The sequence below is a fragment of the Geodermatophilus sp. SYSU D01186 genome, assembly GCF_054050215.1.
The window spans coordinates 1-57671 of sequence record NZ_JBJGYW010000008.1 but is presented as its reverse complement, the minus strand read 5'-3'; the positions used below and the strand labels follow the sequence as shown (position 1 = coordinate 57671).

General features: G+C 74.8%; 49 protein-coding genes, 3 tRNA genes and 1 pseudogene (1 of these 53 running past the window's edge). 31 read left to right on the top strand and 22 right to left on the bottom strand.

What is annotated here, in order from left to right; all coding sequences use genetic code 11:
• From ACI784_RS08180 to ACI784_RS08165, 4 genes are all read left to right on the top strand, one after another.
• A protein-coding gene (locus ACI784_RS08180; RefSeq protein WP_457013096.1) for a hypothetical protein crosses the window boundary here: on the top strand, window positions 1-409 show its 3' portion. The gene continues 200 nt to the left of window position 1, outside the view; 409 of the gene's 609 nt are visible here — the last part of the coding sequence; its start codon lies off the left edge, out of view; it ends in the stop codon at window positions 407-409.
• A 409-nt stretch (window positions 410-818) separates the two neighbouring features.
• Window positions 819-1445 (top strand): TetR/AcrR family transcriptional regulator, encoded by a 627-nt coding sequence (locus ACI784_RS08175; protein WP_456923089.1) that lies wholly within the window; start codon window positions 819-821, stop codon window positions 1443-1445.
• 57 nt (window positions 1446-1502) lie between these two features.
• Window positions 1503-1889 (top strand): DUF6394 family protein, encoded by a 387-nt coding sequence (locus ACI784_RS08170; RefSeq protein WP_456923088.1) that lies wholly within the window; start codon window positions 1503-1505, stop codon window positions 1887-1889.
• A 12-nt stretch (window positions 1890-1901) separates the two neighbouring features.
• Window positions 1902-3749 (top strand): potassium channel family protein, encoded by a 1848-nt coding sequence (locus ACI784_RS08165; RefSeq protein WP_456923087.1) that lies wholly within the window; start codon window positions 1902-1904, stop codon window positions 3747-3749.
• 56 nt (window positions 3750-3805) lie between these two features.
• Here the strand turns inward: ACI784_RS08165 and ACI784_RS08160 are convergent.
• A tRNA-Lys gene (locus ACI784_RS08160) sits at window positions 3806-3881 on the bottom strand.
• 175 nt (window positions 3882-4056) lie between these two features.
• Here ACI784_RS08160 and ACI784_RS08155 point away from each other — a divergent pair.
• The 4 genes from ACI784_RS08155 to ACI784_RS08140 all read left to right on the top strand — a co-directional run bounded on the left by ACI784_RS08155 (window position 4057) and on the right by ACI784_RS08140 (window position 7236).
• On the top strand, window positions 4057-5232 hold the full coding sequence (locus ACI784_RS08155; RefSeq protein WP_457013095.1) for a L,D-transpeptidase: 1176 nt from the start codon (window positions 4057-4059) through the stop codon (window positions 5230-5232).
• 79 nt (window positions 5233-5311) lie between these two features.
• The gene (locus ACI784_RS08150; protein ID WP_456923085.1) at window positions 5312-5800 is read left to right on the top strand and encodes a hypothetical protein; all 489 of its coding nucleotides are present in this window, start codon (window positions 5312-5314) and stop codon (window positions 5798-5800) included.
• 72 nt (window positions 5801-5872) lie between these two features.
• Window positions 5873-6952 (top strand): WD40/YVTN/BNR-like repeat-containing protein, encoded by a 1080-nt coding sequence (locus tag ACI784_RS08145; protein ID WP_457013094.1) that lies wholly within the window; start codon window positions 5873-5875, stop codon window positions 6950-6952.
• A gap of 2 nt (window positions 6953-6954) precedes the next feature.
• The gene (locus ACI784_RS08140) at window positions 6955-7236 is read left to right on the top strand and encodes a MoaD/ThiS family protein (protein ID WP_456923083.1); all 282 of its coding nucleotides are present in this window, start codon (window positions 6955-6957) and stop codon (window positions 7234-7236) included.
• Between the two features lie 7 nt (window positions 7237-7243).
• Here ACI784_RS08140 and ACI784_RS08135 read toward each other — a convergent pair whose 3' ends face one another.
• Window positions 7244-7489, bottom strand: coding sequence for a hypothetical protein (locus ACI784_RS08135; protein ID WP_456923082.1), 246 nt, complete (start codon window positions 7487-7489; stop codon window positions 7244-7246).
• A gap of 308 nt (window positions 7490-7797) precedes the next feature.
• Between ACI784_RS08135 and ACI784_RS08130 the strand changes: the two genes are divergently transcribed.
• The 7 genes from ACI784_RS08130 to ACI784_RS08100 all read left to right on the top strand — a co-directional run bounded on the left by ACI784_RS08130 (window position 7798) and on the right by ACI784_RS08100 (window position 15823).
• Window positions 7798-8460 carry a GntR family transcriptional regulator gene (locus ACI784_RS08130; protein ID WP_457013093.1) on the top strand — a complete coding sequence of 221 codons (663 nt, stop codon included), beginning with the start codon at window positions 7798-7800 and terminating at the stop codon, window positions 8458-8460.
• A 216-nt stretch (window positions 8461-8676) separates the two neighbouring features.
• Complete coding sequence (locus ACI784_RS08125; protein WP_456923080.1) at window positions 8677-10110, top strand: MFS transporter; 1434 nt, start codon at window positions 8677-8679, stop codon at window positions 10108-10110.
• A gap of 25 nt (window positions 10111-10135) precedes the next feature.
• A complete protein-coding gene (locus ACI784_RS08120; RefSeq protein ID WP_457013092.1) occupies window positions 10136-11011 on the top strand; it encodes a transketolase in 876 nt (291 codons plus the stop codon).
• Entirely contained in the window at window positions 11008-12060 is a 1053-nt protein-coding gene (locus ACI784_RS08115) for a transketolase family protein (protein ID WP_457013091.1), read from the top strand. The genes ACI784_RS08120 and ACI784_RS08115 overlap by 4 nt, the downstream gene beginning before the upstream one ends.
• A gap of 33 nt (window positions 12061-12093) precedes the next feature.
• Window positions 12094-12855, top strand: a complete 762-nt coding sequence (locus tag ACI784_RS08110) for an SDR family NAD(P)-dependent oxidoreductase (protein ID WP_457013090.1) — start codon at window positions 12094-12096, stop codon at window positions 12853-12855.
• Window positions 12856-13240: 385 nt separating this feature from the next.
• Window positions 13241-14992 (top strand): N-acetylglutaminylglutamine synthetase, encoded by a 1752-nt coding sequence (ngg, locus tag ACI784_RS08105; RefSeq protein ID WP_457013089.1) that lies wholly within the window; start codon window positions 13241-13243, stop codon window positions 14990-14992.
• 183 nt (window positions 14993-15175) lie between these two features.
• Window positions 15176-15823 carry an ATP-binding protein gene (locus tag ACI784_RS08100; RefSeq protein WP_457013088.1) on the top strand — a complete coding sequence of 216 codons (648 nt, stop codon included), beginning with the start codon at window positions 15176-15178 and terminating at the stop codon, window positions 15821-15823.
• A gap of 454 nt (window positions 15824-16277) precedes the next feature.
• On the opposite strand, the gene ACI784_RS08095 is transcribed toward ACI784_RS08100, so the two are convergent.
• Window positions 16278-16577: an STAS domain-containing protein gene (locus ACI784_RS08095; RefSeq protein ID WP_456923074.1), complete on the bottom strand. Its 300-nt coding sequence runs from the start codon at window positions 16575-16577 to the stop codon at window positions 16278-16280.
• Between the two features lie 474 nt (window positions 16578-17051).
• Between ACI784_RS08095 and ACI784_RS08090 the strand changes: the two genes are divergently transcribed.
• Complete coding sequence (locus ACI784_RS08090; protein ID WP_457013087.1) at window positions 17052-18626, top strand: CYTH and CHAD domain-containing protein; 1575 nt, start codon at window positions 17052-17054, stop codon at window positions 18624-18626.
• 133 nt (window positions 18627-18759) lie between these two features.
• Here the strand turns inward: ACI784_RS08090 and ACI784_RS08085 are convergent, their stop codons facing one another.
• From ACI784_RS08085 to orn, 3 genes are all read right to left on the bottom strand, one after another.
• Window positions 18760-19035: a LuxR C-terminal-related transcriptional regulator gene (locus ACI784_RS08085; RefSeq protein ID WP_457013086.1), complete on the bottom strand. Its 276-nt coding sequence runs from the start codon at window positions 19033-19035 to the stop codon at window positions 18760-18762.
• Between the two features lie 90 nt (window positions 19036-19125).
• Window positions 19126-19201: transfer RNA gene (locus ACI784_RS08080), tRNA-His, on the bottom strand.
• 68 nt (window positions 19202-19269) lie between these two features.
• Window positions 19270-19944 (bottom strand): oligoribonuclease, encoded by a 675-nt coding sequence (orn, locus tag ACI784_RS08075; RefSeq protein ID WP_456923071.1) that lies wholly within the window; start codon window positions 19942-19944, stop codon window positions 19270-19272.
• A 151-nt stretch (window positions 19945-20095) separates the two neighbouring features.
• Between orn and ACI784_RS08070 the strand changes: the two genes are divergently transcribed.
• Entirely contained in the window at window positions 20096-21310 is a 1215-nt protein-coding gene (locus tag ACI784_RS08070; protein WP_456923070.1) for a hypothetical protein, read from the top strand.
• 120 nt (window positions 21311-21430) lie between these two features.
• Window positions 21431-23155 (top strand): hypothetical protein, encoded by a 1725-nt coding sequence (locus ACI784_RS08065; protein WP_457013085.1) that lies wholly within the window; start codon window positions 21431-21433, stop codon window positions 23153-23155.
• A 57-nt stretch (window positions 23156-23212) separates the two neighbouring features.
• Here the strand turns inward: ACI784_RS08065 and ACI784_RS08060 are convergent, their stop codons facing one another.
• Window positions 23213-23806 carry an SACE_7040 family transcriptional regulator gene (locus tag ACI784_RS08060; RefSeq protein WP_456923067.1) on the bottom strand — a complete coding sequence of 198 codons (594 nt, stop codon included), beginning with the start codon at window positions 23804-23806 and terminating at the stop codon, window positions 23213-23215.
• Between the two features lie 133 nt (window positions 23807-23939).
• Here ACI784_RS08060 and ACI784_RS08055 point away from each other — a divergent pair, with 133 nt between their 5' ends.
• From ACI784_RS08055 to ACI784_RS08045, 3 genes are all read left to right on the top strand, one after another.
• Window positions 23940-25553, top strand: coding sequence for a carboxyl transferase domain-containing protein (locus ACI784_RS08055; protein ID WP_457013084.1), 1614 nt, complete (start codon window positions 23940-23942; stop codon window positions 25551-25553).
• A gap of 102 nt (window positions 25554-25655) precedes the next feature.
• Window positions 25656-27650: an ATP-binding protein gene (locus tag ACI784_RS08050; RefSeq protein WP_457013083.1), complete on the top strand. Its 1995-nt coding sequence runs from the start codon at window positions 25656-25658 to the stop codon at window positions 27648-27650.
• Window positions 27647-28810 carry an acyl-CoA dehydrogenase family protein gene (locus ACI784_RS08045; protein WP_457013082.1) on the top strand — a complete coding sequence of 388 codons (1164 nt, stop codon included), beginning with the start codon at window positions 27647-27649 and terminating at the stop codon, window positions 28808-28810. The genes ACI784_RS08050 and ACI784_RS08045 overlap by 4 nt, the downstream gene beginning before the upstream one ends.
• A gap of 25 nt (window positions 28811-28835) precedes the next feature.
• Here ACI784_RS08045 and ACI784_RS08040 read toward each other — a convergent pair whose 3' ends face one another.
• The 3 genes from ACI784_RS08040 to ACI784_RS08030 form a co-directional block, all read right to left on the bottom strand.
• Window positions 28836-30365: an AMP-binding protein gene (locus ACI784_RS08040; RefSeq protein ID WP_457013081.1), complete on the bottom strand. Its 1530-nt coding sequence runs from the start codon at window positions 30363-30365 to the stop codon at window positions 28836-28838.
• A 191-nt stretch (window positions 30366-30556) separates the two neighbouring features.
• Window positions 30557-31582 carry an NADPH:quinone reductase gene (locus ACI784_RS08035; protein WP_457013080.1) on the bottom strand — a complete coding sequence of 342 codons (1026 nt, stop codon included), beginning with the start codon at window positions 31580-31582 and terminating at the stop codon, window positions 30557-30559.
• 57 nt (window positions 31583-31639) lie between these two features.
• On the bottom strand, window positions 31640-32287 hold the full coding sequence (locus ACI784_RS08030) for a haloacid dehalogenase-like hydrolase (protein ID WP_457013079.1): 648 nt from the start codon (window positions 32285-32287) through the stop codon (window positions 31640-31642).
• 123 nt (window positions 32288-32410) lie between these two features.
• Here ACI784_RS08030 and ACI784_RS08025 point away from each other — a divergent pair.
• Together ACI784_RS08025 and ACI784_RS08020 are read left to right on the top strand one after the other, a co-directional pair.
• A pseudogene (locus ACI784_RS08025) lies at window positions 32411-32974 on the top strand (ester cyclase).
• Window positions 32975-33061: 87 nt separating this feature from the next.
• A complete protein-coding gene (locus ACI784_RS08020; protein WP_457013078.1) occupies window positions 33062-34927 on the top strand; it encodes a putative bifunctional diguanylate cyclase/phosphodiesterase in 1866 nt (621 codons plus the stop codon).
• A gap of 107 nt (window positions 34928-35034) precedes the next feature.
• On the opposite strand, the gene ACI784_RS08015 is transcribed toward ACI784_RS08020, so the two are convergent.
• From ACI784_RS08015 to ACI784_RS07980, 8 genes are all read right to left on the bottom strand, one after another.
• Window positions 35035-36516: an APC family permease gene (locus tag ACI784_RS08015; RefSeq protein ID WP_457013077.1), complete on the bottom strand. Its 1482-nt coding sequence runs from the start codon at window positions 36514-36516 to the stop codon at window positions 35035-35037.
• The gene (locus tag ACI784_RS08010; protein WP_456923057.1) at window positions 36513-38525 is read right to left on the bottom strand and encodes a primary-amine oxidase; all 2013 of its coding nucleotides are present in this window, start codon (window positions 38523-38525) and stop codon (window positions 36513-36515) included. The genes ACI784_RS08015 and ACI784_RS08010 overlap by 4 nt, the downstream gene beginning before the upstream one ends.
• A 305-nt stretch (window positions 38526-38830) precedes the next feature.
• The gene (locus ACI784_RS08005; protein ID WP_457013076.1) at window positions 38831-41434 is read right to left on the bottom strand and encodes a bifunctional FO biosynthesis protein CofGH; all 2604 of its coding nucleotides are present in this window, start codon (window positions 41432-41434) and stop codon (window positions 38831-38833) included.
• 55 nt (window positions 41435-41489) lie between these two features.
• The gene (locus ACI784_RS08000; protein ID WP_456923055.1) at window positions 41490-42338 is read right to left on the bottom strand and encodes an ABC transporter permease subunit; all 849 of its coding nucleotides are present in this window, start codon (window positions 42336-42338) and stop codon (window positions 41490-41492) included.
• Entirely contained in the window at window positions 42335-43306 is a 972-nt protein-coding gene (locus ACI784_RS07995; RefSeq protein WP_457013075.1) for an ABC transporter ATP-binding protein, read from the bottom strand. Before ACI784_RS07995 ends, ACI784_RS08000 begins: the two co-directional genes overlap by 4 nt.
• A 19-nt stretch (window positions 43307-43325) precedes the next feature.
• Complete coding sequence (locus tag ACI784_RS07990; RefSeq protein WP_457013074.1) at window positions 43326-44423, bottom strand: hypothetical protein; 1098 nt, start codon at window positions 44421-44423, stop codon at window positions 43326-43328.
• Entirely contained in the window at window positions 44407-44925 is a 519-nt protein-coding gene (locus tag ACI784_RS07985) for a sigma-70 family RNA polymerase sigma factor (RefSeq protein WP_456923052.1), read from the bottom strand. Before ACI784_RS07985 ends, ACI784_RS07990 begins: the two co-directional genes overlap by 17 nt.
• A 141-nt stretch (window positions 44926-45066) precedes the next feature.
• Window positions 45067-45579, bottom strand: a complete 513-nt coding sequence (locus ACI784_RS07980; RefSeq protein ID WP_457013073.1) for a flavin reductase family protein — start codon at window positions 45577-45579, stop codon at window positions 45067-45069.
• Window positions 45580-45686: 107 nt separating this feature from the next.
• Between ACI784_RS07980 and ACI784_RS07975 the strand changes: the two genes are divergently transcribed.
• The 3 genes from ACI784_RS07975 to ACI784_RS07965 are packed head-to-tail and all read left to right on the top strand — an operon-like array spanning window position 45687 to window position 49688.
• On the top strand, window positions 45687-47114 hold the full coding sequence (locus ACI784_RS07975; RefSeq protein WP_457013072.1) for a dihydrolipoyl dehydrogenase family protein: 1428 nt from the start codon (window positions 45687-45689) through the stop codon (window positions 47112-47114).
• A 52-nt stretch (window positions 47115-47166) separates the two neighbouring features.
• Entirely contained in the window at window positions 47167-48447 is a 1281-nt protein-coding gene (locus tag ACI784_RS07970; protein ID WP_457013071.1) for an FAD-dependent monooxygenase, read from the top strand.
• Window positions 48444-49688, top strand: coding sequence for an FAD-dependent monooxygenase (locus ACI784_RS07965; RefSeq protein WP_456923047.1), 1245 nt, complete (start codon window positions 48444-48446; stop codon window positions 49686-49688). Before ACI784_RS07970 ends, ACI784_RS07965 begins: the two co-directional genes overlap by 4 nt.
• Here ACI784_RS07965 and ACI784_RS07960 read toward each other — a convergent pair.
• Window positions 49658-50185, bottom strand: a complete 528-nt coding sequence (locus tag ACI784_RS07960; protein ID WP_457013070.1) for an NUDIX domain-containing protein — start codon at window positions 50183-50185, stop codon at window positions 49658-49660. The genes ACI784_RS07965 and ACI784_RS07960 overlap by 31 nt on opposite strands.
• A gap of 13 nt (window positions 50186-50198) precedes the next feature.
• Window positions 50199-50984 (bottom strand): transglutaminase-like domain-containing protein, encoded by a 786-nt coding sequence (locus ACI784_RS07955; protein ID WP_457013069.1) that lies wholly within the window; start codon window positions 50982-50984, stop codon window positions 50199-50201.
• Window positions 50985-51083: 99 nt separating this feature from the next.
• On the opposite strand from ACI784_RS07955, the gene ACI784_RS07950 reads away from it, so the two are divergent.
• Entirely contained in the window at window positions 51084-51878 is a 795-nt protein-coding gene (locus ACI784_RS07950) for an SGNH/GDSL hydrolase family protein (protein WP_456923044.1), read from the top strand.
• A 1-nt stretch (window position 51879) separates the two neighbouring features.
• On the opposite strand, the gene ACI784_RS07945 is transcribed toward ACI784_RS07950, so the two are convergent.
• Window positions 51880-53835 carry a putative bifunctional diguanylate cyclase/phosphodiesterase gene (locus tag ACI784_RS07945; protein ID WP_456923043.1) on the bottom strand — a complete coding sequence of 652 codons (1956 nt, stop codon included), beginning with the start codon at window positions 53833-53835 and terminating at the stop codon, window positions 51880-51882.
• A gap of 212 nt (window positions 53836-54047) precedes the next feature.
• Between ACI784_RS07945 and ACI784_RS07940 the strand changes: the two genes are divergently transcribed.
• Both ACI784_RS07940 and ACI784_RS07935 read left to right on the top strand, forming a co-directional pair.
• Complete coding sequence (locus ACI784_RS07940; RefSeq protein WP_456923042.1) at window positions 54048-55088, top strand: LLM class flavin-dependent oxidoreductase; 1041 nt, start codon at window positions 54048-54050, stop codon at window positions 55086-55088.
• Window positions 55089-55220: 132 nt separating this feature from the next.
• Window positions 55221-55859 (top strand): hypothetical protein, encoded by a 639-nt coding sequence (locus ACI784_RS07935; protein WP_457013068.1) that lies wholly within the window; start codon window positions 55221-55223, stop codon window positions 55857-55859.
• Between the two features lie 21 nt (window positions 55860-55880).
• Here ACI784_RS07935 and ACI784_RS07930 read toward each other — a convergent pair.
• A tRNA-Arg gene (locus ACI784_RS07930) sits at window positions 55881-55953 on the bottom strand.
• Window positions 55954-56088: 135 nt separating this feature from the next.
• Between ACI784_RS07930 and ACI784_RS07925 the strand changes: the two genes are divergently transcribed.
• Window positions 56089-56892, top strand: a complete 804-nt coding sequence (locus tag ACI784_RS07925) for a class I SAM-dependent methyltransferase (protein ID WP_457013067.1) — start codon at window positions 56089-56091, stop codon at window positions 56890-56892.
• A gap of 182 nt (window positions 56893-57074) precedes the next feature.
• Window positions 57075-57608, top strand: coding sequence for a single-stranded DNA-binding protein (locus tag ACI784_RS07920; RefSeq protein WP_457013066.1), 534 nt, complete (start codon window positions 57075-57077; stop codon window positions 57606-57608).
• The last annotated feature ends 63 nt before the right edge of the window (window positions 57609-57671 follow it).

Sequence of the window (57671 nt, the reverse complement as noted above, 5' to 3'; positions counted from 1 at the left end):
CCACGGCAGCTTCCTGGCCGGTGACTCCGAGAGCTCGGCGATCGACCTGGTCAACGCCGGCTCGGTCGCCCTCGACGAGATGCGGATGGCCTCGGTCACCACGAGCTCCAGCGCGCTGGACAGCGACGAGGTCAACGGCCTGCAGCTGGCGGTGGACTCCTGCTCGCAGTCGTGGACGCACGACGACGGCGGGTGGAGCTGCGACGGCGAGACGACGCGGTTCTACTCGGGCCCGATCGTGGCCGACGCGTCCTTCGCCGGGGCGGCCAGCCTGGCGCCGGGCGGGGTGGACCACCTGCTGCTGACCGCGACGCTGCCGGCGACGACCACCGCCGACATGGTGGCCGGCGCGACCAGCGACCTGGACTTCACCTTCAGCACCACGCAGCGCGGCGGCACCGCGCGATGAGCCGGCCCTGCGGGGCCTGATGACAGCCGGCGTCTCCATCGCACGGGGGGACGGAGCCGCCGGCCGGCACGACCGGTGCTCCCGGGGGGAACGGGAGCACCGGGAGGACGACCGGCGACGGCGCGGGGGAACGCCGCCGCCGGCAGCAGGACCGGGGCTCCCGCCGGGGGACGGGAGCACCGGGAGGACGACCGGCGACGGCGTGGGGGAACGCCGCCGCCGGAGTGGCCGGAGACGCCGCGGGGGGAACGGCGGAACCGGTCGAGGGGGAACGCACGGGGCCGGTCGCGGGACACCGCGGCCGGCCCCGCCGCGTCTCCCGGGTTCCGGGGTTCCACCGGAGCGCGTATTGCAGGCTGTGTCGTTCCGCCACTCTGCGCTACCGAAGGATACGGGATACGTTCAGTCGGTGACTGTGGGTGAGGGATTCCGCCGTTCGGAGGGCGCACCGGCGCGGACCCGCACCAGCCGGCGTCGGCTGGACCCCGCGCGGGACCAGGCGATCGCCGCCGCCGTTCTCGACGTACTGGCCCGCGAGGGCTACGCCGGGCTGACCATGGACGCCGTCGCGATGGCGGCCGGCGTGGGCAAGGCCACCATCTACCGGCGGTGGTCGAGCAAGGCCGACCTGCTCCTCGGCGTCCTCGACGTCGCCGTGGAGGACGCGCTGCCGCTGCCCGACACGGGCAACCTGCGCGACGACCTCGTGACGCTGCTCACCACCACCCTCGACCTGATGGACGGGCCGACCGGCCGGGCGACCCGCAGCCTGTTCGGCGCGGTCGTCGGCGACCCGGTGCTGGCGGAGGCCTCCCGGAGGGGTCCGCTGGCCGCCTGGTCGCAGGCGCTGGCCGGCGTCCTCGAGCGGGCGGTGTGCCGCGGCGAGATCACCGCGGCGGCCGCGGCGTCCTGCGCGGCGGAGGTGGGACCCGCCGTCCTCCTCGTCCGGTGGCTGGTCACCGGGCGGCCGCTGGACGCCGGGGTCGTGACGGAGCTGGTCGACGAGGCGATGATGCCGCTGCTGCGACGGCGGTGAGGCGTTTCGGGACCGCCGGTTCGGGGCAGCGGGCAGGGCCACGAGACGGGAGGCCGGGTGAACCTGGAGAAGGTCGTCTTCGGCTTCTTCGTCGTGCTCGCGGCCACCCTCAACTTCGGCTTCTTCATCGGCGACATCGACGACCCCGCGCTGCACAACCCCTACGAGCTGTTCGCCGCGGTGGTCGTCAACCTCATCGCCACCGTGCTGAAGTTCGGCGACCGCACCCAGATCGGGGCGGTGCACCTCGCCACCAGCCTGGTCGCCGACCTGCAGTTGATCGGCGCCACGCTGATGTTCGGCTACGCCGAGTACGTCTCGTCAGCCGGCATGACCCCGTCCTGGACGGCCAGCGTGGTCTCGCTGTCCGGTGGCGCCCTGCTGGCCAACGTCGTCTCCGTCGTCCTGCTCGTCGTGGAGACGGTGTCCTTCCACCGCGGGTGACGGGAGGTCGTCGTGGGCAACCCCCTGCTCGCCTTCTGGCGCACCATCTTCGGCCGGGAGGACCAGGACCGGCGCGTGCGCCGCAGCAGCCTCCGGGTCGCCGCCACCTCGGCGGTCGAGGCCTCGGAGACGATCTTCCTGGTCATGCGGCGCATGCGCGTGCCGCTCATCGTGCTCATCGGCATCTTCGCCGTCAGCGTGCTCGGGCTCACCCTCATCCCGGGGCAGGACGCCGACGGCGAGCCGTACCGGATGGGCTTCTTCGACGCCTTCTACGTCATGAGCTACACGGCCACGACGATCGGGTTCGGCGAGATCCCGCACCCGTTCACCTACAACCAGCGCATGTGGGTGACCATCTCGATCTACCTCGCGGTGATCGGCTGGGCCTACGCCATCGGCTCGTTGCTGGCGCTCGTGCAGGACCGCGCGTTCCGCTCGGCGCTGGCCCTGCAGCACTTCACCCGCAAGGTGGCCCGGCTGCGTGAGCCGTTCCTGTTGATCGCCGGGTACGGGCGCGCCGGTGAGCTGCTCGGGCGCTCGATCGACGCGCTCGGCCTCCGGTTCGTCGTCCTGGACGTCTCCTCCGAGCGGATCGACGACCTGGAGCTCGCCCCGCTGCACGCCGACGTCCCGGCGCTGGCCGCCGACGCCCGCGACCCCGGGCACCTGGGCGTCGCCGGCCTGGACCACGCGTGCTGCGCGGCGGTGGTCGCGCTCACCGACGACGAGGAGACCAACCTCACCGTGGTCATGGCCGCCGCCCTGCTGCGGCCGGACCTGCCGGTCATCGCCCGCGCCACCTCGGAGGCGATGGCCGACCGCATGCGGGCGTTCGGCACCCCCAGCGTGGTCGACCCCTTCGACCGGTTCGGCGACCACCTGCGCCTGGCGCTCAGCGCGCCGGCGTCCTACCAGCTGCTCACCTGGCTGGAGAGCGGGCCCGGGGCGCCGCTGCCCGAACGCGGGACGCCGCCGCGGTCCGGGCGCTGGGTGGTGTGCGGGTACGGCCGGCTCGGCCGGGAGCTCACCGCCGACCTGCGGGCGGAGGGGATCGAGGTCACCGTCATCGAGCCCAACCCGACCGGTCCGGAGGACGCCGACATCATCGTGGGCGAGGGTTCCGAGCCGGAGGTGCTCGAGCAGGCCGACCTGGCGCGGGCGGTCGGGTTCGTCGCCGGCACGGACAACGACACCGCCAACCTCTCACTGGTGGCGGCGGCCCGGCGCGTCAACCGGGGGCTGTTCGTCGCGGCCCGCCAGAACCGGCCCGAGAGCGCGCCGCTGTTCGCGGCCATGGAGCTGGACGCGCGGCTGGTGCCCACCGAGGTGATCGCGCACGAGGTCTACGCGCAGCTGTCCACCCCGCTGCTGTGGCGGTTCATCCGGGAGATGCCCGCCCGGGGTGACGCCTGGGCCGCCGAGCAGGTGGACCGGCTCACCGACCTCTGCGGCTCGGAGCTGCAGGCGCTGTGGAAGGTGCGGCTGACCTCGCAGGAGGCGCCGGCGCTGCGGCGGTGGCTCTCGGCGGGGGAGGTCCGGCTGGGCGACCTGCTGCGCAACCCGGAGAACCGGGACGAGCCGCTGCACGCGATGGTGCTCCTCGTCCTCCGCGGCGAGGAGGCGCTGCTCGCGCCGGACGACGACCTGGTGCTGCGCGCCGGCGACGAGCTGCTGCTGGCCGGCTGGGGCGCCGCGCGCCGGGCGCTGGGCAGGATCCTGCTGGTCGACTCCGTGCTGGAGTACGTGATCACCGGACGCCGGGTGCCCTCCGGCTGGGTGTGGCGCAAGATCAGCCGCACCCCGGCCGAGGCACCCAGGGCCCCTGCGGGCCGGCCACCGACCCGGACGGGGGCGTAGCCGACCGGCCCCGAACGACGACGCGGCCCCCTCCCGGAGGAGGGGGCCGCGTCGTGTGGTGCGCCATCAGGGACTCGAACCCCGAACCCGCTGATTAAGAGTCAGCTGCTCTGCCAATTGAGCTAATGGCGCGTGTCCCGCGGCTGCACCGCGCAACGAGGGAGAACGATACACGCGCCGTCCGGGTCCCGGCGGGGTGGTCCGCAGGCGCGGCGTCCGACCGCGTTCCGGATCTTCCGTGGACACTGGAGTGCTGGCGCCGGTGGCCGGCGCGGGGACGGCCACCCAGCACGCAGGAGGAACGCGGATGAGACGGACGGCTGCACTGGTCACGGCGGGGGCGCTGGTCCTCCTGGCCGGCTGCCAGGACGACGGGGGCGACGCCGGGGCGGCCGCGGCGCCGACCTCCGAGGCGCCCCCGGCCTCCGTGCAGGTGGCCCCCGCCGACGGTTCGGTCGACGTCTCGCCCCTCGTCCCGGTGGAGATCTCCGTCACAGACGGCGAGCTGACCGACGTCACGGTCGTCGACGGCGCCGGCGCCGCGATCACCGGTGCGGTCACCGACTCGCCGGAGAACCCGGCCACCGACCTCTGGACGCCGGACGCCCCACTGGCCTACGGCACCAGCTACACCCTCACCGCCACCGCGGAGGGAGCGGACGAGAAGCCGGTCGAGGCCGCCTCGACCTTCACCACCGTCACCCCGGCGACGGTCTCGACGCCGTCCATCGGCCCGCTCGACGGCCAGACCGTCGGGGTCGGCATGCCGATCCGGGTGTGGTTCGACGACCCGGTGGTCGACAAGGCCGCCGTCGAGAGCCACCTGCGGGTCACCAGCACCACGCCCACCGACGGCTCCTGGAACTGGTTCAGCGACACCGAGGTGCACTTCCGGCCGTCCCAGTACTGGCCGGCGAACACCGACGTCACGCTGGAGGCCGACCTCTACGGCATCTCCTTCGGCGACGGCGTGTGGGGGGAGAAGGACCGCACGGTCTCCTTCTCCATCGGCGAGAAGCACGTCTCGATCGCCGACGCCTCCACGCACACCATGGAGGTCTACGACGGCGACCAGCTGGTGCAGACCTGGCCGATGAGCGCGGGCAGTCCCGACAACCCCAGCTACAACGGCCCGCACGTCGTCACCGAGATGAACCGCGACCGGATCATGGACTCCAGCACCTACGGCGTGCCGGTCGACAGCCCCGACGGCTACCGGACGCCGGTCGAGTACGCCGTCCGCATCTCCGACAGCGGCGAGTTCGTGCACGCCGCGCCCTGGTCGGTGGGCCAGCAGGGCCGGGCGAACGTCTCACACGGCTGCATCAACCTCAGCACCGAGCGCGCGGCGTGGTTCTTCGACTTCTCCCAGCCGGGGGACGTCGTGGAGATCCGCGGCTCCAGCGCCGGGACGCTGCGCTCGGACATCTACGACTGGACGATCCCGTGGGAGGAGTGGCAGGCCGGCAGCGCGCTGAAGTGAGCTGACGGCCGTCGGCCAGGCGTTTCGCGCGCCGCTGCGCGGCTATTGATCATCCGGTTCCCGACCGGAGGAGAGTGCCGTGGACACCTGGGTGATCGTGCTCATCGTCGTGGTGGCGGTGGTGCTGCTGGCGTTGCTGGCCCTCGCACTGGCCAAGCGCAACCGGATCAACGGGGCGAGGAAGCGGGAGCAGGCGCGCGAGCACCTGCAGGAGGCCCAGCTGCGCGGGGCCCAGGCGGAGAAGGAGCGGGCCGCCGCCGAGGAGCAGGCCGCCCGCGCCCGCCGGGAGCGCGCCGAGGTCGAGGAGCGGACGCGGCTGGCCGAGCAGGAGGCCCGGCAGCGGGCGGAGGCGGCGCAGGAGCACGCGTCGGCCGCCGACCAGCTGCGCGCCAAGGCCGAGAAGCTCGCCCCGGGGCTGGCCCAGCAGCACGGCCGGACGGCGGCCGACCGTGGCCAGCAGTACGACGGGACGGCGGCGGACCGTGGCCAGCAGTACGACGCGACGGCAGCCGACCGCGCCCGGCACGCCGCCGACCCGGAACAGCCCGGCGGCGCCACCCGCCGCTGAGTTCTGCGCCCCTCGGCGGTCTGACCTCCGAGGGGCGCGGCGCGCGCCCCGACCGACGCACGGAGGGGCGCCATGACCGACCTGCTCGCCATCGGCACGCGCAAGGGGCTGTGGCTGGCCCGCAGCGACGACGACCGGCGCACCTGGACCCTGGGGGAGCCGCACCTGCTCGCCCAGGAGGTCGCGGCGGTGTCGATCGACACCCGCCGGCCGGAGCCCCGGGTGCTCGCCGGCATCCAGTACGGGCACTGGGGCCCGACGGTGATGTGGTCCGACGACCTCGGCGGAAGCTGGCAGGAGACCGAGTCCGGGGCCATCCGCTTCCCGGAGGACACCGGCGCCGCGCTGGCCCGCGTCTGGCAGCTGCGGCCCGACGCCCCGGGGCGACCCGATGTCGTGTGGGCCGGCTGCGAGCCCCACTCGCTGTGGCGCAGCACCGACGGCGGGCGCACCTTCGACCTGGTCCGCGGCCTGTGGGACCACCCGCACCGGCCCACCTGGGAGCCCGGCGGCGGTGGCGCTGCGGTGCACACGGTGCTGCCCGACCCGGCGTCGGACCGGGTCGTGGTCGCGATGAGCGCCGGCGGCGTCTACCTCAGCGAGGACGGCGTCACCGGGTGGACGCCGCGCAACAGCGGCATCAGCGCCGTCTTCCTCCCCGAACCGCCGCCGGAGTACGGCCAGTGCGTGCACAAGGTCGCCGTCGACGCCGGCGACCCCGACCGCATGTACGCCCAGAACCACTTCGGCGTCTTCCGCACCGACGACGCCGGGAAGGCCTGGACGTCGATCGCCGGCGGTCTGCCCGCCGACTTCGGCTTCCCGATCGTCGCCTCGCCGTCCACGCCGGGGACGGCGTGGGTGGTGCCGCTGGTCGCCGACATGCAGCGGGTGCCGCCTGGGGGCCGCCTGCGGGTGCACCGCACCCGCGACGCGGGGGAGACCTGGACCGAGCTGGGGGCCGGGCTGCCCGACGGGTTCTGGGCCGCGGTCATGCGCGACGGGTTCTGTGCCGACGACGCCGACCCCACCGGGATCTACGTCGGCACCCGTGACGGCTGCGTCTACGCCAGCGCCGACGAGGGGGACACCTTCCAGCTGGTGGCCGACCACCTGCCCGACGTCCTCGTCGTGCGCGCGGCGCGGGTCTGACCATGGCCGTCGAGGTGGTGCTGCCCGGCGTCCTGGCCGACCTGGCCGGCGGCGCGCGGCACCTGGAGGTGGAGCCGGACGGCGGCACGCTGGGCGGCCTGCTCGACACGCTGGACGCCGTCCACCCCCGGCTGGCCCGCCGGATCCGGGACGAGTCAGGGGCGCTGCGGCGGTTCGTGAACGTCTACGTGGACGGCGACGACGTCCGGTTCAGCGGCGGGGTGGACACCGCGGTGCGCGACGGCGCCGTCGTCCAGGTGCTGCCCTCGGTGGCCGGCGGCTGAGCCGGGGTCAGAGCGTCGCGAGGGTGGCGCACTCGGCGCACAGCTGAGAGCTCTCGTACCCCTCCGGGGGCCACACCGTCTGCTCGTCGACGGCGACGTAGGCGCCGCACAGCGCCTTGCGGCTGCGGCCGGTGACCCGGCCGATGGTCGCGTGCGCCGGGCCGATCTGCCGGGGCTGGAGGCCCTCCGCGGTGCCCACCGAGCCGACCATCACGACGGCGTGAGCGGTCCCGTAGGAGTAGGCGAGAGTCATGCCCCCAGGGTCACCAGCCCGGCTCGGCGCCCGGCGGAACCGGATCGCGCGTGTTCGGCGCAGGCGCCCCAGCCGTCCCACGGGGCACGCGGCCGCGGTGGAGCGGCCGGCGCAGCCCGGGCCGCCGTGTGCACACGACGTCCTCCAGCCCGGGCCGCCGTGTGCACACGACGTCCTCCGGCCCGCCGGGAGGTCACGATGAGTGCACACGGCGCCGTCCTGGGCACCACGACGGGTGAGTCTGTCGGCAGTCGTCACGGACGTGTCGACACTCGCCGGTAGGCTGCCGGTCGACGAGGAGGTGCGTCGTGAGCCTGGAGCCACTGGCCAGCCTGGACCGCAGCACGCTGCGCGAACGCGCCCTGGAGGCGCTCCGGTCGGCGATCATCTCCGGCCAGTACCGCCCGGGGGACCACCTCGGTGAGGTGGAGCTGGCCGGCTCCCTCGGCGTCAGCCGGGGCACCGTGCGCGAGGCCCTGCGGCACCTCCAGCAGGAGGGCCTGGTCACCGCCGGCAACCGCGGGATGCTCCGGGTCAACAGCCTGACCCCGGCGGAGGTGCGCGAGCTGTTCCAGGTCCGCGCGGCCCTCGAGGGGCTCGCGGTCCGGGAGATCATCGCGTCGCCGCGCCGCGAGGCGGCCATCGCCGCGCTGCGGACCGCACTCGACCAGCTCACCGACGAGGGGGCCGACGCCCCGGCCCGGATCGAGGCGGACCTCGCCTTCCACCTCCAGCTGTGCCGGCTGGCGGGCAACTCCATGCTCGTCGAGGCGTGGCGGAACCTCGAGGGCCGGATGCGGGTCGCGATCCTCAACGCGGCGTCGTGGCAGGCGCCGATGATGGCCCGCGACCGGCACGCCCCGATCGTCGACGCCATCGAGCGCGGTGACGTGACCGCGGCCCTGCACGTCGTCGACGAGCACATGGCCTCGGCTGCGGAGCGCTTCGCCCAGGCGCCCGAGTCCGCCTGAGCCATCCGGCGGCGACCCGTCGCCGTCCCCGCTCGACCGCCGGTCCCGAGATGCCGGCCGTCGGGCGTCGTGGTGTGCCGGCGCAGCTCTGACCAGCGCACCTGAAGTGACCCTTGACACTGTGACGCGTGCCTCTCAGACTTCGTCGTCAGTCGACTGTTAACAGTCAACTGACAACGGGGTTACTGACGCCCACCCGCTCACCGGAGGTCACCCATGACCGGACGGCAATCTCCAGTCCGCGATCCCCACCTCGAGGAGGTCGCCGCCTGGCACCCGATCGACGGCACGCCGACCAAGAAGAAGGTCGCCGTGGGGTGCTCGATCGGCGCCACCATCGAGACCTACGACTTCATCGGCTTCGGCATCGCGGCGGCGCTGTACTTCAACACCGCCTTCTTCCCCGCGGACGACCCGCTGTCGGGCACGCTGCTGTCGTTCGCCACCCTGGGCATCGGCTTCGCGGTCCGCCCGCTCGGCGGGATCATCGGCGGCTACCTCGGCGACCGGATCGGCCGCAAGCCGGTGCTCGTCGGCTCCCTGCTGCTCATGGGCATCGCGACGGTGCTCATCGGCTGCCTGCCCACGTACCAGCAGGTCGGCGTCTGGGCCGGGGTCCTGCTCGTGGTCGTGCGGGTGGTGCAGGGGCTGGCGTTCGGCGCGGAGTGGGGCGGCGCGATCCTCATGTGCTTCGAACACGCGCCCTGGCGCAAGAAGGGCTTGTACACCGGCATCACCCAGGCCGGCTTCCCCGTCGGGCTGCTGCTGGCCAACCTGGCGTTCCTGGTCAGCGTGCCGCTGGGCGGCTCGTGGGCGTGGCGGGTGCCGTTCCTGCTGTCGGCCGTGCTGATCGTCGTGGGCATCGTCATCCGGCTCAAGGTCGAGGAGTCGCCGGAGTTCGAGGAGCTCAAGGAGGAGGGCGAGCTCTCCAAGAACCCCCTGCTCGAGGTGCTGCGCGACGACTGGCGCAACATCCTGCGCGCCTTCTGCCTGCGGATCACCGAGACCGCCGGCTACGCGGTGTCGGTCACGTTCATGCTGTCCTACGTCGCCGCCGAGGAGCTGGCCGGCCGGTCGGTCACCCTGACCGCGACGATGATCGCCGCCGGCATCGGCATCTTCGCCACCACCTACTGGGGCTCGCTGACCGACCGCATCGGACGGCGCCCGGTGTACCTGTGGGGCACCGCGCTGCACGTCCTGTGGGGCATCCCGCTGTTCCTCGTGGCGAACACCGGCGTCGCCGTGGCGATCGTCGTCGCGTTCGTCATCAGCTACGCGGTCCTGCAGAACTCGCTGGCCGGGGTGCAGGGCGCCTGGTTCTCCGAGCTGTTCGCGGCCAAGACCCGCACCACCGGCGCGTCCCTGGCCTACCAGATGTCGGCCGTCGTCTCCGGCTTCACGCCGCTGGTGGCGACCGCCCTGTACGCCGGTGTCGGCTGGATCGGCCCGGCGCTGCTGTTCGCCGGCTTCGGGGTGCTGGGCCTGGTCGCCGCGCTCCTGACCCGCGAGACCTGGGGCCGGGCCGAGCGGGACGAGGTCGCCGCTCTCCAGCAGAGCCTCTCGGAGCGAACGACGCCCGACGGGCTCCCCGCCCCCCGGAACGGCGGGGAGCAGCGGTTGCTGACCCCCCGGCCGACGGCCGACTGACCCGACGAACGACGAGGAGACCGTCATGACATCGCTGCGCACGCCGCGGACGGCGGCCGGCCCGGTCGACCGGACCGCACGGATCGAGCGGATCCGCGAGGCCGCCTACCGCATCCGCCGCAACGCCCTGGACATGGGGGAGGTGCAGGGGCAGGGCTACATCGGGCAGGCGCTCGGCGTCGCCGACGTCCTCGCCACCGTCTACACCGACCAGCTGCGGTACCGGCCCGAGGACCCGCACTGGGCCGACCGCGACCGCTTCCTGCTCTCCATCGGCCACTACGCGATCGCCCTGTACGCGGCGCTGGCCGAGGCCGGGACCATCCCGCTCGAGGAGCTGCAGACCTACGGCTCCGACGACTCCCGCCTGCCGATGTCGGGGATGGCGTCCTACACCCCGGGGATGGAGATCTCCGGCGGCTCGCTCGGCCACGGCCTGGCGGTCGCCACCGGGATGGCGCTGGGGCTGCGCCGGCTCGGCAACCCCGCCCGGGTCGTCGACCTGCTCTCCGACGGCGAGCTGGACGAGGGCTCCACGTGGGAGGCGGCGATGGCCTGCGCCCACCACGGCCTGGACAACGTCACCGCGATCGTCGACGTCAACGCCCTGCAGGCCGACGGCCCCACCGCCGGGGTGCTGCGCACCGAGCCGGTCACCGACAAGTGGCGGGCCTTCGGATGGCACGCGCTGCGGGTCGACGGCAACGACGTCGCCGCCCTCGTCGACGCCTTCGACGAGATCCGGGGACACCGCGGCTCGCCGTCGGTGCTCATCTGCGACACCCGCATCGGACGCGGGGTGCCGCTGCTGGAGAGCCGGGAGAAGGCCCACTTCATGCGGGTCGAGGAGCACGAGTGGCAGATCGCCCGCGACCAGCTGACGGAAGGGATCCTCCGATGACCAGCACCAGCCCCCGCAAGAAGCTGACCACCTCGGCGATGATCGCGTCCTTCGCCGACCCCGGGCAGCGCACCACCAGCGCCCCGTTCGGGCACGCGCTGAACCGGCTGGCCGAGGAGCGGCCCGAGATCGTCGGGCTGTCGGCCGACCTGGCGAAGTACACCGACATGCACGTGTTCCGCGACGCCCACCCGGACCGCTTCTTCCAGATGGGCATGGCCGAGCAGGTGATGCTGGGGGCCGCGGCCGGGATGGCCGAGGTGGGCCTGGTGCCCTTCGCCTCCACCTACTCGGTGTTCGCCACCCGGCGGGCCTACGACTTCCTCTGCCTCGACATCGCCGAGCCGGGGCTCAACGTCAACGTCGTCGGCGCCCTGCCCGGCCTCACCACCGGCTACGGGCCGAGTCACCAGGCCACCGAGGACCTCGCGATCCTCCGCGGCTGTCCGGGCCTGACCATCGTCGACCCGTGCGACTCGGTCGACATCGAGCAGGCGGTGCCGGCCCTCGCGTCGGCCCCCGGCCCGACCTACCTGCGGCTGCTGCGCGGCGCGGTGCCCACGGTGCTCGACGAGTACGACTACCGGTTCGAGCTCGGCAAGGCCGCCGAGCTGCGCACCGGCCGGGACGTCGTCCTCGTCGCGACCGGGCTCATGACCATGCGGGCACTGCAGGCGGCGGCGCGGCTGGAGGCCGATCACGTCGACGTCGCCGTGCTGCACGTCCCCACGATCAAACCGCTGGACACCGAGGCGATCCTGCGGGCGGCACGCACCGACCGGCTGCTCGTGACCCTGGAGAACCACACCGTCGTCGGCGGGCTGAGCGAGTCCGTCGCGTCGACCCTGGCCTTCGCCGGCGTCGGCAACCGGGTGGTCCCGATCGCGCTGCCCGACGAGTTCCTCGCCGCCGGCGCCCTGCCCACCCTGCACGACCGCTACGGCCTGTCCACCGACGCCATCGTCGCGAGGGTCAAGGCCGAGCTCGACGGCACCGCACGCCGTCCGGCCGCGGCCTGGTCGGCCGACCCCACCCCCGCCACCGTCTGACCGCCCTCACCCGACCCCTGCTGGAGGAACACCATGTCCGTGTCCGACAAGACCGCCGTCATCACCGGAGCCGGCTCCAAGCGCGGCATCGGCCGCGCCACCGCCCACGCGCTGGCCGCGGCCGGCTGGAACGTCGCCGTCCTCGACCTGGACGAGGCCAGCGCCAAGGACGCCGCCTCCGAGGTGGAGGAGCTCTCCGGCGTGCAGGCCGTGGGCATCGGCTGCGACGTCACCGACGAGACATCGGTGGAGACCGCACTCACGGTCCTCGACGGCGCGCTGCCCCCGGTCGGCGCGCTGGTCAACAACGCCGGCATCACCTCACCGACGCCGTTCCTCGAGGTCACCGGCGAGGAGTGGGACCGCATCTTCGCCGTGAACGTGCGCGGTGCCTTCAACGTCACCCGGCGCCTCGCGCCCGGCATGGCCGAGCGGGGCTTCGGCCGGATCGTCTTCCTGTCCTCGGTGTCGGCCGAGCGGGGCGGCGGGGTCTTCGGCGGCGTGGCGTACTCGGCGGCGAAGGCCGGCCAGCTGGGCTTCACCCGCGCGCTGGCCCGCGAGCTGGGGCCGGCCGGCGTGACCGTGAACGCCGTCGCCCCCGGGCTGATCGACACCGACATCACCGGCGGCGCGCTCGAGGGGGAGCGCAAGACGCAGCTCGTCGCCGGCATCCCGGTCGGCCGCAACGGCCGGGTCGCCGACGTCGCCGACCTCATCACGTACCTGTGCCGCGAGGAGTCCGGCTACGTCACGGGAGCCACGTACGACGTCAACGGCGGCTCGCACATCCACTGAGCGTCCCCGCCCGCACCGGCGTCCGCCGGCGGGGCACGGCGAGGCCCTGGTCGGTTCCCCGGCCAGGGCCTCTGCCGTGGGCGGGCGGCCGGCGCAGCCCGGGCCGCTGTGTGCACACGACGTCGTCCGGCCCGCCGGGAGATCACGATGAGTGCACACAGCGCCGTCTCGGGCGCGGGGCCGGCCGTCGGGAGCAGGTGCAGCGCCGCGCCCGGCAGATGTGGCAGGGTTGGGTGCCCGTCGCGGCGGGCATGCCCGCCCGGCACGGCAGGGGTGCAGCACGTCGCCCCACGGGCCGCGCACGAACCCGGGTGGCGGTGCTCCGTGTTCCCCAGTACCTCGACTCCCTCGCCCCGACGCGACCCGCACCGGCGGGAGGTGTCTCGTGGTCGCGCGGCCTGAGCTGCGCCGGCGGTCGCTGACCGCCGTCCCGACGATCACCGGCACCCCGTGGCGGCCACCGTCGGAGCACCAGCTGCGCGGCATGGACACCGAGGTCACCCTCGACCTCGGCTGGGGGCGGCTGGTGTTCGGCCAGACCTTCGCCGACCCGCACCGGCTGGTCGAGGCGATGCGCGCCGAGGCCGACGGCCACCGCGACATCTGCATCTACGCCCGCGACCCGCAGGTGCTGCTGGCGCTGGCGCCCACCGAGCTGTTCCTCGACCCCTCGCTCACCTTCCGGCTGGACCTGCACCACTACCGCCCGCGCCGGGAACTCGTGGAGAACGTCTTCGTCCGCACGGTGAGCTGCCCGGACGACGTCGCCGAGATGGAGCGCATCGTCACGCGCACCGGCATGGTGCACGGGGACCGCGCCACGGTCTGGCACAACCACTCCACCCGCACCGTGGGGTACCTCGTGGCGGAGGACCGGCGCACCGGGCGCGTGGTCGGCACGGTCACGGGAGTCGACCACGTCCGGGCGTTCGGGGACCCGGAGGGCGGCAGCAGCCTGTGGTGCCTGGCCGCGGACCCGGGCGAGGCCCCGCCGGGCACGGGGGAGGCGCTGGTCCGGGTGCTCGCCGAGCGCTACCTCGCCCGGGGCCGCAACTACCTCGACCTCTCGGTGCTGCACGACAACGGGCCGGCGATCGCGCTCTACCGCAAGCTCGGGTTCCGGCAGGTGCCCGCACTCGTGGTCAAGAGCCGGAACGCGGTCAACGCGCCGCTGTTCGCCCCCGGCCCGCCCGGGCTGGACCGGCTCAACCCCTACGCCCGGATCCTCGCCGACGAGGCCCTGCGCCGGGGGATCCGGGTCGAGGTGACCGACGCCGCCTCCGGCGAGATGCGGTTCACGCTCGGCGCCCGCAGCGTGCTGACCCGCGAGTCGCTCTCGGAGCTGACCACCGCCGTGGCCATGAGCCGCTGCGACGACAAGCGGGTCACCCGCCGGATCATGGCGGGCGCCGGGGTCCGCGTGCCCGTGGGCGTCGAGGTGGCCGGGGACGACCTGGGTGCGGCCCTGGCCCTGCTCGAGCGGTTCGGCGAGCTGGTGGTGAAGCCGGCGCACGGGGAGCAGGGCAGGGGCATCACCGTCGGCGTCAGCGACGAGCCGGGGCTGCGGTCGGCCGTCGCGTTCGCGCGGCAGCACTGCCCCGACGTGCTGGTCGAGGAACTGGTGCCGGGGGAGGACCTGCGCGTGGTCGTCATCGACCACCAGGTGGTCGCGGCCGCCGTCCGCCGCCCGGCCACGGTGGTCGCCGACGGGGTCTCCGACGTCACGACGCTGATCCGCCGGACCAGCCGGCGCCGGGAGCGGGCCACCGGCGGGGAGTCGCGGATCCCGCTGGACGCGACGACCGCCGCCGTCGTCGCCAGTGCGGGCTGGGCGATGGACGACGTCCCGCCGGAGGGGACGACGATCCGGGTCCGGCGGACGGCGAACCTGCACACCGGCGGCACCATCGAGGACGTCACAGACCGGCTGCACCCCGAGATCGCCGAGGCCGCCGTGCGGGCCAGCCGGGCCATCGGCATCCCGGTGACCGGCCTGGACTTCCTCGTTCCCGACCTCGACGGGCCCCAGCACGTCTTCGTCGAGGCCAACGAGCGGCCCGGGCTGGCCAACCACGAGCCCCGGCCGACCGCCGCCCGCTTCGTCGACCTGCTGTTCCCGGAGACCCGTCCGCGCTGACCACCGGCCGGCTGTGCTCGATCGACGCGGAGAGGCCCGCGCGTGTCGCATGGACCACCGGCCGGGCGGGTACGCCGCAGACCGGTAGGAGCTGTAACAAGACGGGTCCGACCGGTTCTCGGCGGGAGGGTGGACACTCGACCCGGCGAGCCGAGCGTGGCTCGACACCCCCGGGATGGGCACATGGGCCAGGCAGCATGGGTGCGCCGACCGCCACCGGCGTCGGTCCACGACGCGGCGGCGGCCTGGCAGGGGCATCCGGCCACCCCGGGGCAGCTCACCCGCATGCGAGTGCAGTTGCGACAGGCGCTGCTCACCGGCGCACTGGCGGCCGGGCAGGACCACGGGGAGCGGCTGCTGCTGGCCTTCGAGGAGCTCGTCTCCAACGGGCTCCGGCACGGGCGGCCGCCGGTGGAGGTCGCCGTCATCCCTGCCGGTTCGGGCTGGCTCCTGGAGGTCAGCGACGGCGCGACCGACCGGCCGCCGGTCCCGGCGATCGGCCGGGACGCGGCCGAGGGTGGCATGGGCCTGGGGATGGTGGCCCGGATCTGCGGCGCGCACGGCTGGTCCATCGCCGGCGACCGGAAGATCGTCTGGGCCCGCGTGGACTCCGGGCCGTCGATCCACGAACGGGTCCGGGCGGCGACCGACCGCGCCCACGAGCTGGCCGTCCGGCTCTCGGCGACGGCCACCCGCACGACGCTGACCCTGGACCGGCTGGTGGTCGTCACCGCGGACGGTGTGCCCCCCCGGGAGCTGGAGCAGCTCCGCCGGACGGCCGAGCAGCTGCGTCGGGTCAGCCTGGCCGCGGCCGGCCCCCCGGGTGGGTGAGATCGGCTCGGACCGCGCCGCGGAGACGGGAGAGGCCCTGGTCAGTCGCCCGACCAGGGCCTCTCCGACATGGGGTGAGTGACGGGGCTCGAACCCGCGAGTGAGGCCGGTCCCGGGCCTGGGCCCGGCGAATGCGCAGGGCACGCGTGCCTCGGACGATCTGCAGCGGTCCTGAGCGGTCAGTTGCCCCCCCCAATCTGCCCCCCGACCGGGAGCGCATCTCGGGCTGGCAGGGACGGCCTTCGAGCTCTGTTGGCGACGTCGGGATGGTCCATCCCGAGACGCCGCGGACGGCGAGAAGCGGCTGGAGCGTGCGAGGCATGGTCGTCGTGAGGCTGCTGGCGTGGTGGCCCGCAGCTCGGCGCCGCGTCACCGACCGCGCTCCGTGCGTCGGTCCTCGCGTCCGTACCGATGACGTCGCGGAGGCCGGGTCACATGGCACCGCCGGAAGCCCTCACGGCGTCAGCGTCTCGTCCGTGGTCGGCGGCGCGTCGTCGAAGAAGAGGTGGTGACTCAGGTGCAGTCGAGTCAGAGCGCTGCGCAGCTGCGGTGACGCGCCGCGCAGGGTGAGCCGCCGGCCCCGCCGCATCGCGCGGCGGTAGGCGTCACCGATGGCCCGCAGCGCGGCGTGATCGGCGACCTCCATCCCGCTCGCGTCGACGGTCACAGTCGGCTGCTCGGTGCGCAGCAGGACCGAGACGGCGTCGTGCAGCAGTGGTGCAGTGCGGCCGTCCAGCCGTCCGATCGCGGTCACGCGACCGGTCTGCAGGTCCAAGTGCACGTCGAGCGTTGACCAGCCGCTGGAGCGCGGCCGCCGGGGGCCGGGGACGGACATGACCGTCAGCCGGGTCGGCAGACGCGGGGCTGCCGGCCGGCGGGCCGCCTCGGATCCAGCCGCTCGCGCGGTCGGTGGGCCGCTGCTGGACCCGTCGGGGAAGCCGAACCGGAAGCTGGCGCGGGCGGCGTGGGCCGCGCCACCTTCCCGCACGCGGGCTGCGCCCGCGACGTCGCTGACGCCACGCTGGCACCCTCCTCGCACTCCGGTCGGACGGCCGCACTGGCCGACGACGTCCGGCCACATGCCTCGCTCCGGCGGGCGGGGCACGCCTCACCCGACGTGGAGGACTTCGAAACCCGCCGCGCGATCGGATGCGGGGTCTGCGGTGCTCCGGCCTGGTACACCTGCGAGACGCCGGCCGTTCACGTGTGGATCGAGAAGAAGGTTCACGTGGAGATCGCAAAGAAGTACGCCGCGCAGAAGTCGTTCGAGCTGCCGCCCCTGGCTGAACTGGTGGCCAGATCGGCGGAGGGCCGCAGCACGGCGGTCGACCCGGCGACCCCGGTCGCCGAGGGCGAGGCGGAGGACCAGCGGCTGGAGGCGGTCCATTTCGACACCGCGGACCTCCGTCTGGCGGCGGCGGGGTTGACCCTGCGCCGGCGCACGGGCGACGAGGACGCCGGATGGCACCTCGAGGTCCCCGCGGGGACCAGGGCGCGCTCGGAGGTGCACCTGCCGCTGGGCCGCGCCACCCGGACCGTGCCCGAGGCGCTGCAGAACATGGTCTGGGCCCACAGCCGAGGCGCCCCGCTGCGGCCGGTCGCCGAGATCACCACCGACCGGACGGTGCGCCGGCTGGTCGATGCGACCGGGCAGGCGCTGGCGGAGATCGCCGACGACCGCGTCAGCGCGCGCAGGCTGTGGTCGACCGACGGCAGCGGAGACGCGGCCGGCGCCGCCACGTCCTGGCGGGAGATCGAGGTGGGACTCGTCGGCGGCGCGACCGAGCTCCTCGAAGCCGTCGACACCCACCTGCGGGCACGGGGACTGCGTGAGGCCCCGAGCTCCTCAGAACTCGTGCAGGCGCTGAACGGGCACGAGCGCGTCCAGCCGGCGGAGCGGAAGGCGGCGAAGCTCACGACCGAGTCGGCCGCCGGGGACGTGATCCTCGCCTATGTCCGCGAGCAGGTGGAGCAGATTCGGTCGCAGGACCTGCCGGTGCGCCTGGACGCCCACGACGCCGTCCACAAGATGCGTGTGGCCACCCGGCGGTTGCGCAGCGCCCTGGCCACGTTCAAGCCGCTGTTCGCCGGCGACGTGGTCCGCCCGCTGCGTGGGGAGCTCAAGTGGCTGGCCGGGGAGCTGGGCGCGGCCCGGGACGCCGAGGTGATGCGCGACCGCGTGCGCACGGCGGTCGAGGCGGAGAACCCGCTCGGCGAGCCAGGTTCGGTCGCCGAGGTCGCCGGAGCGGAGTTGGGCGTCGCCTACCGCAGCGCCCACGACCGGGTGCTCGCCGAGCTGGACGGCGATCGCTACCACCGCCTCCTGACCGACCTCGACGACCTGGTCGCCTGCCCGCCGTTCACCGCACGCGCCGGAGCGCGCGCAGGGAAGGCGCTGCCGCGCTTGGTGGCCCGCAGCTACGCCGGAGTCCGCCGCCTCGTCGAGGACGCATCCGCCCGGCCCGCCGGCGCCGAGCGGGAGGAGCTGCTGCACGACGCCCGCAAGGCCGCGAAGGCCGCCCGCTACGCCGGTGAGTCGGTCGGCCGGGTCTTCGGAGCCGACGCCACAGCGTTCGCCCAGGCGATGGAGGCGGTGCAGGAGGCGCTGGGGGAGCACCAGGACTCCGTCCTCACCCGGGAACGGCTGCGCGAGCTGGCCCTGAACACCTCCAGCACGAGTACCGCCTTCCTCTACGGGCGCCTGCACGCGCTCGAGGAGGCGCGAGCGGAGCAGTCCCAGCAGCACTTCGACGACGCCTGGAAGGCGGCCGGCCGCAAGTCCCTGCACCGCTGGCTGCGATGACTCCTCGTCGCTCCGGTCGGCTGCTACCCGGCGGTCAGGCCCGGCAGGCCGGACCTCGCGCGCGACGGGCCCGATGCGGACCGCTGCGGCGGTCGTGCCGGAGACGACTGCTCCCGGCCGGTCGCCCGCCCCGCTACAGCAGGCCCAGGTCGCGGGCACGGCCGACGATGCCGTCCCGGTTCGGCGCGGTGAGCTTGCGCCGCAGCGTTTGGATGTGGCCCCGCACGGTGTTCGTCGACAGGGCCAGCGCGGCGGCCATCCGTGTGGTGGAGTGCCCGGCGAGCTGGTGGAGGATGTCGCGTGCGCGTGCGCGTGGGCTCAGGTCCGGGGCGGCGACGCGGTCCTGCGGCGTGTCGGGAGCTGTCTGCGGTGCGCGGTCGCCCCGCCACTGCCCCCGATCTGCCCCCACGAGGGGGCAGAAGGCGTGATCTCGCCCCCCACTCCGGGCCGGGGAACGGGAGAGGCCCCGGTCAGTCGCCTGACCAGGGCCTCTCCCACGTGGGGTGAGTGACGGGGCTCGAACCCGCGACACCCAGGATCACAACCTGGTGCTCTACCAGCTGAGCTACACCCACCACGTCTCCCGGCCGGCCGCTGGCGAGAGCGGGTCGGCCGGGGAACCGGAGCAACGATACCCGGCGACTCAGATCCCCGACGCAGCGGGTGGCTGGCCCGGCTCGCCGGCCTCCTCGGCGGCGAAGACGGCCGCGAAGGCGTCGGTCACCCGCGCGGAGGCGGCCTGCGCCTCGGACGTCGACGGGCCGGGGCCGTCGACGAACAGCGTCTGCCGGTAGTAGGCCAGCTCCCGCACGGACTCGATGATGTCGGCCAGTGCGCGGTGGGCCAGCCCCTTCTGCGGCTGGGCGAAGTACACCCGCGGGAACCAGCGGCGGGCCAGCTCCTTGATCGAGGAGACGTCGATCATCCGGTAGTGCAGGTGGTCGTCCAGCTCGGGCATGTCGCGGGCGAGGAAGCCCCGGTCGGTGCCGATCGAGTTGCCGCACAGCGGGGCGGTGCGGCGCTCGGGCACGAAGCGCTTCACGTAGGCCAGCAGCTGCTGCTCGGCCTCGGCGACGGTCAGCGTCGCGGCGCGGACGGCGTCGGTGAGCCCGGACTTGGCGTGCATCTCGGTGACGACGTCGGCCATCCCGTCGAGGTCGGCGTCGGAGGCCGAGATCACCAGGTCCAGCCCCGGGTCGAGCACGGTGAGCTCGGAGTCGGTGACCAGCACCGCGACCTCGATCAGCTTGTCCCGGGTGAGGTCCAACCCGGTCATCTCGCAGTCGATCCAGACCAGGTGTCCCGCGCTCTCCGCCACGTCGGACGACAGTACGTCCCGTTCGCCACGGCCGCCCCGCGCATGCCCCCTCTACCGCATGCGGCACACCGGTGCCATTCGAGCGTCGAGGAACGGGGGCGTCCGCCACTAGGCTCGGTCCGGTCCCGCCCCGAGCCCAGGAGTACCCGCCGTGCCCGCTGCCACCGTCCCCGTCGCGACCGGGCGACCGGTCCCGCCGGCTCCGGGCTCGCTGCCTGCCGCGTTGCGCCACCCGATCGGCGCGCTGCGCTGGCTGTGGCTGGCGTACGTGACCCCCGGTCGCCCGGGCCGGCCCACCTCGCAGGAGGAGCTGCGGTGGATCTACACCGCCTGGCTCGGGGCCTTCCTGCTGAAGATGCTCGGGTCGTCGTGGGACGTCTCCTGGCACTTCAAGTGGCTGCGCGACGACCTGGCCCCGCCGCACCTGCTCAACTCCGCGGGCACCGCCGTCGTCGTCGCCCTGGTGGTCTTCCACAGCTACAGCGGCTACGGCGTCGACCGCCGCGCGCTGCGGCTCATGCAGGCGGGCATCGCGACCTTCCTGGTCGCGATCCCGATCGACATCGTCAACCACCGCGTCAACGGCCTGGACATCACCAGCTGGAGCCCCAGCCACGCGCTGCTCTACCTCGGGACGGCGATCATGCTGGCCGGCGCCGTCCGCGGCTGGTGGCTGTACGCCGCGCCGGGCCGGGTGCGCGACCTCGTCTCGCTGGGCCTGTGGCTGTTCTTCGTCGAGAACGTCGTCTTCCCGGCCCAGCACCAGGAGTACGGCGTCCTGTCGCTGCAGGCCTACGACGCCGGCCGGACGACGGCCGAGCCGCAGCTGCTGGACTTCGCCGCCGCCCAGGGGCAGACGCCGACGATGTTCATGCTCCCGGTGCCCTCGTGGGTGCACCCGGCCTGGATGCTCTGCGCCGGCCTGCTGGCCCTGGTGGTGGCGCGCGAGCTCGTCGGGTTGCGCTGGACCGCCACCGTCGTGGCCGGCACCTATCTGGCCTACCGCGCCGCCATGTGGCTGGGCCTGGTCGCGATGGACTTCCCGCCGTCGGTCCTGCCGCTGGTGCTCGTCGTCGGTGCGGTGGCGATCGACCTCGCGGTCACCTGGCGGGTGCCGGGCTGGCTGGCCGCGCCGGTGGTCACCGCCGTCTTCTACGCCGCGGGTGCGGCGCAGGACGCGATCGGCTTCCTCCCGCCGTGGGACTGGACGTGGTGGTCGGTGCTGCTGGTCGGCGCCTCCTTCACCGTCCTGTGGACCGCGGTGGACCTCGTGGCGCGCAGCCGCTGGCTGGCCGCCTGGGCGCAGCCGGTCGAGGCGGACGACGACGACGTCGCCGTCCGGTCCGGCGGCGCGTCGGCCCGCTGATGGCGGGGGACCGACCCGTCACATGACGTAACGTCGGACGACGACTCCGCCGGCCCCTCACCGCCGCCGGTCGCGGCTCCGCGCCGCCCCACCCCACCCGACCCGCCCCCGGAGGACGACGTGCTGCCCCTCACCCCGATGCCGCTGCAGACGGCGGGTGAGCGGGCGCTGTTCGAGGAACTGGTGCGCTGGGACACCGGCGGGGCGGTCCGGGGCGCGGTCGTGGCGTCGATCCCGGTGGTCGACGGGCCGATGGAGCGCCGGCTCTCCGACGCCGTGGTGTTCGTGCCCGAGGGCCTGGCCGTCGTCCGCGTCGTCGAGGTGGTCCGCCAGAGCGGTGTCGTCACCGCCGCGGCCGAGGGCGCCTGGACCATCGGCCCGGAGGCCGGGCAGCCCGGTGACGTGCTGCAGCTGGCCGGCGGCGGCTCCAGCCCCCTCGACGGGCTCATGCGGGCGGGCATGGACGCCGCCGTCCGGTTGCGCCGCGCCGGCCTCGAGCCCGGCCGCATCGCCCGGCTGACGGTGCTGGTCGGCGACCTCACCGGGCTGGTCCCCGCCGACGGCGACCTCGGCGAGGGCGACCAGGTGGCGCTCCTGGAGCCGCGGTCCCTGCTGCTCGGCATCGCCCGCAGCGCCCGGTACGCCGGCGTGGACAACCCCCGGCTGTGGACGACGGCCGACGTGCGGGCCGCGCTCGAGGCGCTGGGCCTGGCCGGGCGTGGCCCGTCGGTGCAGGAGCTCAACGGCGAGGGCTTCCCGTACTCGCCGTACGTCCTGCGCACCCCCGAGCTGATGGCCCCCGCGGCGATGACGTCGGGCCCCGCGTTCGCCGCCCCCGCGACGGCCCCGCCGCCCGCGCCGGTGCCGGCCGCTCCGCAGGCGCCCGCCCGCCCGCTCGTGGACCCGGCGGCGGCCGCGGCGGTCGCCGCCGCGGCCATCCGCGCCGACGAGGAGGCCGCGTCCCGCGCGGCCGCCGCCCGGGACGCCGCGGTGGCCGCGGCGTCCGCCGGACCGAAGGACACCCTCGTCGGCCCGACGGTCGGCGTGCCCGCCGACGAGACCGGCGGCATCGGCGGCCTGTTCGCCGGCGCCGAGCGGGAGGACGTCGCCCCGCCGGCGCCCGCGCCGGTGGCCGCCGAGCCGCTGCCCGCGCCCCGGGCGCCGCTGCCCGAGGGCGTGCCGCTCGTCGCGGCGCGCCGGCGCCCGCGGCCGCGGATGCGGACGGCGCTGCTCGCGGTCGCGGCGCTGCTCCTCGCCGCCGTCCTCGGCGTCGGGGCGACGCTGCTGTTCGGCGACGACGAGACGCCGGCCGCCTCGGGTGCCGGGACGGCACAGGCCGGGGACACCGCCGCGCCGACCGACGCCCCGACCGGTCCGCAGCCGGGGGACCGCGAGGTGGTCGACGGCAGCACCTTCGTCGCCCAGCGGGTGCAGGTGGACCCCACGTGCGCGGGCAACGCCTACGGCGCGGTGGCCGACTTCTTCGCCGACAGCGACTGCACCGGCCTCGCCCGGGCGCTCTACTCGACCGACGCCGGCGGGCGTCCGGTCGTCGTCTCGGTCGCCACGGTGGACATGGGCGACACCGCCGGGGCACGGGCGCTGCGCGCGCTGACCGACCGCAACGGCAGCGGCAACGTCAGCGACCTGCTGCGGGAGGGGCTGCGCTACGACGGCGGCCCCGACGGGCTCAGCGGGGCGGAGTACGCCAGCGCCGTCTCGGGCAGCACCGTGACCATCGTGGAGACCGCGTGGGCGGCGCCCGGGTCCACCGGCAGCGCCGCGGACCTCGACGTCCTCGCCTCGACCGCGCTGGTCCTGCCGATGCCCTCGCCGACCGCCTGAGGCCCCGTCCGGAGGCTCGCCGCGAGCCTGCGAGCGGTGAGAGGGACGGGTTCTCTCTCAGGAGGTGGCGGCGGCCTCGGCCATCGCGGCCAGCAGGGCGGCCATCTGCGCCCGCGGCACCCGCCCGGCGCTGTGCGGCGTGGAGTTGATCAACCCGAACACCGCGTGGGCCCGGGCCCGGCTGGTCGCGGCGTCCGCCGAGGGGTGCAGCCGGCCCAGGACGCCGACCCACACCTCGACGTAGCGGCGCTGCAGCCGGCGCACCTGGGCGGCGTCGTCGCCGGGCAGCGAGCCGAGGTCGCGGTCGTGCACGGTGATGAGTGCCGGGTTGTCGAGGGCGAAGTCGACCTGGAAGGCGATGAGCGTCCGCAGCTGCGCCAGGGGGTCGTCGCCGGCGTCGGTGACCCGTTCGGTGCCGCCGGCCAGCAGCCGCTCGCTGATGCGCAGCAGCATCTCGGCGAGCATCGCGTCCTTGCTGGCGAAGTGCCGGTAGATCGCCGGGCCGGTGACGCCGACGGCCGCGCCGACGTCGTCCACCCCCACGGCCCGGGCGCCGCGCTCGGCGAACAGCTGCGCGGCCGCCCGGAGGATCTGCTCCCGCCGCGACGGACGCGCGGCATCGGCGTGCAGCGCGGTGTCGACGTCGGTCACGCGACCTCCTCGCCGGCGCTCGTCGGCCTCGCGACCGGTGGTGCTGTGCCCCTGGGTGACCTCGCGAGCTCGGTCACCTCCGGATGCTAGCGTGCGTTGACCGGGGACGTGAACCGTCGTTAACATCCGCACCGTGGACGCCCCCGTGCTGGCCCGCACACCCGCCGCCGACGCGGACGCCGCCCGGCGCAACGCCGAGGCCCACGCCGCGCTCTCCGCCGACCTGGCCGCGCAGCTGCGCCGGGTGGCCCAGGGCGGGGGAGAGCGGGCCCGGCAGCGGCACGTCGAGCGCGGCAAGCTGCTGCCCAGGGAGCGGGTCGACGCCCTGCTCGACCCGGGCAGCCCGTTCCTGGAGCTCTCCCCACTGGCCGCGCACGGCCTCTACGGCGGCGACGCCCCGGCCGCCGGGATCATCACCGGCATCGGGCGGGTCTCCGGCCGCGAGTGCGTCGTCGTCGCCAACGACGCCACCGTCAAGGGCGGCACCTACTACCCGATGACGGTGAAGAAGCACCTGCGCGCGCAGGAGGTGGCCCTGCACAACCGGCTGCCGTGCGTCTACCTGGTCGACTCCGGCGGTGCGTTCCTGCCGATGCAGGACGACGTCTTCCCCGACCGCGAGCACTTCGGCCGGATCTTCTTCAACCAGGCGACCATGTCGAAGGCCGGCATCCCCCAGATCGCCGCCGTCCTCGGCTCGTGCACCGCCGGCGGCGCGTACGTGCCGGCGATGAGCGACGAGGCGGTGATCGTCCGCGAGCAGGGGACGATCTTCCTGGGCGGCCCGCCGCTGGTGAAGGCGGCGACCGGCGAGGTGGTCACCGCCGAGGAACTCGGCGGCGGCGACCTGCACAGCCGGGTCAGCGGGGTCACCGACCACCTGGCCGAGGACGACGCGCACGCGCTCCAACTGGTCCGGCAGATCGTCGGCACGCTCGGGCCGCGCAGCCCGCGGCCCTGGGACGTCGAGCCCGCCGAGGAGCCGCTGTACCAGCCGGAGTCGATCTACGAGGTCGTGCCGCCGGACCCGCGCACCCCCTACGACGTGCGCGAGGTGATCGCCCGCCTGGTGGACGGCAGCCGCTTCGCCGAGTTCAAGCCGCTGTACGGGCAGACGCTGGTCACGGGCTTCGCCCGGCTGCACGGCCACCCCGTCGGGATCATCGCCAACAACGGCGTCCTGTTCAGCGAGTCGGCGCTCAAGGGCGCGCACTTCATCGAGCTGTGCGACCGGCGCTCGATCCCCCTGCTGTTCCTGCAGAACATCTCCGGGTTCATGGTCGGCCGCGACTACGAGGCCGGCGGCATCGCCAAGCACGGCGCGAAGATGGTCACCGCCGTCGCCTGCGCGCGGGTGCCGAAGCTCACCGTCGTCATCGGCGGCTCCTTCGGCGCGGGCAACTACTCGATGTGCGGCCGGGCCTACTCGCCCCGGTTCCTGTTCACCTGGCCCAACGCCCGCATCTCGGTGATGGGCGGGGAGCAGGCGGCGTCGGTGCTCGCCCAGGTGCGCCGCGACGGCCTCGAGGCCCGCGGCGAGGAGTGGCCGGCGGCGGAGGAGGAGGCGTTCAAGGCGCCGATCCGGGAGCAGTACGAGCACCAGGGGCACCCCTACTACGCCACCGCCCGGCTGTGGGACGACGGCGTCATCGGCCCCGCCCAGACCCGCACCGTGCTGGGCCTGGCCCTGTCCGCCTGCGCCAACGCACCCTTGGAGGAGGTCGGCTATGGCGTGTTCCGGATGTGACCGGCCGGTTCCCGACCTCGCCGCACGATGCCCGGCCGGTCCTACGGCAGTGAGTGCAGCTGCACTCCCTGCCGTAGGACCCACGAGGGAGAGGTGAGCCGCGTGTTCGACACCGTCCTGGTCGCCAACCGCGGCGAGATCGCCGTCCGCGTCATCCGCACGCTGCGGTCTATGGGCATCCGCTCGGTCGCGGTCTACAGCGCCGCCGACGCGGGGGCGCTGCACACCCGCGTCGCCGACGTCGCCGTCCCGATCGGCCCGGCGCCGGCCGCCGAGAGCTACCTGTCCATCGAGCGGGTGCTGGACGCCGCCGCCCGCACCGGCGCGCAGGCGGTGCACCCCGGCTACGGGTTCCTGTCGGAGAACGTGGAGTTCGCCCGGGCCTGTGACAAGGCCGGCGTCGTCTTCATCGGCCCGCCGGTCGCCGCGATCGAGGCGATGGGCGACAAGATCCGCGCGAAGCAGACGGTCATGGCCGCCGGCGTCCCCGTCGTCCCCGGCCGGACCGAACCGGGCATGGACGACGACACGGTGGCCGCCGCCGCGATCGAGGCCGGCTTCCCGGTGCTGCTCAAGCCCAGCGCCGGCGGGGGCGGCAAGGGCATGCGGGTGGTGCGCTCGGCCGCCGAGCTGTCCGAGGCCATCGCGGCCGCGCGACGCGAGGCGCGGGGCTCCTTCGGCGACGACACCCTGCTGGTGGAGCGCTACATCGGCGCCGCGCGGCACATCGAGGTGCAGGTGCTCGGCGACGCGCACGGCACCGTCGTCCACCTGGGCGAGCGCGAGTGCAGCCTGCAGCGACGGCACCAGAAGGTCATCGAGGAGGCACCCTCGCCGCTGCTGTCCCCGGCGCAGCGCTCGGCCATGGGCGCCGCCGCCGTCGAGGCCGCCCGCGCGGTCGGGTACACGGGTGCGGGCACGGTGGAGTTCATCGTCGACGCCGAGCGGGCGGACGACTTCTTCTTCCTCGAGATGAACACCCGGCTGCAGGTCGAGCACCCGGTGACCGAGTGCGTCACCGGCCTGGACCTGGTCGAGCTCCAGGTGCGCGTGGCGGCCGGTGAGCGGCTGCCGTTCGGTCAGGACGACGTCCGGCTGGACGGGCACGCGATCGAGGCGCGGCTGTACGCCGAGGACCCGGTCCGGGGCTTCCTCCCGCAGACCGGCACCGTGCTCGGCCTCCGGGAGCCCACCGGCGCCGGGATCCGGCTGGACAGCTCGCTGGCCGTGGGCTCGGTCGTCGGCACCGACTACGACCCGATGCTGGCCAAGGTCGTCGCGCACGGCCCCGACCGCGACACCGCGCGGGCGCGGCTGGTCGGGGCGCTTGGACACACCGCCGTCCTCGGGGTGCCGACCAACACCGCCTTCCTGCGGGCCCTGCTCACCGACCCCGACGTCGTCGCCGGGCGGCTGGACACCGGGCTGATCGAGCGGCGCGGCGAGACGCTGACCGCCGCCGCGCCGGTGCCGCCGACGGTCTACGCCGCGGCCGCGCTGGCGCTGCTGGTGGAGGCCGAGCCGGCCGGGCCGGTGGTGGACCGCTGGGACGTCCCCGACGGGTGGCGGCTGGGCGAGCCGGCGTGGACGGTCCGCCGGCTGCAGGCCTCCGGCGGTGACCCGGTGAGCGTGCGCGTGCGCGGGCGCTCCGGCGCTGCGCAGGTGCGGGTGGGTGACGGCGACCCGGTGCCGGCCTCGGCGGTGCGCGACGGCGACGAGCTGGTCGTGACCCTGGACGGCGTCACCTCCCGGTTCGCCGTCGTCCACACCGGCGGGGACGTCTGGCTGGCCGCCAACGGCCGGGTGGCCGCGTTCCGCGAGCACGAGCGGCTGCACTCCGCGGCGGAGGGGGCCGGCGGGGGCGGTGTCGTCACCGCGCCGATGCCGGGGACGGTGACCGTGGTGCAGGCGTCCGTCGGCGACCGGGTGGAGGCGGGGACCCCGCTGCTGGTCGTCGAGGCGATGAAGATGGAGCACGTGCTGACCGCCCCCGTCGCGGGGACGGTCACCGAGCTCGGCGTGACGGCCGGCCACCAGGTCCGGCTCGACGAGCGGGTGGCCGTGGTGACCCCATCGGCCGCCGACGAGGGGGAGTGACGCAGGTGCTCGACTACCGGCTCGACGAGGAGACCGACGCGCTGCGCAAGGTCGTGCGCGAGTTCGCCCAGGAGGTGATCGCGCCGCAGATCGGGGGGTTCTACGAGCGCGACGAGTTCCCCACCGCGATCGTGCGGCAGATGGGAGAGCTGGGCCTGTTCGGGCTGCCCTTCCCCGAGGAGTACGGCGGCTCCGGCGGCACCTACTTCACCCTGTGCGTGGCGCTGGAGGAGCTGGCCCGGGTCGACTCCTCCATGGCGATCACGCTGGAGGCCGGCGTCTCGCTCGGGGCGATGCCGATCTACCGGTTCGGCACCGAGGAGCAGAAGCAGCGGTGGCTGCCCCGGCTGTGCGCGGGGGAGGCGCTCGGCGCGTTCGGGCTCACCGAGCCAGGCGGCGGCTCGGACGCCGGCGCCACCCGCACCACCGCGCGCCTGGAGGACGGCCACTGGGTGGTCAACGGCTCCAAGGCGTTCATCACCAACTCGGGCACGGACATGACCGAGCTGGTGACGGTCACCGCCGTCACCGGCACCCGGCCGGACGGCGGCAAGGAGATCTCGGCCATCGCGATCCCCTCCGGGACGTCGGGCTTCGCCGTCGGCCAGCGGTACTCGAAGATCGGCTGGAACGCCTCGGACACCCGCGAGCTCTCCTTCAGCGACTGCCGGGTGCCGGAGGAGAACCTGGTGGGGGAGCGGGGCCGCGGCTACGCGCAGTTCCTCTCCATCCTCGACGAGGGCCGCATCGCCATCTCCGCGCTGGCCGTGGGGCTGGCGCAGGGCTGTGTGGACGAGTCGGTCAAGTACGCCGCCCAGCGCGAGGCGTTCGGGCAGCCCATCGGCCGCAACCAGGCGATCCAGTTCATGATCGCCGACATGGAGGTGCGGGCCTCCACCGCGCGGCTGGCGTACTACCGGGCGGCGGAGAAGATGCTGCGCGGGGAGCCGTTCAAGCGCGAGGCCTCGATCGCCAAGCTCTACAGCTCCGAGGTGGCGATGGACAACGCCCGCTACGCCACCCAGGTGCACGGCGGCTACGGCTTCATGAACGAGTTCCCGGTGGGCCGCTTCTACCGCGACGCCAAGATCCTCGAGATCGGCGAGGGCACCAGCGAGGTGCAGCGGATGCTCATCGCCCGCGACCTCGGCGTCGGCTGAGCGCCGCAGCCTCGGCGGCCCGGGCTCACTTCAGCAGGCGGCGCAGCACCTTGCCGGTCGGCGACCGGGGGATCTCGTCGACGAAGACGACGTCGCGCACCCTCTCCTGGGGAGCCACCCGCTCGGCCACGTAGTCGGTCAGCTCCTGCTCGGAGACCGGGCCGCGCCGGGCGACGAAGGCCCGCGGCAGCTCCCCGGCCTCCTCGTCGGGGATCCCCACCACGGCCGCGTCCGCCACCGCCGGGTGGGTGGTCAGCACGGCCTCCAGCGCCGCGGGGGCGACCTGGTGGCCCTTGTACTTGATCAGCTCCTTCACCCGGTCGAGGAGGAACAGCCAGCCGTCGGCGTCGACGGTCGCGAGGTCGCCGGTGCGCAGCCAGCCGTCGGCGTCGAGCGTCGCCGCGGTGGCCGCCGGCGCGTTCAGGTAGCCGGCCATGACCTGCGCGCCGCGCACCCACAGCTCCCCGACCTCGGCGTCCTGGCCGCTGATCGGGTCGACCAGCCGCGCCTCGGTGCCGGCCACGAGCATCCCGGCCGACCCGGGCGGTCGGGGGCGGTCCCCGTTCAGGGGCGCGATGGCCAGCATGGGGCCGGTCTCGGTCATCCCGTAGCCCTGCAGGACCACGCAGCCCAGGCGGGCGGCGCAGGCCTGCTCGAGCCCGGCGCCGAGCGGGGCCGCGCCGCTGCCGAGCACCTCGAGCGCGGAGAGGTCGACGTCGTCGACGGCGGGGTGCTTGGCCAGCGCCAGCACGATCGGGGGCACCACCACCTGCTTGGCCACCCGATGGCGCGCCAGCAGGCCGAGGAACTCCGGCAGGTCGAAGCGGGGCATCGTCACGGTCGTGGCGCCCACGTGCAGCGGGTGCACCAGCTGGGTGGCGAACCCGGCGGCGTGCCACCACGGGAGCACGGCCACCGTGGTGTCGGTCGGGGCGTAGGAGAACAGCGGTTCGGTCTGCACACAGCTGGCGACCAGCGACCGGTGGGTCAGCCGGACGCCCTTGGGCAGGCCGGTGGTCCCGCTGGAGTACGGCAGCAGGGCGACGTCGGTGGGGTTCCCGGCGACGGGTGGCCCGCCGACGGCGCCGAGCAGCTCGGCGAAGGACCGGGCGCCGGGTGCCTCGCCGAGGACGACGACGTCGGTCACGCCCGCCTTGTCCGCGGCGACCCCCACCCGGTCCAGCAGGGCGGGAACGGTGACCAGACACCGGGCGCCGGAGTCCTGCAGCTGGACGGCGACCTGCTCGGGCGGTGCCAGCGGGTTGACCGGCGTCACCGCGGCCCCCGCGGCCTGGGCACCGAGCAGTGCCACCGCCCACTCCGGGCAGTTGGGCGCCATGAGCGCCACGACGTCGCCCCGGGCGGTGCCGGCGGCGGCGAAGCCGGTCGCGGCCCGGCGCACGGCCTCCTCGAGCTCGGCGTGGCTGGTCACCCTCCCGGTGGCCCCGTCGACGAGCGCGGGCGCCTCGCCGCGCTCGGCCGCGCGATCCAGCAGGAAGGCGGGCAGGGTCCGGTCGGGGACGGGGACGGCGGGGAACCGACTGCGGATGATCATGGCGGGTCCTTCCCGGTCCGCTCTCGGCGCCGAGCCGGACGACGAGGTGGTGCTCGACGCCACCCCCCATGCTGGCCCTCGGCCGGGCCGATGGGGAGGCGCTCGCCCACGCATCGGCCCGCGGGCGGTGCACCCCGACCCAGCGGAGGCCGGGAGCGCAGGTCTCCTGCGCTGCCGGCCTCCGCTGCGGGTCAGGCGGTCACGTCGACGAGCACCTTGCCGACGGCGCCCTCCTCCACCGCCCGGTGTGCCTGCGCGGTCTCGGCCAGCGGGTACACGTGCAGCGGCAGCCCGGCGTCCTCACCGACCCGGACCGCGCCGTCCAGGACGGCGGCGTTGACGTCCTCGACGGCGATCGCCTTGGCCCGCTCCGGCTCGGTGTAGACGTAGACGAACTGCCAGCGGACGTTGGACGTCATCTGCGCGCGGACCGGCAGGGTCACCTCGTCCCCGCCGTTGTTGGCGTAGACCGCCACCGCGCCGTGCTGCCCGAGCACCTGGGCGTCCACGGCGGCGTTCTGGGCGGGTGCCACCTCGACGACCGCAGCCACGCCCTTCGTCGTGATCTTGCCGACCTCGGCGACGACGTCCTGCTCCCGGTAGTCGATGACGTGGCTGGCCCCGGCCGCGGCGGCCAGCTGCGCCTTGCGCGGGCTGCTGACCGTGGCGATGACGGTCGCGTCGGCCCAGCGGGCCAGCTGGATCGCGGCGTTGCCCACCGCGCCGGCGCCGCCCTGCACGAGGACGGTGTGCCCGGTCAGCGAGCCGGGACCGAGCCGGTCGGGGAGAGACTCGGCGACGGTCAGGCAGCGGTGGGCGGTGAGGAACGGGATGCCGAGCGCCGCACCGAGCTCGAAGGACGGGCCCGCGCCCAGCAGCACGACGTGCCGGGCCGGGACGACCGTGTACTCGGCGGCGGTGCCGAACGGTCGCTGCCAGGCCGCCTCCCAGATCCACACCCGCTCGCCGACCAGCACCGGGTCGACACCCTCGCCGACGGCGTCCACGGTGCCCGAGCCGTCCTGGTTGGGGATCTGCCCGTCCGGGCCGACCGCGGCGCCCCCGGCGGCGCCGCTGCGGGTCTTCCAGTCCGTGGGGTTCACACCGGAGAAGGCGACGCGCACCCGGACCTCGCCGGGGCCGGGCTCGGGGGTGGGGCGGTCGACGAGCTGGAGGACGTCGGCGGCGCCGGGCTGCGTGTAGGTGATGGCTCGCACGCCAGCGCCCTACCCGTTCGCGCGGCGATCAGCGCACGGATCGGTTCCGGGGCAGTCTCACCGCCAGCGGACGGTCTCCGGGCGGCGGCCGAGGACGCGGGTCACCTGCCGCGCGGCCCGGTCGTCGGCGTTCACCAGCACGGGCCGCTCCGTGCCGGCGAACAGCGGGAGGTCCGACGGGCTGTCGCTGTAGACGGCGGTCCACGGTGGCGGGTGGCCGCGCTCGCTCAGCATCTGCACCTTGGTCGCCCCGATGGCCCGGCGCGTCCGGGGCGGGAGGAGCGACCCGGTCGAGCCGACGACGTCGACGTCGGCCAGGTCGACGGCGGCCAGGAACCCGCGGGCCATCGTCTCCTCACAGCCGGTGGCCACCACCACCTCGTCCCCGGCGGCCCGGTGCGCCCGCACGCGGGCGACGGCCTCGGCGACGACGGCCTCGGGCCGCCGGGCCATGGCCGCCCGGTAGGCGTCGGCGACCGCCGCGACGTCGGACGCCGGACGCCCGCCGACGGCGAGCCGGGTGAGCAGCCGGGCCGCCAGGGGGCGGGTCCAGGGCAGCGTGGAGCCGACGAGCAGGAGCGGCGCGGCCAGCAGCAGGGGGACGGCGCGCCACGGTGCCTGCCGCAGCCGCCCGGCGAGGAAGAGGGTCGAGGCGTCGCCGCCGAGCAGCACCTTGTCGAGGTCGACGACGACGGTCCGGGCCACACCAGGGGAGTACCGGCCTGGGGTGGTGCGGGAAACCTGCCCGCAGGCACCGAGGACCTGCGGCACTGGGAGGTGCTCGCGCACCGGCAGTAGCGTGCCGGGGCCTCGACCGAGGAGGGACACATGACGACTCTCGACGCGGTCCCGGGCCAGCAGGTCGACCTCGACTTCGCCCAGCGCTTCGGCGGCGAGTTCGTGGCCGCCTGGAACTCCCACGACCCCGAACGGCTCGTCGCGCTGGCCGACCCGGTGGTCCGGTGGGAGGACCCGTACATCGCCGGCGGGCGGCTGGAGGGTCACGACGCGCTGCGGGCGTGACTGCGCAGCCTGTGGCGCTGCCTGCCGGACCTGGAGTTCGTCGTGGACGGCCCGCTGCACCTGGCTGCCGACGGCCGGTCGGTCATGGCGGCCTGGACGGGGCGGGCCACCATGGCCGGCCCGCTCGTCCCCCCGGGGTTCGCGCCCACCGGGCAGCCGGTGGTGATGGACGGCGTGGACACCCACTGGTTCCGGGACGGCCGGCTGGTGCGGGTGCGCACCGTCACCGACGTCCTGGCCGTGGCGCGGCAGATCGGCGCGGCACCGGAGCCCGGGACGGCGGCGGACCGCGTGGGGGTCGCCGTGCAGCGGCTCGGTGCCTGGCGGCGTCGCCGCTCGGGACGCGGCCGGCGGTCCGCCACCGGCTGACCGGGCCGCCTGGGCAGGGGTCCCCCCTCGGGGTGAGCGGGAGCGGAGAGCACTCCACCCGGGCGCCGCCGCGCCGATCACAGGGAGGTGCAGCTCAGACTCCCCGGCCGCCTCGCGGCCGTGCTCCCCGAGGGGCGCAGCCTGCCCCGCGAGGTGTGGCTGCGGCGGCACCGCGCCATCGTGTGGATCGCGGCCGTCCAGGCCCTGGCCCTGGGCGTGCTGACCGTCGCGGTCGGGCACTCGCCGCTCACCGCCCTGTTCGTGGTGTGCGCTGTCGGCTACCCGTTGGTCTTCCTGGTGCTGCCGGGCGCGTGGCGGGGGCTCTGCGCCACCGCGACGTCGCTGAGCCTGCTCGGTGCCTCCGTGGCGCTGGTGCACGTCCTCGGCGGGCTGACCGAGGCGCACTTCCACTTCTTCGTCGTCATCGGTCTGGTGGCCCTCTACCAGAGCTGGCTGCCCTTCGGGCTGGCGCTGCTGGTGGTGCTGGTCCATCACGGGGTCGCGGGCACCGTGTTCCCGCACGAGGTCTTCGGGCACGAGGGCGCCCACCGCTCCCCGTGGGCGTGGGCGGCGGTGCACGGCGTGTTCGTGCTGGCCGCCAGCCTCGCCCACCTCGCCGCCTGGCGGCTGAACGAGCAGCAGGGCCTGCGCGACCGCCTCACCGGCCTGGCCAACCGCACGCAGCTGGTGGAGAACGCCGACCGCCTGCTGGCCGGCGACCGCGCGCCGGTGAGCGCGCTGGTGCTCGACGTCGACGACTTCCGCGACGTCAACGACGCCCGCGGCCACGCCGCCGGTGACCGGCTGCTGGTCGCCGTCGCGCAGCGGCTGGCCGGGTGCGTGCGCTCCGGCGACGAGGTCGCCCGCCTCGGCGGCGACGAGTTCGCCATCGTGGTGGACGGCGGCCCCGAGGTCGCCGCCGCCGTCGGTGAGCGGATCCTGCGGGCGCTGGCCGACCCGGTCACCGTCGACGGCCGCCCGCTGTCGGTGCACGCCAGCATCGGTACCGCCGACACCGGCACCGCCGCCGAGCGCGACGCGGTCACCCTGCTACGCAACGCCGACCTGGCGATGTACATGGCCAAGGCCCGGGGAAAGAACCGGCTGGTCCAGTACGCCGACGGGATGGTGGAGGACGCGCAGGGCAAGGCCGAGCTCCTCGAGGACCTCGCCGCCGCCACCGCGGCCGGCCAGTTCGAGGTCCACTACCAGCCGACCATCGACCTGGCCGCCGGAGTCACCACCGGCTACGAGGCGCTGCTGCGCTGGCACCACCCGACCCGCGGGCTGGTGTCCCCGGTCGAGTTCGTCCCGCTGGCCGAGGAGGGCGGGCACATCGTCGAGATCGGCCGCTGGGTCCTCGGGGAGGCGACCCGGCAGGCCGCCGCGTGGTCGGCCTCGGCCGGGCGGCCGATCGGCATCGCCGTCAACCTCTCGCCCCGGCAGCTGGCCGACGACGACGTGGTCGCCACCGTGCGCGCCGCACTCGCCGCGAGCGGGCTGCCGGCCCGTCAGCTCACGCTGGAGGTCACCGAGGGCGTGCTGGTCCGGGACGTCGACCAGGTCGTCGGCCAGCTGCTGGCGCTGCGCACCCTCGGCGTCCGGATCGCCATCGACGACTTCGGCACCGGCTACTCCAGCCTGTCCTACCTGCGCCGGCTGCCGGCCGACATCGTGAAGATCGACCGCAGCTTCGTGCAGGAACTGGGCACCGGGAACCGGTCGACCACGCTGGTCGCCTCGATCATCGAACTGGCCCGCAGCCTGCACCTCGACGTCGTCGCCGAGGGCGTGGAGACCCCGGAGCAGCAGGCCGTGCTCGGCCGGCTGGCCTGCTCGCACGCCCAGGGCTACCTGTTCGGGCGGCCCGCGCCGGCCGGCGCGCAGACCCCGGCGGCCGCGGACGCCCCCGCCGTCCCCGCCCCGCGCGGACGGTTGGCCGTGCGCCGCTGAGCGTCCCGCCGGGGTCGGCGGTCTCGCACGCCGGACGTCGTGCAGCGTGCGAGACCGCCGATCCCGGCGCACCGGGACGCGTGCACACACCGCCGCCGGTCAGCCGCTCACCGGCGGTTCTCCGGCTCGCCGAGTCCGGTGACGTGGACCTGCGCCGTACCCGGCGGGACGGGGTCCTCCTCCACCGTGCCCACCTCCGCGAGCACCTGCGGGTTCCGGATCCGGACGCCGGCGTACCAGGCCAGACCGAGGACGAGCGCGCCCGCGAAGATCCACGGCATGAGGTTCATCGGCCAGTCCGGGACCGGGACGACGTTCTTGTAGAAGACGTAGAGCAGCGCCGCCACGACGACGATCGCGAGGACCGTCGACAGCGGGTTGGCCTCACCCCGGCGGCGGAGGAAGAACGGCAGCGCGACGGCCATCAGCAGGTACCCGAGCATGTAGCCGAACGTGCCGATCGTGCCGACGTAGGCGTAGACCTCGAGCGGGGCCCGCCCGGCGATCATCAGGAGGATCGGCACGAGGCCGACGACGGGCGCGAGGACGCCGATGGCGATGTGCGGGGTCTTGTGCTTGGCGTGGGCCCGGCCCAGCACCGCGGGCAGCACGTCCTCCTCGCCCATCGTGTAGAGCACGCGGGCGGCGGCGTTGATGCTGGCGATGGCGACCGCGAAGAACGACGCCGTGACCCCGAGGTCGACCAGCCAGGTCACGCCGCCGAGACCGTTGCGCTGGGCGAGGTCGCTGATCGGGGCCGAGCTGCCGCTCAGCGCCTCGGTCCCGCCGAAGCCGAGCACGGAGGCGTAGGTCGCGAAGACGTACAGGATGCCGACGAGGATCGCGCTGCCGATCACCGCCCGGGGGATGGTCCGGTGCGGGTCGCGGGCCTCCGCGCCCAGGCTGGCCGCGCTCTCGAACCCGACGAACCCCAGGACGGCGAGGACGATCCCGAACGTGACGCCGTCCGAGGTGAGACCGGACAGGTCGAACTGGGACGGAGCCGAGCTCTCGCCGCCGTTGGCGACCACGACGACGAGGACCAGCAGGACGGCGGACACCGAGACGACCTCGAGCACCAGCCCGATGCGCGTGGAGATCTTGATGCCGGCGATGGCGAACGCGGCCGAGGCGACCGTCGTGATCGCCGTGATCACGATGAACCCGGTCATCGTCGCCGCGGGCAGCCCGAGGGTCTCGAGGAAGCTGGCGGCATAGGGGCCGATCAGGGTCACGCCGAGCATCGCGATGCACGTGTACCCGATGACCAGTCCCCAGCCGGCCGCGAACGCCCCGGTGGGGCCCAGTCCCCGGGCGACGTAGCTGTAGAGCGAGCCCGACGACGCGAACCGCCGTCCGAACTGCGCCACGACCAGCCCCACGAGCACCACGACGATCGTGGCCGCCACGTACGACAGCCACGCCCCCTGGCCGGCGAACAGCACGATGAGCGCAGGCCCGGTGGCCATGACGGCGCTGGGGGCGATGCCGGCCACCGACTGGGACAGCACCTCGACCTGGCTCATCGAGTTGTGCGCCAGGCCCCGGTCGGGGTGGACCGCGTGCGGCTGCGGCTCCGGCCCGCTCACGGGACCACCGGCCCGTTGCCGGCGGCGGCGTGCCCGTTGCCGGCGGCGTGCCCGTTGCCGGTGTGGCAGGCCGGCGCCGACGGCGGCAGGTCGAGGGCGGGGTTGCCGTCGAAGAACCCGACCGGCTTGAGGTGGAACCCGACGTAGCTGACCGGCATGACCGGCCAGTCCTCGGGGCGGACGACGTGGTGGGCGCCGAACGAGTACCAGACCACCACGTCCTGGTCCTCGAGGGACCGGTCGGCCTTGACGAACTCGGGCAGCCCACCGGCGTTCTCGCACTGGTTGGGGTAGTCGCCGGCGGCGAACATCTCGCGCGGGTCGTACGCCGTCACCCACAGGTGCTTGTACGCGAACTGCGCGCGCGAGAAGGCCTGCGAGCCCTCCTGCTGGAGCGGGAGCACGTTGTCCCCGGGCATGAGCTTGTAGCCGGCCGGCTGGCCGAGTTCGTTCACCGAGGAGGGGTTGACGATGTACCAGACGCGGGCGGCGAACGGGTCGATCAGCCGCTGGGCCTCGCTCTCCCGGCCCAGCAGCGTCTTCTGGGTGACCCAGGCGTTGCCGTAGGGGTTGTCCGCACCCGGGGGCAGCGGGACGGAGTCGACCTCGTAGACGGAGTTGCGCTCGCCGTCGACCTGCATGTCCAGGCGGACGTTGAAGAAGTGCTGGTGGTGCGGGCCGTAGAGGCCCGGGGCCACGAGGTTGCCGAACCGCGGCTGCTCACCGGGCTGGACGGCGCCGGTGGAGATCACGCCGGTGAGCTTGACCTCGAACTGGATGCTGCCGTCGGTGTAGAGGTACCAGAAGAACCCGTACTCGTAGTTGCCGACGGTGGCGAAGCAGGAGATCACCAGCCGGCGCGAGCGCCGGACCTCCATCTTCTCCGTGCGGAAGTCGGTGTGCTTCCACGCGACCCCGTAGTCCTCCTCGTGCATGCAGATGGCGTTGGGGATGGTGACCGGCTGGCCGTCCTGGTCGTTGGCGACGGCGTCGAAGTAGTGGATCTCGCCCAGGCAGTCGCAGCCGAGCTGCAGTGGGTTCAGCAGCAGCCCCACCCCGTACTCACCCTCGTCGAAGACGTTCTTGATCCGGTGCGTGGGAGCCGGGTCGGCGTAGGGGATGTACATCTCCGACAGCGACGCCCGGTAGATGACCGGGCGCAGCCGGCCCTTGTCCTCGTAGCCCACCTGGTGCAGCACGAGGCCCTCACGGGGGCTGTAGCCCACCCGCAACCGCCACTTCTGCCAGCTGACCGCGTGGCCGTCGACGGTGAAGCTCGGCCCCTCCGGCTGGGTGATCTCGATCGGCCGGACGTCGTCGCGCAGCCCTGGGAACGCCGGGCGGTTGTCCTCGTCGAACGCCAGCTCGGGCGTGTAGTTGCCGGCCTTCCCGGGCAGCGGCACGACGCCGTGGTCGCGGACGTCGATGACCTCCATCCGGTCGAGGTCGACCAGCACGATGAGCCCCTCGACCGGGCGGGCGTAGCCGTTGTCGTCCTCGCGGGAGCGGACGAAGGTCAGCGGGCGGATGAGCCGACGCCCTTTGGGGTCCTCGAGGTCGTAGCCGGCGGCCCACGGGTCGATCATCGTCAGCGAGAAGTCGGTGACCCCGCGCTTGCGCATCGCCTCCTGCCACCTCGGGTCGGCGCGGGTGATCTCCTCGGTCTGGAAGAACTCCTCCAGCATCACGCTGGGCTGGACTCCCTCCACGACCTCCCAGGAGGTGACCAGGCCGCTGGAGAGGGAGACGACCGCCTCGATCGTCTGCTGGTGGCCGCGGTCGTAGAGGACGACGGAGGCCGCCCGTTCCGGTTCGGGGCCGCCCGCGCGGTCGTGCGCGAGGACCTCCTGCTTGGGCGGCTCGTGCAGGCGGGTCATCACGAACCGGACCTGGTCACCGAGATCCCGCTGCTCGCGGAGGATCTCCGACGTCCGCCGGATCTCATCTGGGTTCAGGGGCTCCAGCGGGTTGCTGGTGGTGGTGCGTACATCCGGAGCGTGGAGGGCCACGGCATTCTCCTCGAGGAGCGTCGACCGGGCCTGGGGGCGCGGGGGCGCGCGGCCAGGTGGGCCGGACCGTACCGAGGGCGTGGTGCGGCCGACAAGGAGTTCCAGTGACCTAGGTCACAACCGCTGGTGGGAGCTGGGCCCCCTCAGCGTGTTTCGCTGAACACCCAGCGGAGTCGGTGACGGACAGTGGGGGGTTGTGACACACCCCGCGGAGGTGCCGGGCAGGGACTGCCATAGCGGAGCCCGCGGAGGTGCGCATGAGCAACTCCGACCTGAGAACGGACGACCTGCGGCGACCCGCCCCCTCAGCGCGGGGTGATCGACAGGGTCAGCGCGCGGCGGCCCTCCTCCGACCGCGCGGTGGCCGTCCGCTCGGCCGACGGGGTGCCGTACTCGGTGGTGCGCTGGCGGGCGGGACGGCCGATGGCGGCGGCCATCGCCTCGAGCTGGGCGATGGTCTTCAGCGAGCCGTTCTCGCTGCCGGCCATCCGGCTGATCGTCTCCTCCATGAGCGTGCCGCCGAGGTCGTTCGCGCCGCCGGCCAGGACCGCCTGGGTGCCGACGTCGCCGAGCTTGACCCAGGAGGTCTGCACGTTGGGGATCCGGCCGTGCAGCAGCAGGCGGGCCACCGCGTGCACCGCCCGGTTCTCCCGCACGGTGGGGCCGGGGCGGGCGACGCCGGCCAGGTAGATCGGCGAGCTGTGGTGCACGAACGGCAGCAGCACGAACTCGGTGAACCCGCCGGTCTCGTCCTGCACCCGGGCCAGGGTGCGCAGGTGCGCCACCCAGTGCGCGGGGGTGTCGACGTGGCCGTACATCATCGTCGAGGTCGTCGGCAGCCCCACGCGGTGCGCGGTCGTGATGATCTCGATCCAGGTGGCGGTGGGCAGCTTCCCCTTGGTGAGCACCCAGCGGACGTCGTCGTCGAGGATCTCCGCCGCGGTGCCCGGGATGCTGTCGAGCCCGGCCTCCTTCGCGGCGGTGAGGAACTCCTCGAACGACAGCCCGGTGCGGGCGGCGCCGTTGACGATCTCCATCGGGGAGAAGGCGTGCAGGTGGATGCCGGGCTGCCGGCGCTTCACCTCGCGGGCCAGGTCCAGGTAGGCGCTGCCGGGCAGGTCTGGGTGGATGCCGCCCTGCATGCAGATCTCGGTCGCCCCGGCGGCCCAGGCCTCGTCCACCCGGTCGCCGACCTGGGCCATCGACAGGGTGTAGGCGTCGGCGTCGGTGCGCCGCTGGGCGAACGCGCAGAACCGGCAGCCGGTGTAGCAGACGTTGGTGAAGTTGATGTTCCGGTTCACCACGTAGGTGACGTCCTCGCCCACGGTGTCGCGCCGGACCGAGTCCGCCAGAGCCACCAGCGCCTCCAGGTCCGCCCCGTCGGCACCCAGCAGCGCCAGGTACTGCGCGTCGGTGAGGCCGGCGGGGTCGGTCTCGGCGTGCGACAGGGCCCCGTGCACCGCCGGGTCGCCGACCCGCAGGGCCGACGACCCCGCCGACCGGGCCGACTCGGTGCGGGAGCGCAGCTCGGACCAGTCGCCGTAGACGGCGTCGAAGTCGCTGCGCCGGTCGCCGGTGCGCCCGACGGTGTCCACCTCGACGTGCAGGTCCACCCGCCCGGACGACGTCCACGCCTCGTCCGGCTCCTGCCACGGCCGCCCGGCCGGGGTGCGGCCCTCGACCGCCAGCCCGCCGGGGCCGGCCAGCGCGGCGACGTGCGGGCGCACCCGGGGGTCCAGCCACGGTTCCGGGGAGAGGACGTAGGGCGGCTGGGCGGCCAGCCGCTCCCGCAGCTCGAAGCCGGCCTCGGCGGTCAGCGCGGCCAGCTTGTCGATGTTGGGCCAGGGCCGCTCGGGGTTGACGTGGTCCGGCGTCAGCGGCGAGACCCCGCCCCAGTCGTCGACGCCGGCGCGCAGCAGCAGCTCCAGCTCGGTGGAGTCGGACAGGTTCGGCGGCGCCTGCACCCGCGCCTTCGGCCCGAGCAGCAGCCGGGTGACGGCGACCGCGGCGACGTACTCCTGCAGGTCCAGGTCGGCGGAGGCGGCCATCGCGGTGCGCGGCTTGGCCCGGAAGTTCTGGACGATGACCTCCTGCACGTGCCCGTGCCGGGCGTGCGCCGCGCGGATGGCCAGCACGGCGTCGACCCGCTCGGCGTAGGTCTCGCCGATGCCCAGCAGCACGCCGGTGGTGAACGGCACCGCCGAGCGCCCGGCGTCCTCCAGCACCCGCAGCCGCACCCGCGGCTCCTTGTCCGGCGAGCCGAAGTGCGGGCCGCCGGGTTCGGACCACAGCCGGGTCGCCGTCGTCTCCAGCATCATCCCCATGGACGCCGACACCGGCTTGAGCCGCTGGATCTCCTCCCACGACAGGACGCCGGGGTTGAGGTGCGGCAGCAGCCCGGTCTCCTCCAGCACGCGGATCGCCATCGCGCGCAGGTAGGCCGGGGTCGAGTCGAAACCGTGCGCCTCCAGCCACTCGGCCGCCACCGGCCAGCGTGCCTCGGGGCGGTCGCCGAGGGTGAACAGCGCCTCCTTGCAGCCCAGCGCGGCCCCGGCGCGGGCGACGTCGAGCACCTCGTCCGGCGACAGGAACGGCGCCTTCCCCGCCGCCCGCAGCTGACCGGGCGTGGTGACGAACGTGCAGTAGTGGCAGCGGTCCCGGCACAGGTGGGTCAGCGGGATGAACACCTTGCGGCTGTAGGTGACCACCCCCGGGCGCCCGGCCGAGGCCAGCCCGGCGTCGCGCACCCGGCCGGCGGCGACCAGCAGCCGGTCCAGCGGCTCCCCCTCGCCCAGACCGCGGGCGGACAGCAGGGTCTCGGCCTCGGTCGCGTCCAGGGCGACGCCGCGCTCGGCGCGGACGACGGCGCGGCGCACGGCGGACTCGGTGGGGATCAGCTGCTCGGTCATCGCGGTCGACGCTATCCCCTGCCCCCCTGCCGGGTGTCGCCGAAGGGTGGTCTCCTCAGACGTCCCGGCGCTGGAAGGACAGCGCGGTCAGCCCCCAGAACACGGCGATCCAGACCACGGCCCACGCGAGGTACGCGGGGGTCAGCGGCGCCTCGCTCAGGAAGGGGAAGCCGCCCTCCCCGGGACCCATCTGGACCAGGGCGACCGGGTCCTGGAAGGCGTTCATCGCGCCACGCCACAGGCCGTCGGTGGGCAGCAGGACCCGTGACACCGTGCCGACGCGCTCGACGCCCTCGTTGCCCAGGGCCGCGCCGATGCCCCCGACCACGCCGGCGACCCAGGTCGCCCCGAACAGCCCGACGGCGATGATGCCGGAGGCCATCGGCGACACGACGCTGGACAGCAGGAGCGCCAGCGTCAGCAGCACCACGGTCTGGGCGGCCAGCAGGGCCAGCCCCACGGCGGGCGCGGGCGGCCAGTAACCGACCGCCACCCGGACGACGAGGATCTCGGCCAGGCCGGCCAGGACCACGTACCCGGAGCCGAAGGCGACCAGCCCGAGCCACTTGCCGAGCAGGACCGACGACCGGCGGACCGGACGGGCGAGGATCGCCAGCGCCTGTCCCGACTCGACCTCCCCGGCGAGCGTCGGCCCGGCGAGGAAGGCCGTGCCGATGGCCGCGATCAGGCTCAGCCCGAACATGATCAGGTTGAGCAGCAGCGAGGCGACGAGACGGGCCTCCCCGCTGGTCATGGTGCCCAGCTCGGTGTCCAGGCCGACCAGCTTCGAGAAGCCCCAGGCGCTGAGCGCCAGCAGCACGACGGTCAGCGCCAGGAGCGCCCAGACCACCCGCCGCCGGGCGGCCTCGCGCAGCGTGAGGCCGGCGACGGTCAGCGCCGTCACGACGTGGGCTCCTCGTGGCGCAGGATCCCGAGCAGCCGCTCCTCGAGGCTGATCCGCACCGGTTCGACGGCGTGCACGCGGACGCCGAGCCCGACGAGGTCGCGGACGAGGTCCGGGACGGTGACGCCGTCGTCCTCGGACGAGAGGGCGACGGTGAACCAGTCGCCGCTGCGGGCCAGCGCGCCGGCCGCCCGCAGCCGGTCCTCGGCCCGGCCGTCCGCGCCGCCCAGCCGCAACCGCACCTCGCGCTGGCCGAGCAGCTCGGCGAGCGTGCCCGACGCGGCCACCCGTCCCCGGTCGAGGATCACCACCCGGTCGCACACCCGCTCCACCTCCCCGATCAGGTGCGAGTTGAGCAGGACCGCCACGCCGCGGGACCGGAGCGCGAGCACGAGGTCGCGCACGTCGACCCGGCCGATCGGGTCGAGCGCGCTGGTGGGCTCGTCGAGGACGACGAGCTCGGGCCGGGCGACGAGCGCGACGGCGAGCCCGAGCCGCTGCTGCATGCCCTTGGAGAACCCGCCGACCCGGTCCCCGGCCCGCTCGGCCAGTCCCACCAGCGCCAGGCACTCCCGTCGCTCGGCGGCGGGGACGTCGACCCGGGCCAGACTCACGTGCAGGTCCAGCACCTCGGCCGGCGTCAGCCAGGGCTGGTAGCGGAAGAGCTCGGGCAGGTACCCGACGGCGGCCCGCGACCGGGGGTCGGTCGACCGCCGGCCGAGCAGCAGCACCTCACCGGCGTCGGGCCGGACCAGGCCCAGCAGCATCTTGATGACGCTGGTCTTCCCCGCGCCGTTGGGGCCGAGCAGGCCCAGCACCTCGCCGCGGGCGACCGAGAAGGAGACGTCGTCCACGGCGGTCCGGCGTCCGTACCGCTTGCGCAGCCCGGAGCACCAGACCGCCGGGGACGGCGGGAGAGCCGCCAGCTCGCCGGCCGCCGTCCCCGCGGCCGTGGTGTCGGAGGTCACGCCCCGGACGGTAGTGGCGTCAGCGGAGGCCACGGGCGACCGACAGGAGCTCGTCGGCGCTCAGCGACCCGGCGACCCCGGTCATCACGCCGTCCTCGACCCACACCACCCCGGCGAACAGCCCGTTGCGCGAGGTGAGGACGGTCGCCTCCACGCCGCCGACGTCGGCGGTGGAGCTGGTCACCATCTCCGCCGGGACGGGGAGGGGCAGGGTCGCGCCGTCCGCCGAGAGGTCGCGGAGCTGGTCCGCGAGCCCGTCGGGCAGGCCGGGGAGGGACAGCAGGTGGTCGCGCACCGTCTCGAACGGGACGCCCGAGGAGTCCACGCGGGGGGCGCCGACCCGGGCGACGACGAGCGTCGGCACGCCGGTCGGCTGGGACCAGACGGTCGCGACGCCCGGACCGGCCTGCAGCCGCAGCCGGCTGCCGTCGATCCCCGCGGGCGCCGGAGGCAGGACCTCGCCCTCCGCGGCCGCGGCCTGCGCGGCCTTGTCGGCCGAGAAGGTGAACGTGGCGTCGAGGACCCCCGCCGCCTGGTAGGCCGGTTCCCCCGTCACGCCGTCGGGCAGGTCGGCGACCTCGGGGACGTCCAGGCCGGTCCGCTCGCGCGCGGCCGCGGCGTCGGGCACCTGCTGCGGGTCCGGCTCCTGGGTGACCTCCAGGTCGCCGTAGGCGGAGAGGTCGGGCACCTGGACGAGGTCGGTGGCGCTCACCTCGACCGGGTCGACGCGCTCGGCCTGGAAGATCGGCAGCCAGTCGTTGGCCGCCGCGACGCCGGCGCCGGTCACCAGCACCACCGCGCTCACCGCGGCCACGGCGGGCTTGCGGACCGTCGTCCACCACCGGCCGCGCGCCGCGGGAGCCACCGGACGACGGGCGCCGGCGGTCGTCGCGGGCGCCGCGGCGGTCGCCGAGAGGCGGGCCCAGGCGGCGTCGGTGTCGACGGTCGCGGAGCCCGCGGGGGCGAGCGCGGAGCCGACGAGCTCGGCGTCGGCGCGGGCGGTCTCCAGTGCACCCAGGCACGCCGGGCAGCCGGCGACGTGGGCGCGGTCGGCGTCGGTCACGCCGGCCGGCTCGTCGACCAGTCGGCGCAGGACGCCCTCACTCGGGTGACGCATGGCGGTTCAGCTCCTCGAGCAGGACGGACTCGGCGCGGCGCACGGTGGTGCCCACGCTCCCTGGGGACATGTCGAGTGCGGCGGCGACCTCGGCGTAGCTCAGGCCGCTGTGCCGGAGCACCAGCGCGGCCGCCTGTTTGTGCGGCAGCCGGCCCAGCGCGGCCCGGACCGAGCTGCGCTCCTCGCCGGTGATCACGGTCTCGGCGACGTCGGGGACGACGGCCGGACCGGGCCCGGCGGCCACCTCACGGGCGCTGCGACGCCGGCCGGAGCGGAGCAGGTTGAGCGCGGTGTGGGTCGCGGCGACGGTCAGCCAGCCCCCGGCCTCGGCGGCCGGCACCGAGGAGCGGCCGAAGGAGAGGAAGACCTCCTGCGCGACGTCCTCGGCGGAGTCGCGGGAGCCGAGCACCCGGGCGGCGACGGCGACAACCCGCGGGTAGTGGCTGCGGAAGACGTCGGCCAGGTCGGTGCGCACGGCACCGCGCGCGGCGGGACTCGACACCGCTACGCCGCCCCTCCCTCGTGCGCCGCGCACCCTGCCCGGGACCGGGAGGGCGGCGGCCGGTCCTCCGGGCCGGATGAGCTCCATGCCCCTACAGCACCGCCGGGGCCGCGGATGTGACAACCGGTTCTCACCGCGCGGTCAGGCGCGACCGGCCGCGGCGCCGCTGTCGTCGACGTAGCGGCCCCGGTGCCGGAGCAGGGGCGGAGCGGCGGCGTCCCCGGCCAGCACCTCCTCGACGCCCAGCAGGGCCAGCACGTGGTCTCCGGCGTCGACCAGCCGCTCCAGCCGGCAGTCCAGGGCGACCAGCCCCCCGCTCAGCACGATGCCCCCGCTGCCCGGGGCCCGGGTCCAGGGCAGGGACTCCAGCAGGTGACGGGCGCTGGGCCGCCCGGCGGAGGAGAACCGCGACGCCACGATCGCGTGCCCGGCGGCGAGCACGGTCAGCGCGCAGGTGCCCACCGCCTCGAGCACCTCCGCCGGGTAGCCGCCCGCGGTCAGCCCGACCGCGACCAGCGGCGGGTCGGCCGACACGCTCATCACCGAGGTGACGGTGGTGCCGACGTCGTCGATGTCGTCCTGCACGGTCATCAGGCACACCCCGGCGGCGTACTGGCGGAGCGCGTCGGCGAACGTGGCGGGGTCGACCGGCATGGCGGCCAGTCGACCACACCGCCAGGATGCGACGGGTGAGCGGACAGGGACGCGAGCATCGCAGCGAGGAACGAGCGAGGAGCGGAGCGTCCCGCGGGAGCGAACCGGTGACGGTGGTCGCTGCGGAGCTGGTGGTGGACGTCGTCGTCCTCGGGGGCGGCTCCACCGGGGAGAACGTCGCCGACGCCGTCGTCCGCGGGGGCCTGACCGCGGCGCTCGTGGAGGCCGAGCTGGTCGGCGGCGAGTGCTCGTACTGGGCGTGCATGCCGAGCAAGGCGCTGCTGCGCGGCACCGAGGCCCTCGCCGCGGCGCGGGCCGTGGACGGCGCGCGGCAGGCGGTCACCGGCGAGCAGGACGTCGCCGCCACCCTCGCCCGCCGCGACGGCTTCACCCACTCCTGGGACGACACCCCGCAGGCGCAGTGGGTCGACGGCGCTGGCATCGCGCTGCTGCGCGGCACCGGCCGGCTCGACGGCGAGCGCGCGGTGGTCGTCGCCTCCGCCGACGGGACGACCACCCGGCTCACGGCGCGGCACGCGGTCGCGGTCTGCACCGGCTCGGAGGCCGCCGTCCCGCCGATCGAGGGGCTGCGCGACGTCGGCGCGTGGACCCCGCGCGAGGCCACCAGCGCCAAGGAGGCCCCCGGCCGGCTGCTGGTCCTCGGTGGTGGGTACGTCGGCTGCGAGATGGCCACGGCGTGGCAGGCGCTCGGCACCCGGGTCACCCTGCTGCAGCGCGGGGAGCGGCTGCTCGACGACATGGAGCCCGAGGCCGGGGCAGCGGTGGCCGCCGCGCTGCGCGACCGCGGCGTCGACGTCCGGCTGGACACCGACGTGGTGGCCGCCTCCCGGGAGGGCGACGAGGTGGTGCTGCGGTGCACCGACGGCGAGCGGCGCGGCGACGAGGTGCTCGTCGCCGTCGGCCGGCGGGCGCGCACCGCCGACGTCGGCGTGGAGACGGTGGGACTGACGCCGGGGGAGTACCTCGACGTCGACGACTCGCTGCAGGTCCGGGGCCTGCCGTGGCTCTACGGCGTCGGCGACGTCAACGGCCGCCGGCAGCTGACCCACATGGGCAAGTACCAGGCGCGGCAGGCCGGCGCGGCGATCGTGGCCCGTGCCCGCGGCGAGGCGGTGTCGACGGCCGACTGGTCGCCGACCGCGGCCACCGCCGACCGGCGGGCGACGACGTCGGTGGTCTTCACCGAGCCGCAGATCGCCAGCGTCGGCCTGACCCGGGCCACGGCGGCCGAGGCCGGGGTGCCGCACCGCGTCGTGACGTACCCGATCGGGCACGTCGCGGGGGCGTCGCTGCACGCCGACGGCTACACCGGGACGGCGGTCGCCGTGGTGGATCCCGAGCGCGAGGTGCTGCTGGGGGTCACCCTGGTCGGGCCGGGCGTGGCCGAGCTGCTGCACGCGGCGACCGTCGCGGTGGTCGGCGAGGTGCCGATCGCCCGGCTGTGGCACGCCGTCCCGGCCTTCCCCACGATGAGCGAGGTCTGGCTGCGGCTGCTGGAGGCGTACCGCGGCTGACGCGCCCGGACGCCTTGTCCCGCCGGGGCCGTCCGGGCCATCCTCGGGACGCATGGACGTGGTGTGCGTCGGCGGCGGACCCTCCGGGCTCTACTTCGCGATCTGCACGAAGAGGCGGGATCCGGGCAGTCGGGTCAGGGTCCTCGAACGCAACCCGCCCGGCGAGACCTTCGGCTGGGGTGTCACGTACCCCGACGAACTGCTGGACCTGCTCTACGAGCACGACCCCGAGAGCGCACGGGAGATCCGCGCCCGGTCGGTCACCTGGCACGAGCAGGAGTTCCGCCTCCACGGGCGGTCCGTCTACCTGCCCCACACCGTCTCGGGCATCGAGCGGGCGACCCTCCTGGACGTCCTGGCGCGGCGCGCGGTGGAGCTGGGCGTGGAGGTCGAGTACGGGCAGGAGGTCACCGACGTCACGCCGTTCGCCGACGCCGACCTCGTCGTGGCGTCGGACGGCGTCAACAGCCGGGTCCGCCAGCAGTTCGTCGACGCCTTCGGCACGCGGGTCGTCGTCGGACGCAACCGCTACGCCTGGCTCGGCACCGACCACCGGTTCCCGTTCATCACGTTCGTGTGGGAGCGGACGCCCGCCGGGTGGATCTGGATCCACTCCTACCCGGCTCGAGGCCCGATCAGCACGTGCGTCGTCGAGTGCAAGCCGGAGACCTGGACGGGCCTGGGACTGGACCGGATGGCCTCCGACGAGTGTCTGCGCCTCCTCGAAGGCGTCTTCCGGGACGCCCTGGCCGGAGGGCGGCTGTACGGGAGCCCCCGCGGCGAGCCGGCGCGGTGGCTGTGCTTCAAGCACCTGACCAACCGGACGTGGCGGCACGGCAACGTCGTCCTCATGGGCGACGCGGCCCACGCCGTGCACTACACCCGCGGCTCGGGTACCCGGTACGCGATCACCGACGCGGCGACCCTGGCCGACTCCCTGGCCGCCCACGGCGACCTGCCACGCGCAGTGGAGGCCTACGAGGCCCAGCGCCGGCCGCTCATGGACCGCGCCGTGAAGAGCGGACAGCACCGGGCGGAGCGGTCGGAGAACGTCGACCGGCTGCTCGAGTACGACGTCATCGACTACATCACCGCCAGGAAGGGCTGTCCGCCCGAGGACCTGTGGCGCTACCGCCCGCGCACCCTGGCCCGCCAGCTGCGTCCGGTGCGAGTCGCGCGTCGGCAGGCGCTGGTCCTGTCGCGCTGGAACCACGCCCGCGGCCACTGGCGGGACGGCGGCCGCCCGGCCGCGGCGCCCCACCTCGTCGGGGCGTCCTCAGTCGGAACGGCCTCAGTCGGAACGTCCTCAGCGGAAGGGACCCCGGGCGCATGAACGTCGTCTGCGTGGGCGGTGGGCCGGCGGGCCTGTTCTTCGCCATCTGCGCCCGGAGACGCGATCCCGACCTCGCGGTGCGGGTGATCGAGCGGTACGTCCCCGGGGCGACGTCCGGGTGGGGCGTGACCTACTCCGAGCGGATGATGGACCTGCTGTTCGCCAACGACCTGCCCGGTGCCCGGGAGGTCCACGCCCGCTCGGTGAGCTGGGAGGAACAGGAGTGGTGGAAGGAGGGGCGGTCGGCGTACTTCTCGCACTACCGCTCCGCCCTGGAGCGGTCGGCACTCCTCGACGTCCTCGCCCGCCGCGCCGTCGACCTCGGCGCGGAGGTCGAGTTCGGGCGGGAGGTCCGAGACCTCGCCGAGGTCGCGGACGCGGACCTGGTCGTCGCGTCCGACGGCGTGGGCAGCCGGGTCCGGCGGCAGTGCGGAGACGCCTTCGGGACGACGACCACGTACGGCCGCAACCGCTACCTCTGGCTCGGCACGGACCACGTGTTCCCACGCATCACGTTCGCCTTCGAGCGGACCGGTGCCGGGTGGGTGTGGATGCACGCCTACCCGTCCAGCCGCACCACCAGCACCTGCGTCGTGGAGTGCACGCCGGAGACGTGGCACGGCCTGGGGCTGGACACGCTGCCGGGCGCGGACGGGCTGACGTTGCTGTCCGGGGTCTTCGCCGAGGTGCTGCACGGCCGGCCGCTGACCGGTCGGACCAGCGGTGACCCGGGGACGTGGCAGCGCTTCCCGCACATGACCAACCAGACCTGGTGGCACGACAACATCGCCCTCATGGGGGACGCCGCCCACGCCTCCCACTTCACCTGGGCCTCGGGCACCCGCCTGGCCATGACCGACGCCGTGGCGCTGGCCGACGCCCTGGCCGAGCACCGCGACCTGACCAAGGCCCTCACCGCCTACGACGAGCGACGCCGTCCTCGGGCGAACCGCGCGGTCGACGCCGCCCGGCGCCGGGCGGAGCGCTGGGAGCACTTCGACGAGATCCTGGACCTCGACGTGCTCGACTTCGTCAACGCCAAGGACGGCCGCCGCGACGGGGCCGCGGTGCGACGCCGTCACCCGCTGTCCCGTGCCGGCCAGCTGGGCGTGGTCCGGGCCGCCGGGCGGGGGATCCGCGCGGCCCGTCGGCGGTACGCCGCCCCGCGTCGCTGGCCGGGGCTGGACGGCGAGCCCCCGGCGGAGCCGGCTCAGCCCCGGTCGAGCAGCAGCAGGCTGTAGGCGGCCAGGCTCGGGCCGTCGGTGAACCGGCCGTCCCGGATCCTGGCCCGCAGCTCCACCTCGGGGACGAAGTCGCAGCGCATGTCGGCCTCGGTGGCCTCGCGCGCGGTCGGGCCCGGGGTCAGGTCGGTGGCCAGCCAGACGTCGAACTCCTGGGTGGACAGCCCCGGCGCGAGGTCCAGGTGGCCGAGGTGGCGCATCGCGCCGGCCCGGAGGCCGGTCTCCTCCGCGAGCTCGGCCCGGGCCAGCTCCTCGGCGCCGCCGGAGGCCCCGTGGGACCAGGTGCCCTGCGGGAACTCCCAGGCCCGCCGGCCGACCGGGTGGCGGAACTGCTCGACCAGCCAGAACCCGTCGCGCTCGGCGGGCAGCACCAGCGCGAAGTGCGGCTTCTCCACGACGCCGTAGATCCCGGTCGACCCGTCGGGCCGCTCGACCTGGTCCTCGCGCACCCGGATCCACGGGTTCCGGTAGACCTCTCGGCTGCTCGTCGTCCGCATGCCGGCCAGCCTCTCAGGGCAGCGGGTGCGGCGCCGTGGTGGTCTGCGGGAGTCCCCCGTCGACGGTGGCGGTCACCGTCATCGACTCGAACCGGGCCACCCCGCCCAGGGTGGTGAGGAAGGCGGTGTCGGCGGCGTCGCGGCCGGCGCAGATCCGCACCAGCGACCGCAGCGGCGCCAGCCGGGTGGCGTCCACCACGTGCCAGGTGCCGTCGACGTCGGCCTCGACGACGGCGTGGAAGTCCATCGGGTCCAGCCCGGGCGCGTAGACGGCGACCAGTCGGGCCGGCACCTCCAGGGCACGCAGCAGCGTCACCGTCAGGTGCGCGTAGTCGCGGCACACGCCCCGGCCGGCCAGCAGGGTGTCGACGGCGGTGTCGACCGGCCGGCTCGCGCCCGGGGTGTAGACCAGCCGGTCGTGCACCCAGGCCGCCACGGTCTCGACCAGCTCGGCGCGCGGGAGGGAGCGGTCGAACTCGGTCGAGGCGAAGCCCTCCAGCTGGTCGCTGGGGCAGTAGCGGCTCGGCCGCAGCGCCTCCGCCCAGGCGGCCGGCGTGACCGGCCGCGGCGGGCCGTCGCCCTCCACCGCGGCGGTGTAGGCGACCGTCGTCGTCCCCTCGCCCAGCTCCACGCGGTGCACCCGGGCCTCGCCGGCGGCGAACTCCTCGACCGCCAGCGGCCGGCCGTCGCACAGCACGGTCAGCTGCTCCTCCAGCGGGGTGGCGGCGGCCACCTGCAGCAGCGCCGTCGCCGGGGCGGGGGAGGAGATCGTCAGGGCCGCCGCGACGTCGGTGCGCACCCACCCATCGTCGCGTCGTCGCAGGCCCGGCGCCCTGTGTGGTGCCTCACCCCACCCGTGGTCAGCGGGGCTCCCCGGGGCCGTGCTGGAGTGGAGGTCGTGCAGCTCGAGCCCTCCCGTACCACCTGGCGCCGCTACGTCGCCCTCGGCGACTCCTTCACCGAGGGGCTCAGTGACCCCGACCCGCAGCGGCCGGGGGAGTACCGCGGCTGGGCCGACCGGCTGGCCGAGCACCTGGCGGCGGCGGCCGACGGCGACGTGGAGTACGCCAACCTCGCCGTCCGGGGACGGCTGCTGCCACAGGTGGTCGAGGAGCAGGTGCCGGTGGCGCTGGACGCGCAGCCGGACCTGGTGAGCCTGGTCGCCGGCGGCAACGACCTGCTGCGCCCGGGCGCGGACCCCGACCGGCTGGCCGCCGTCCTCGAGGACGCCGTCGCCCGGTTCCGCGCCGCGGGTGCCGACGTGCTGCTGGCCACGGGCGTCGACCCGCGCCAGACGCCGATCATCCGCCGCACCCGGGGACGGGTCGCCGTGTTCAACGCGTCGCTGTGGTCGATCGCGGCCCGGCACGGCGCCGTCGTCCTCGACCAGTGGGGCGCGGAGTGGGTGCAGGACTGGCGGATGTGGGACAGCGACCGCATCCACCTCACCGACGAGGGCCACCGCCGCACGGCGCTGGCCGCCGCCACCGCCCTCGGCCTGCCCGTCGGCGACGACTGGCGGCAGCCGCTGGCCCCGCAGCCGCGGCGGGCGTTCCGGGCGGCGCTGGCCGAGGAGGCGGCGTGGGTGCGCGGCTTCGTCGCGCCGTGGATCGCCCGCCGGCTGCGCGGCCGCTCCTCGGGCGACGGCCGCGCGGCCAAGCGGCCGGTCCCGCTGGCGCTGCCGCGGGCCTGACTCAGTCCCGGTCGTCGTCCTCGTCGGGGTCGGCGTCCGGGTCGCCGTCGGGCTCCGGGTCGCGGACCAGCCGCAGCGCGGGGCCGGACGGCGGGCCGAGGTCCACGGCCGGGTCGATGTACTCCATCTCCTCCACGACCAGTGCGTGCTCGGCGGCCAGGACGTCCTCGACGGTGACCGTCCCGGGCGGCATCGTCCCCGCCAGCTCGACGTCCTCGGTCGTCGGCGCGGGACCGGGCAGCGGGGCGGGGCGGCCGAAGGCGTAGCCCTGGGCCATCACGCAGCCGTGCTCGCGCAGCCAGTCGGCCTGGTCGAGGTCCTCGATGCCCTCGGCGATGACCTGCAGGCCCATGCCGAGGCCCAGCTGGACCAGCCCCTGGACCAGCGCCGCGGTGGAGGGCTCGGTCACCACGTCGGCGACGAACGAGCGGTCGATCTTCACCGTGTGGATGGGCAGCCGGTGCAGGGCGGTGATCGCCGAGTAGCCGGTGCCGAAGTCGTCCAGCGCCAGGGTGACGCCGGCGTCGGTCACCTCCGACACCGCCTGCAGCGTCGCCTCGGCGGCGAACAGCGCGGTCGACTCGGTGATCTCCAGCTCCAGCCGCTCCGGCGGGAGGCCGGACTCGGCGAGGGCGTCGGTCACCAGCTCGGCGAACCCGGGCTCGGCCAGGTGCCGGGCGGAGATGTTGACGTGCACGCGCAGCCCGGCTGGCCAGGTCGCGGCGTCCACGCAGGCGCGGCGCAGCACCCACGCACCGAGCTTGGAGGTCAGACGGTTGTCCTCGGCCGCGTCCATGAACGCGCCCGGGGGCAGCAGCCCGCGGGTGGGGTGCTGCCAGCGGATGAGTGCCTCGTAGCCGAGCAGCGTCTCGTCGGCCAGCGCCACGATCGGCTGGTAGAAGAGCCGCAGCTCGTCGGAGTCCAGCGCGTGCCGCAGGTCGGCCTCCAGCTGCAGCTGGTCGATCTCGCTGTCGCTGAGCACGCCGTCGTGCACCTCGATGCGGGCCCGGCTGCCGTCGGCCTGGGCGCGGGTGAGCGCGTTGTGCGCCTGGCGCAGCAGGTCGTCGGGGGCGACGTCGGAGCCGAGGGTGAGGCCGACGCTCGCCGACAGCACGATCTCCCGCTCGCCGATGAGGAACGGGTCGTCGAGCACCGACAGCAGCCGGTCGGCCAGCGCGCGCAGGCCCTCGAGGTCCTCGACGTCCTCGGCGAGGATCAGGAACTCGTCCGAGCCCAGCCGCACCGCGGTGTCCTCCACGCGGGTGCTCCACCGCAGCCGGTCGGCGACCTGGATGAGCAGCTGGTCGCCGGCCTCGTGGCCGAGGACGTCGTTGACCGCCTGGAACCGGTCGAGGTCCAGGTGCACCAGGCCGACCTGCAGCCCGCGGCGGCGGGAGAGAGCCAGCGCGTGGTTGAGGCGCTCGCCGAGGGCCCGGCGGTTGGGCAGGCCGGTCAGCGGGTCGGTGTAGGCCCGGCGGACGAGGTCCTCCTCCGCGCGGCGCCGGTCGGTGACGTCGACCAGCGACAGGACGACGAAGTGCGGCGCGCCGGTGCTGGTGTGGATCACCTCGTGGGACTGCATCGCCCACAGCTCGCTGTTGTCGGCCCGGCGCAGCCGCCGCTCGCCGTCCAGCCGCAGCCACGGGTCCAGCGGGCCCTCGGGGGCCGGCGGCAGGTCGGGGACCGGCGCCTCGTCCGGGTGGGCGAGCAGGTCGACGTGCCGGCCGACGAGGTCCTCGGCCGCGCGCCCCGTCATCGAGCACAGCGCCTCGTTGACCACGAGGAGGTGCCCGTCGAGGTCGACGAGTGCCTTGGGGATCGGCGCGGCGAGGAACAGCGCGCGGAAGAGCTGGCCGCGGTCGGCCAGCAGGGTGTCGATGGCGCGGAGCCGCGAGCCGGCGGCGGCGCCGGGGGTGCCTGCCCGGGGCCGCGGTACGTCGGGAGCGCTCAGGTTCACCGGTCCAGGGTGAGGGACCGATGCCGTCAAGTGACGGAACCTCTCGTCGGAGAGTCGTGGTCAACTGAACACATTGAGTGACGACAAGTGGTGTCGGCGGCTGGTGTGACCGGTGGGACGCCGCTGTGGCCGTCGTCCCCCGGCGGTGTCCGCCGGGAACACCCGGCCCCTCCGCCGCGCTTGGCTCCGCGGACGACGAGAGAGGTGGAGTGATGGACGGCTTCCCGAAGCGGATCGGTTTCCTGTCCTTCGGGCACTGGCAGCCGGTCCCCGGATCACAGGTGCGCACCGGCCGTGACGCCCTGGTGCAGAGCGTGGAACTGGCGGTCGCCGCCGAGGAGCTCGGTGTGGACGGCGCCTACGTGCGCGTGCACCACTTCGCGCGGCAGCTGGCCTCCCCGTTCCCCCTGCTGGCCGCGATGGCCGCGCGGACCAGCCGGATCGAGGTCGGCACGGGCGTGACCGACATGCGGTACGAGAACCCGCTGTACATGGCCGAGGAGGCCGCCGCCACCGACCTGCTCGCCGACGGCCGGCTCCAGCTCGGCATCAGCCGGGGGTCACCCGAGACGGCGCTGCGCGGCTCCGAGGCCTTCGGGTACGTCCCCGCCGAGGGGGCGACCGACGCCGACTTCGCGCGGCAGAAGACCGCGCTGTTCCTCGCCGCGATCTCCGGTCAGCCGGTGGTGGACGCCGATCCGCAGATGACCGGCGGGATGACCGGCCGGCTGGCGATCCAGCCGCAGTCGCCGGGCCTGGCCGAGCGCATCTGGTGGGGGTCGGGAACCCGCGCGACCGCCGAGTGGACGGCGCGCCAGGGACTGAACCTGATGAGCTCGACGCTGCTGGTCGAGGACACCGGTGTGCCCTTCGACGAGCTGCAGGCCGAGCAGATCGCCCGCTACCGGGCGGCCTGGGCCGACGCGGGCTGGGAGCGGACGCCGCGGGTGTCGGTGAGCCGCAGCGTGATGCCGATCGTCACCGACCTGGACCGGCAGTACTTCGGCGAGCGGTCCGGCGACGACCAGGTCGGCCTGCTGGAAGGGGTGCGAGCGCGGTTCGGCAAGAGCTACGTCGGCGAGCCCGACCAGCTGGCCGAGGAGCTGGCCAAGGACGCCGCCGTCCGGGAGGCCGACACCCTGCTGCTCACCGTGCCGAACATGCTGGGCGTGGACTACAACGCCCGCCTGCTGGAGACGATCGTGCGGCACGTGGCCCCGGCGATCGGCTGGGTGCCGCCGGCCGAGCGCTGACGCCGGCCGCACGTGCGAGGGCGGTGGCGCCGGGGGCACCGCCCTCCTCGTGTCCAGCCGAGCCGTCACCCGGCCGGGGGAACCGGCCACGGTGGGACGTCCGCGACCCGTCGTCCCCGCCAGGCTGCGGGGGTGACCGCCGACCGTCCCACCCCCGCCGACGACGCCCGCTGGTCCGAGGCCGAGGCGCTGCTCGGTCCGGCGCCGGCGCGGTCGGCGCGGCGGCGGGCGCGCCGGTCGATGTGGCGGCAGTTGCTCGTCGTCGCGGGTCTCTCCGGCGTCGTGGGAGCGGTGATCGGGGTCGCCGTCGTGCTCGCGTCCGGGTCGGAGCCGGCCGAGGTCCCCGCCTGGCTCGCGGTCCTCGGGTTCGCCCTCGCCACCGGTGGGCTCGTGGTCGCGGGCGTCGCGGTCGTCCGGCAGTGGCGCGCGGCGCGACGCCGCGGTGCCTGGCGCAGCCCGCTGTGGGCACTCACGTCCCGGCAGCGCAAGGAACTGCTGGCGCAGGTGCGCGGCACCGCGCCCGTCGACCCGGCCCGGCTCCCACTGGCGCGCGAGCTGGCCGAGGGACTGCTCCAGCAGCGGCACGTCGTCCCGCTGACCACGGGGCTGCTGGCGATGTGGCTGGGGCTGCTGATCGCCTCTCCGGCCTGGTGGCGGGTCCCCGCGGCGGTGGTCCTGGCGGGGACCGCGGCCTTCGCCGTGCCCGCCATCCGACGGGACGAGCGGCGGGCCCGGGCGTTCCTGGCCGCGCACCCGCCGGAACGCACCTGACCGGGCTCGGGCGGTCGGAAGCGCGCCCGGCAGGGATCGAACCTGCGACCAAGTGCTTAGAAGGCACCTGCTCTATCCGCTGAGCTACGGGCGCTCGACTGCCGATCATCGCACTGGACCGTGCCACCCCGCGGGGTGCCGGGCCGGTCGGCACCGCACTGCTGGTGCCGGCCGCGCGGGCGGGACGAGGATGACCGGCGCACCGTCGTCCCCCGTCGGGAGGTGCCCCGTGAGCGAGACGACCGCTGCGGCGGGACCGTGGGCGGGGGCATCCGCCTACGAGGCGTACATCGGCCGGTGGAGCCGTGCGGTCGCCCCGGGGTTCCTGGCCGGGCTCGACGTGCCGGCCGGCCGCGCGTGGCTGGACGTCGGCTGCGGTACCGGCGCGCTGACCGGAGCGGTGCTCGCCGGCTGCGCGCCGGGCAGCGTGCTGGGCGTGGACCCCTCGCCCGCCTTCCTGGCCCTCGCCAGGGCGCAGATTCCCGACGGGCGGGCGTCGTTCCGCGAGGGGGACGCGCAGGCGCTGCCGATGGACGACACGTCGGTCGACGCGGTGGTCTCCGGCCTGGTGCTCAACTTCGTGCCCGACCCGGCCGCCGGCGTGGCGGAGATGCGGCGGGTGGTCCGGCCCGGGGGTGTGGTCGCCGCCTACGTGTGGGACTACGCCGACGGCATGCAGCTCCTGCGGTTCTTCTGGGACGCCGCCGTGGACCTGGACCCCGCCGCGCGGGACCTCGACGAGGGGCGCCGGTCGGGCTGGTGCCGGCCCGGCCCGTTGCGCGACCTGTTCGCCGGCGGGTTCGCGGACGTCGCGGTCGACGCCATCGTCGTGGCGACCGTCTTCACCGGCTTCGACGACTACTGGACCCCCTTCCTCGGCCGGACGGGACCGGCGCCGGCCTACGTGGCGTCGCTCGGGGAGGAGCAGCGCACCGCCCTCCGCGAGGCGCTGCGCGAACGCCTCCCCACCGACGTCGACGGCTCCATCAGCCTGTCGGCCCGGGCGTGGGCGGTGCGCGGGCGGCGCGGGTGAGGCGATCACGCCCGCAGTGGACCAGCTCCCGCTGCGCCGACGGCTCCGGTCGTCCACAGGCGCCGCTGCCGTCCACAGATCCCGGCGGGCGACGCCGCCCGGGCGCTGCGGCGTCGAGGGTCGGTCGCACACCGGCACCGCGCCGGACGCGCCGTCCCGGCGCTGCACACCCGAGGAGCACCGTGAACGACACGATCGTCACCGTCGTCGGCAACGTCGTCGACGCCCCCCGCCGCTACCGCCCGGAGGGCGGCACCCCGGTGACCAACTTCCGCATGGCCTCCACCGCCCGCCGCTTCGACAGCCGCAGCCAGGAGTTCGTCGACTCCGGCACCTTCTGGGTCGACGTCGAGTGCTGGAACGAGCTGTCGGGCAACGTCTCCGGCAGCGTGAGCAAGGGCGACCCGGTGATCGTCCACGGCACGCTCACCACGCACAGCTGGGAGTCCGACAACGGCCGCCGCAGCACGCCGCGGATCCGCGCCACTGCCGTCGGCCCCAACCTCGCCCGGGGCAGGACCACGTTCACATGCACCCGGCCCACCCGCACCTCCGACGCCGGGGGCGTCGCCGCGGAGACGCCGCCGCGCCCGGCCGACGGGGGGTTCCCGGGAGAGGCCGACATCCCGGTGGCCGGCCGGGACTACGTGGACGCCACCGAGACGTTGCACGGGGTGGACGCCCCCGACCTCACCGCGGTGCCCGCGCACGTCTAGTTGCCCGGGCTGGGAGGATCGGAGGCGAGAACGCACGGGGGCGGGCCGGCAGACGGCCGGCCC

Excerpts from the sequence above, each read along its gene's own strand:
- ACI784_RS08135 (WP_456923082.1), bottom strand. The coding sequence starts at position 7,489 with ATGACTCTCGCCTACTCCTACGGGACCGCTCACGCCGTCGTGATGGTC.
- ACI784_RS07965 (WP_456923047.1), top strand. The coding sequence starts at position 48,444 with ATGAACGTCGTCTGCGTGGGCGGTGGGCCGGCGGGCCTGTTCTTCGCC.
- ACI784_RS07940 (WP_456923042.1), top strand. The coding sequence starts at position 54,048 with ATGGACGGCTTCCCGAAGCGGATCGGTTTCCTGTCCTTCGGGCACTGG.
- ACI784_RS08145 (WP_457013094.1), top strand. The coding sequence starts at position 5,873 with ATGACCGACCTGCTCGCCATCGGCACGCGCAAGGGGCTGTGGCTGGCC.
- ACI784_RS08100 (WP_457013088.1), top strand. The coding sequence starts at position 15,176 with ATGGGCCAGGCAGCATGGGTGCGCCGACCGCCACCGGCGTCGGTCCAC.
- ACI784_RS08110 (WP_457013090.1), top strand. The coding sequence starts at position 12,094 with ATGTCCGTGTCCGACAAGACCGCCGTCATCACCGGAGCCGGCTCCAAG.
- ACI784_RS07980 (WP_457013073.1), bottom strand. The coding sequence starts at position 45,579 with ATGCCGGTCGACCCCGCCACGTTCGCCGACGCGCTCCGCCAGTACGCC.
- ACI784_RS07990 (WP_457013074.1), bottom strand. The coding sequence starts at position 44,423 with ATGCGTCACCCGAGTGAGGGCGTCCTGCGCCGACTGGTCGACGAGCCG.
- ACI784_RS08140 (WP_456923083.1), top strand. The coding sequence starts at position 6,955 with ATGGCCGTCGAGGTGGTGCTGCCCGGCGTCCTGGCCGACCTGGCCGGC.
- ACI784_RS07960 (WP_457013070.1), bottom strand. The coding sequence starts at position 50,185 with ATGCGGACGACGAGCAGCCGAGAGGTCTACCGGAACCCGTGGATCCGG.
- ACI784_RS07970 (WP_457013071.1), top strand. The coding sequence starts at position 47,167 with ATGGACGTGGTGTGCGTCGGCGGCGGACCCTCCGGGCTCTACTTCGCG.
- ACI784_RS08155 (WP_457013095.1), top strand. The coding sequence starts at position 4,057 with ATGAGACGGACGGCTGCACTGGTCACGGCGGGGGCGCTGGTCCTCCTG.
- ACI784_RS08120 (WP_457013092.1), top strand. The coding sequence starts at position 10,136 with ATGACATCGCTGCGCACGCCGCGGACGGCGGCCGGCCCGGTCGACCGG.
- ACI784_RS08005 (WP_457013076.1), bottom strand. The coding sequence starts at position 41,434 with ATGACCGAGCAGCTGATCCCCACCGAGTCCGCCGTGCGCCGCGCCGTC.
- ACI784_RS08115 (WP_457013091.1), top strand. The coding sequence starts at position 11,008 with ATGACCAGCACCAGCCCCCGCAAGAAGCTGACCACCTCGGCGATGATC.
- ACI784_RS08040 (WP_457013081.1), bottom strand. The coding sequence starts at position 30,365 with ATGATCATCCGCAGTCGGTTCCCCGCCGTCCCCGTCCCCGACCGGACC.
- ACI784_RS08125 (WP_456923080.1), top strand. The coding sequence starts at position 8,677 with ATGACCGGACGGCAATCTCCAGTCCGCGATCCCCACCTCGAGGAGGTC.